Source organism: Enterocloster alcoholdehydrogenati (assembly GCF_013282095.1).
In the GTDB taxonomy this organism is placed as follows: Bacteria; Bacillota; Clostridia; order Lachnospirales; family Lachnospiraceae; genus Enterocloster; species Enterocloster alcoholdehydrogenati.
In genome coordinates, this window is the sequence record NZ_BLTJ01000013.1 from 1 (window position 1) to 57671 (window position 57671).

Consider the following 57671-nt stretch of genomic DNA (forward strand, 5'->3'; position numbering starts at 1 on the left):
AGAGGTGGAAGTGCAGCAATGTACGGAGCTGACTGATACTAATCGGTCGAGGGCTTAACCAGACGGTATAGGAGCAGGAGAGAGTTGTTGTGGCTTGGTAGTTCAATATGTGGTTTTGAAGGTATGTATATACCTTTGAAAATGGCCCGGTGGCTCAGCTGGTTAGAGCGCCGCCCTGTCACGGCGGAGGTCGACGGTTCGAACCCGTTCCGGGTCGTTTTTCTTCTTAATACATTTGCTGATAATTTTACAGTTGGGGTCTTAGCTCAGCTGGGAGAGCATCTGCCTTACAAGCAGAGGGTCACAGGTTCGAGCCCTGTAGGCCCCATTGAATGTATTATTTATCAGAAAGTGTGTATAATATCAATATGGGCGAATTCCCGAGTGGCCAAAGGGGACAGACTGTAAATCTGCTGGCACTGCCTTCGGTGGTTCGAATCCACCTTCGCCCACTAAAATGCAGGTTGACAAATTGTCGTCAGGCATTTATACTAAATATATTAGCGCGGGGTGGAGCAGTCTGGAAGCTCGTCGGGCTCATAACCCGAAGGTCGTAGGTTCAAATCCTGCCCCCGCAATTTTTTATGCTTAGGCATAAGGAAAAGGCCCAGATAGCTCAGTTGGTAGAGCAGAGGACTGAAAATCCTCGTGTCGTTGGTTCGATTCCGACTTTGGGCATTAACGTAGGAGAATTACCTTTTCATGGGTGGTTCTCTTTTTTTGTATTTACATCCCCTTCGTAGGATTTCCTATATCAAAAAAGGTAGTCCTATTTACAGAAGGGAGCGGAAACTATGCAGAAAATCAGCATGACAAAGAAGAACCATCTGACAGCAAGCGAAGCATTTGAATTATTTATTAGAAAGTGTAAAATCAAAAATCTAACAGATTTATCTATTGAATCTTATCAGAAAAAAATGGTTCATTTCTGGGAGTTTTATGGGAAAGATACTTTAGTGGAATTGATTTCATCTGATACAATAGATGAATATATTCTATGGCTCAGAGAACACACAAAAGGAAATGACATTACCATTAACTCCTACCTAAGAACTATTCGAGCGTTTCTTTATTATTGTATGGAATGCGGATATGTTTCACATTTTAAAATCCAACTTATAAAAGCAGAAAAAGAAATCAAAGAAACATATACAGATGAAGAATTGTTAAAGTTGTTAAGCAGACCCGATATGGAATCCTGTTCTTTTTCTACCTATAAGACATGGGTATTTGAAAATTATTTATTAGGAACTGGGAATAGAATCAGTACTGCTTTAGAAATCAAAATAAATGATATTAACTTTAATGATGGTATGATTACACTGAGAAAGACAAAGAATAGAAAGCAACAGATTATACCACTCTCAAACACGCTAGGAGACATTCTACAGGAATATTTGGTTATACGTGGAGGAAGTCCTGATGATTATCTTTTTTGTAACGAATATGGCTTACAAGCGTCTTGCAGAACATATCAGCAATTAGTTAGACGATACAATATAAAACATAATGTCAATAAAACATCCTGCCATGCATTCCGCCATACGTTTGCTAAGAATTTTATTATGGCTGGTGGCGATATGTTCCGCTTACAGAAAATATTAGGACATAGTGATTTAACTGTGACAAAAGAATACGTTGCTATTTGGGGACAAGATTTACAGATTGATTTTGAAAAATTTAATCCACTGGATCGCTTAAAAAAGAATAAAACAATAATAAGAATGTAAGTATGAGGGATGCCCTAAAACAGGGTGTCCCTATTTTAATATACGAAAGGAGTATTCATGGTAAAATCTGATTTAATTAATTTAACGCAAAGACAATTTACTGATGTTATGGAACGGGAAGCCATAGAAATAGAGGACTATTATACACATGAAAAATATAAAGTAATATTCAGAAAATCCAGTCGAGGAGCAAAATCGAATGATTCTGTAATCATTTTCTATCCACAAAATACCAATATACAGAAAGGAACTATGTTTCTGTTAAAAGGTGAGAAGTATCTGGTAATGACAAAAGACGCTTTAGAGAGTGATGTGTATTTTACTTCTGGAGCATTTAGATGTAATGCTAATGTAATTGTATATGAAGGTAGTACTGCTAATGGAACCAGAAATGCAGCATGGTATCATGAAGTACCATTTGTAGTAAATACATTATCTGGAGTAAATCCCTCTGGTTCTTTTATAGAAATTGTGAATGGAAATTTATCTATGCACACAAGTCAACAGGATTTCTTGGATAATGTGGAAATCAATAATGAAATATTAGATTTTGGTGGACGATATGAAATTGTTAATAACTTCTTTTTAGATGGTATTCATAACTTATATTTAAAGAAAAACCAAATCAATTCCAATGATAAGTATGTGGGTATTTTATATGTGAATGATTTATATGTAGGACAAGAGATTCCATTACATAGCATTATTGTTAATACAGAAAATTATAATTCTTACAAAAAGGATTTTGGTAATGAAGAATACACAGTATCCAATGATGCAGCACAGATAAAGGATGGAGTATTAACTGCAATGAAAGAGGGTACATTTACAATTACTTTAAAAAATCCTATTGGTGGCAGAGATTACACTTCACCTGTAATTACTGTTGGGAATAAAAAACCTGATCCGCCTGATCCAGAAGAACCAGTTATTACATGGGAAATTAGTGATGATTTTGTAAGTGGCGATACATTATATTATTCACCAGAAGCATTTGGATATAATGATTATAATGTAACAGCAACACCATCTGAAGAAACAGATTTAGTACCTTCATGGAAAATATTTTTTGATGGAGAAGAATATACAGATGAAGATATTGTAGACTATATTCGGATTGATTTAAGCAATCCTTATATTTATCATTTTACTCTTATCAATAAAAACTTAGTGGGTTATGAAATTAGAATAGAAGCATGGGTTGATGGTATCAAAATAGGGAGTACTCCTGATGCGAGAGTTCGACAATGATGATGAACACTTGATGATTTATGATGCTTAAAAAAGTCAATAAAACTAAACAAAATAATAAATCTCAGTAAGTATACTATTGAATGGCAAATGTATGCAAGATATAACGAGAAATGTAAAATCTACCACTTTTTTAAAATGCTAAAAACTCAATAGAATAATAGGGAAAATTATAATAATTTTCATCTCAATAAGCCTGCTATAATGAAGAAGATAGTGGACAATAATTATTCATGAGTTATTACAGAGTGTTGAACCAAAACTAAGAGAAACCAAAAAGAGTGAGTGTTTTTAAAATGCTAATAATTCAATAGAATAATAGAAAATTTTATAATATTTTTTATCTTAATAAGTCCGCTATTATGAAGAAGATAGTGGACACTTAACTGTTTTTAGCAATGAAAAACATCAATAAAACTAAGCAGAATAATATGTGATGGATTATCCATATATGAAGAGTATTTTTATATTCCGACATTTATAAAAACGATACCTAAAAATTTCAATGAAACTTGACAAATTTATAAATTGGAATAGAGGTACTTTAGGAAAGAAGAACAGTTAAAATTATGATGTCGTGTTTTGCGACACCATCTATTACTGATTAACGGGCGAAATTTTTCGCCTGTTGAATCTTACTTCCAAATGTATTTTAGACAGCGGAAAATGCCAATAGTGTTACAGAAAATTAAGGTTATGAATTCGTCCGTTATATGAGAGGGAAACAAAAAATGTCCCACCAGTTCATGAAAGTTATATTTGTAAAAAAATCTATGTAGACAAAAAGAAATTATAAAATATATTTTCTATTAGATATGCCCCTTTTAGGGAGAGTAAAAGAACAAAAAATGTCACGTTATAGAAAATATACTAAATCACTAAAAACTTCAATAAAACTAAGCAGAATAATATTTTAGCGTAACATAAAATACGCCCCTTTTAGGGAAAGTATTGAGCAAATAAAAAATATCTTTAAATGTGGACTCGTAGTTATAATAAAAGTATATTTTATATAGGAAATATGCATATAGTAAAAACTAAGATAATGACAATAAGGGGACGGGCAAAAATGTAAACATACTCGCCCCCATTGCTTAGATGAATAAAGTATAAAGCCAAAATTTTATGGTAAGTTTTGATGATTTTGTAGTAGGTTCAAACCCTGCCTCCTCCAAATTAAAGTATAAATCATCTGGGCGAAATAAAAATAAGGATACGAGGATTTATCCTGCCACTGGTTGCCAAAATAAATACGTTTGTAAAAGGGAACTTGTTTACACAGGTTCTTTTTTTGTTATAAAAATTTATATAAATTTTATATCTGATTTTTGATTATCCGCATAAACACTATACTTTCAAGCATTTTGAAATATAGGAAAGCACTCATTTTACCACGAATTTACCACGATTGAATGAGCCTTGATATGACGTAAGAATTTGAAAAGGACACCGTATAGTTTGGTGTCCTTTTACATGAAAATCATTAGTCGCTATTGATTGTTATTATACATTTTGTTAATTGTTCTTATTTCTTTTACGTTTTTTACCGAATAAAACAGCTAATACACCGGTTGAACCAGCAAACATAGAAGTAAACAATCCTACGTTTGTCATATCACCTGTTTTTACAGGGTTCTTTTGTCCGCTAGGCTTTGTTGGAGTAGTTGGCTTGCTCGGTTTCTGTGGCTGTTGTGGACTTACAGGTTTATTTGTTGCTTTTTCTTTTACGGTAACTGTAATTGTTTTTTCAGTAATTGCACCATTTTTATCTACTACACGGAAAGTTACATGATAAGTGCCAGCCTTAGAAGTATCTACATCATTTGCAATAATGTTATCTTTTGTTAAAATAATCGTTCCGTCCTCTTTATCTGTTGCTGTCACATTTGCCAATGGATCGAACGTATCGCCTACATTCAATGTAACATCATTTGCTGAAATGATTGGAGCAGAGTTAAGGTCGCCTGTATTTTGTTTCACAGTTACAGTAATCGTTTTTTTAGCAGAAGCTCCGTTTTTATCTGTTACTTTATAAGTCACATGGTAAGTACCAGCCTTAGAAGTATCTACATCATTTGCAACAATATTATCTTTTGTCAAAGTGATAGTTCCGTCCTCTTTATCTGTTGCTGTTACATTTGCCAATGGGTCGAAAGTATCGCCTACATTCAATGTAACATCATTTGCAGAAATAGTTGGTGCTGTATTATCTTCTCCTTGTGAGTTTAACGATAATTCTACTTTTAAAACAACGTTTCCGTCTTTATAAGTACCGCAATCATACTCATAAGTAACTGGTTTTTTTACATCATCTACCGTTATAATTCCTGTATCTTTATCTAAAGTTCCATTTGCAGTAACTTTTACTTTTGAAATATCTATTCCTTGTTCAACATCTTTTTTTAAGTCGATTTTATTCCCTTTAATATCAATATAACCGTTGCCTACAAAAGCATGATTATTTTCAAGAACTTTATTCTCTCCGACATTTAACCAGTATAAATCATCGCAAATTAATTTTTTAATTTTTGTGTTTTTACTTATATCAAGACCTCTTATCCCTTGTTCAAAAATTTCACCGCAACGTAGCATTTCAAGTTCTAAATTATTGCTTAAATCTAACAATTGCTTCATTTTTACTGTTTAAAATACGTCTTAATTCTTCAAGTATTTTGAGTTCTTCCTTCTCCATAACTACGCCCCATTCTTTTTTTGTATAGTAATATTGTATCATTAGGAATCACAAATCACAAGTGATTTGTGATTAATCACTTGTGATTTGTGATAAGTGATTTGTGATTAATATATAAAAGCCCTGTTTAAAGGGCTTTTATGCTTATTTTGAAAAAGAGATAAAATCAATATATCCCTTTTCTCCGATTTTTACAACGGCATTGTAGGACTTTTTCTCTTTGTTTTTGATTCCTTTTACCAGGGTTTCTTTTCCTTCTAGTAATTCTTTTACATTTGTTTTGGTTAGTTTTTTCTTTCTAAAGTGTTCAGCTAAAGTAAACTTACATTCAGGATAATTTGAACAACCATAAAACGATTTTTTTAACACAATATTGTTGCCACACTTAGGACATTTTCCTACAAGGGGTCCCGAGCGCTTAGTGGGAATTTGTACCCCTTATCGATACAAATTCCCCGTAGGCGCTAGGGACCTCTTTAGCTTCTTGGAAGCTGTCAGTAGTATATCTAATAATTTATCTCCATTCCCTTTAGTAACGTGTAACTTTCCAAATTTAAAAAAGCGACTCATAGAATTATTTCCTCCCGTTAAATAATAGATAACTATTAAAAATAGACAATACTTGCTCATAAGTAACGGTACTTAAATTGTTTACTTTGGCGTGTTTCATTGCTTGATGAAACTGATTTTTAGTAAACAGTTGACGATATTCTCGATTGACCCATTTTGAAACAAAGTACGTATATAGCTTCCAATATTTATCTGGAACATCTGTGGTATGGCGGGTAAGTTTTATTAAGACACTGTTTACTTTTGGTTTAGGATGAAAGCATTCCGCTGGCAGCTTAAGCAATTGCTGAATCGAGACTTGAGTGTGCAAGAGCAACCCTAGTGTTCGGTGAATATCCAAGGTACGCTTGTAGAATCCTTCTTCAACAATCAGATAGATGTCAGACGCATGGCTTTCAAAAACCACTTTTTTAATAATTTGTGTGCTTAAATGGTAAGGAATATTCCCAACAATTTTATACCTCTGTTTGTTAGGGAATTGAAACTGTAGAATATCTTGGTGAATTAAAGTGACACGAGTATTCAGTTTTAATTTTTCTGACGATAAGTTGAATAGATGACTGTCTAATTCAATAGACGTTACCTGTTTACTTATTTTAGCCAGTTTCGTCGTTAAATGCCCTTTACCTGTTCCAATTTCGTAAACGGTATCGGTTTCTTTTAAATTCAATTGTTTTATTATTTGGTTGAGTACTTTTTCACTCGTTAAAAAGTTTTGAGAATATTTTATATTTTTGTTCATGTAATCACTCCTCGTAAAATATATTTTAGAAAGATAAATTGTTTCTTTCTAAGTGTTTCATTTAATTTTTTAATAGTTGTATCATGACAAAAAAGGCGTGTCAGTTTTGTGTTTTTTGTTACATCTAATTCAGCTATATTTGTCCTATAACATGATAGTTGTTTCAAATTAGGGTTCTTACTTATATCAAGTGTTTTTACTTTTGTATCTCCTATATCTAAAGTGACTAATTGCGGATTATGTGTGACATCAAGTTCCATTAATCCTGTATTGCTACAAGATAGTTGTTCTAAGTTAGGATTGTTTGTTACATCTAAATTGGAAATAGAGGTACTATCTGCAAATAACGTATTCAATTTTTCATTCTTAGATACATCAAGACTGTTAATTGATGTATTATCGCAAACGAAAGCTTCCAAATTCGGATAACGTGTTAAATCAACGCTTCCTACTTTTGAAGAACGACAATCTAATCTTTTTAAAGATGAGTTTTTAACCGGACTTAAGTCTGAAACAGAAGTCGTAGAAACATCTAAAGACTGCAAATTTGTTAGATATTGAATACCCTCTAATGAAGATATCGTTTTCATACCATGTAAGTTTAAGAATTGGGCTTTTGATATTTCATCAACAGATAACACACTATCGCCGTCTTTATCAAATTCTGCAATGATTTGTTCTCTAAATACTTTGTCTGGAAAATGTGTTTCATCAATAGCAATGCTTCCAGCTTTTACTTCTGTATTTTTGCTTGCTTCAACGGTCTTATCTTCGGTAACCACTTCTTTTTCTGGTGTTGCAGGTGTTTCCTGTTTTGTACTTTCTTCTTTTAAAGTTTCTGCATTTTCAGCAGTTTCTTCCTGTTCCTTGTCTGTTATATTCTCTTGTACTTCTGCGTTTTCTGTTTTCTGTTCCACAGGAACTTGCTCTGTCTTGTTTTCTTCTACAACGGCTTCCTGCACAACTTCTGTGTTTTCCTGTGCCATGACAGGAGTAGGAAGCCCTGTAAGTGCAGTTGTTGTTCCAATCATCAATGCGGAACTTACTGCAAGGACTTGTTTTTTCTTCATAGTTTGTTCACTCCTTATTTTTCATAAATTCTTTGCATAGAAAAACGCACAAACTCCCCCTTATAACTGGATAATCTGTGCGTTCTGTTTATTATTGATAGAATTGAAAAAAGGGCAGAATTTACTTGTCTGTCTGTCTGTCTGTCTGTCTGTCTGTCTGTCTGTCTGTCTGTCTGTCGCAAGCGTAACAATGTGTGAACATGACTGTCAACCCTTTCTTTCAAAAAAATTCAATCCTTGCTTCTATACAAAAAACATTATACTGGAAACAAACACTTCTTTCAATCTTTTTATGCGTGCAAGATAAAAAAATTGAGACATCACACTTTTCCTTTTTTCCTCTTGAGTACCCACAACAGAAAAGAAAAAACCCTGTCAAGAGCTTGCCACCATTGGTGGTGCTTTGCACTCTTGATCGGGCTTTTTGTTTGCTGTATCTTCTCGCAAGAGGAAAAAGATTACTCGTCCTCATCATCAAAATGGTTATTCCTTAATACTTCCCGTAACAGTTCCATATCCTCTTTTGAGTTCGGATTTATCATTTTCACGACTTGATAAGGTGTCCTATATTTATGTCCCTCTATGCTTTCCCCAAACATATCCATACTGTATAAATCATCATAGCGGTCTAGTAATTTTTGAAACTTCAAATGCTGGATAAATTCTTTGATTGGGTAAAGGTCGGACGCTTCAATGCTTTTCCCGTTGATATAGTCTGTAATGTATTCCCGTAACTTTTCCAATTCATATTCCAGCCATTCTTCCTCGCTGTCAAAGAAGTTATCATAGTGTCCGTGTTTCAGTTCTGCATTTAGACGTTCTTCTGTTCTTAAAAACTGACAGACTTCTTTTTCAGACTGATTGACATACTTCCATTCTCCCGATAATAATTCATTCGGCGTTACGTCCAGCACTTCCATTATCTTTTCCAGCGTTTCATAAGCAGGATAGTTCAACCCTCTTTCAATCTTGGAAAGGCTCTGCATATTGATACCGATTTTGTCCGCAAGTTCCTGTTGTTTCATTCCCCTAAATTTTCTTATGGTCTGTATATTATTTCCTAAATGGCTTATTTTCATTGCACAACCCTCCATATCTCGTTATATCTTCACTGTTATAAGTCTATCATGCTTAATATGATTTGTAAAGACAAAAAAAGATATTGACAAATAAGCATATAAGAATTACTATGCTATTGTGAGTGAATAAGCACAATAGCATGAAATACAAAAACATTCAAAAAGAAATACCCATCTGATTAAACCCGTAGATATGAATATTGGTTGAAATGGAACTTGTTAGAAAAGGCAAAACAGGACTTGCTGACAAAGTATTTCTGACACGGTGGCGGAAGCCTCTCAGGCTTACCGCCATGACACCTTGTGTCAAGGGGAAGAAATGCTTTGTCGGCTGGCGAGCCTGCGAGCCTTGACTGTGCCCCCGTTATCTAACAGGGGGGCACTATTTCACAAAAGACAAGTCAAAAACCATACAACCCCAAACCTGTGAGTAGTAATGAGAAGTTTTAAGAAGATAGTAATTTCACATTCTTTTGAATAGTGGTTTACAGGTATTTCAAGGCTGTTGTGGGATTGGAGGAATACAATGAACAATTTAGAATTTGCACTTGAAATGAAGAACAAACGTCTTGCAAGCGGTCTTTCACAAGGAGAACTTGCAAGTCTTACCCATGTATCAAGATATAGTATCAACCGCTTTGAGAACGGAAAAGCCAACGCAAGTAAAGAAACACAGAACATTATCCTGCGTTGTCTGAATTACTATGTCTGTGATAAGCCTTTTTATCTGCTCGTTGATTATCTGTCTGTCCGTTTTCCAACGACTGACGCATTAGAAGTTATCCGAAAGGTGCTTGGCATGAAAGCGGACTATTTTATCCATTATGACTATGGGTATTATGGCTATAAGGAGCATTATGCCTACGGGGAAATCAAGGTCATGGCTTCTGATGATGAACACATGGGTGTATTTTTAGAATTAAAAGGGGCAGGCTCACGCAACATGGAATATGTCTTACAGGCACAGAACAGGGATTGGTATTCATTTTTAAACCGCTGTCTTGACTGTGGCGGTGTTATCCGACGTTTTGACTTGGCAATCAATGATATGTGCGGTCTGCTGGATATTCCCGTTTTGTCTGAAAAATACAAAAATGGCGGTGCGGATTGTCGCTGTAAAAACTATGAAAATGTACAAGGTGGAAAACTAAGCGGAAAAAACCGTAATTTAGCAAGTACCCTTTATATCGGCTCAAAGGCAAGCACAAAATATTTCTGCCTGTATGAAAAACAAAAGGAACAGGCAACCAAAAAGAAACATACGGATATTATCAACCGTTTTGAAATTCGTCTGCGTGATAAAAAGGCAGTACAGGCAGTTGAGGAATTGTTATTGACATATAACCCTCATGGGTTGGTGTTTTACCTTATTACTGATTTTGTGCAATTTCCCGATTATCCGCTGTGGGAGATATTCATTTCCCATGACAGTTTACCTTTTGAAATGAACCCCGTACCTGTCAATATGGAACGCACTCTGCAATGGCTGGAAAGACAGGTCATGCCGTCAATCGTGATGATAGAGGAAATCGACAGGCTGACAGGCTCAAACTACATGAAAATGATTGATGAATGTACCCACCTTTCCGAAAAACAGGAAATGCTTGTAGAACAGATGTGTACGGATATAGCAGATGTAATCGAAAGTGAGGGGGTGTTTTATGAGTAATGCACAGGATATTCCCGTATGGGAAAAATATACCCTTACCATTGAAGAAGCGTCAAAGTATTTCCGTATCGGAGAAAACAAGTTAAGACGCTTGGCAGAGGAAAACAAGGACGCTGGCTGGCTCATTATGAATGGCAACCGCATACAGATTAAACGCCGACAGTTTGAACAGGTTATTGACAAATTGGACGCAATCTAATGCAAATGAGCCTTGTATGTGTTATGATGAACACAAGTCATATCAAGGCTCTTTCCAACAAGGAAAGGAGCAGACACCATGAAAGAAAAAAGACGGGATAGTAAAGGACGTATCCTGCATACTGGAGAGAGCCAACGAACAGACGGAAAATACTTATATAAATATGTAGACGCATTTGGAAACACAAAATATGTGTATGCTTGGAGATTGACACCCACAGACCCGACACCAAAGAAAAAACGGGAAAAACCCTCACTTCGTGAACTGGAACAGCAGATAAGACGGGATATTGAGGACGGTATCGACAGCACAGGCAAGAAAATGACACTTTGCCAACTTTATGCCAAACAGAACGCACAGAGAGCAAATGTGAAGAAAAGTACACAGAAACAACGGGAACAACTCATGCGGTTATTGAAAGAGGACAAGTTAGGTGCTAGGAGCATTGATACGATAAAACCCTCTGACGCTAAGGAATGGGCGTTACGCATGAAAGATAAAGGCTTTTCCTATAACACCATTAACAACCATAAACGCTCGTTAAAAGCGTCATTCTATATCGCCATACAAGACGATTGTGTAAGGAAGAACCCTTTTGATTTTAAGTTAAGTGAAGTCCTAGAAAATGATACCAAAGAGAAAGTCGCATTAACAGAGGAACAGGAACAAGCCTTACTCTCATTTATCAAGACAGACAATGTGTATCACAAGCATTATGATGATGTGCTGATACTGTTAAAGACTGGACTTCGTATCTCGGAACTGTGCGGACTGACAGTAGCTGATATTGATTTCAAGAATGAAGTTGTAATTATCGACCACCAGTTACTAAAGAGCAAGGAACAGGGCTATTATATTGAAACGCCTAAGACGAAAAGCGGAATAAGACAAGTGCCATTAAGTAGAGAAACAATACAGGCATTTCAACGGGTTATGAAGAAACGCCCAAAGGCAGAACCATTTGTGATAGACGGACAGAGCAATTTCTTATTTGTCAATCATAAAGGCAAGCCCAAAGTTGCGATTGATTACAACGCCTTATTTGTCCGTATGGTAAAGAAATATAACAAGCACCACAAGGACAATCCCTTGCCACATATCACACCGCATACGCTACGCCATACATTCTGCACAAGACTGGCAAGCAAGAACATGAACCCAAAAGATTTACAGTATATCATGGGACATTCAAACATTAGTATCACAATGAACTGGTACGCTCATGCGTCCATAGATACCGCAAAATCAGAGGTTCAGCGTCTAATCGCATAGAAGTATTTACCACGATTTTAACCACGCTTGATAGCGAAAATATAAGAAGATAGACCTAGATATGTGAGGTTTACCACAAAAGCAAAATGCCCGTAGAGCCTATAAAATAAGGCTTTGCGGACATTTAAGGAGATATAAAAAGATAGTCAAAAAGACATATATAATTTAAATCAAACGACATTTAAAGTAGGGACAAACAGAACTCTGTAACGAGGGCGAAGTAACTACAGAAAGGAAAGACAATGGATTTAAAAGAATTGAATTTAACAGATGAGCAACTTGCTTCCGTTGAAAAATATCTGCAATCTGAAACAGATAAGGTCAGAACCAAATATGTACAAGAGTTGGCGAAATATAAGCCAGAAGAAAAGACAGAAGCAGAAATTAAATTGGATGAACGTATAAGGGCACTTGAGGAACGAGAAAAGGAACTCATTTCCAAAGAACGCTCTGCTGCTATCGCCAGCAAATTAAAAGAGAAAGGACTTCCAGAGGACTTTGCTTCATTTATTTCTGTTGGTGAGAACATTGAGGAAGATATTGAAAAGGTAGGTACAGCCCTTGGCAAATACTTTCTCAACAGTAACTTTAAACCCGAACAACATGCTAATAACCAAGGAATCACAAAAGACCAGTTCAGAAAAATGTCCTACATGCAGAGATGCAAATTATATGAAGAAAATCCTGAACTATATAAAATCCTTAGTAGATAAAAGCAGATAATTAAAAGGGGAATCAAATGGATGTATCACAAATTGAACATTTGATTACAGCACTTGGTTTTCCAATAGTATGTGTCATTGCTTTGTCCTTTTTCATATGGAAAATATGGCAGAAAAATTGTGAGCAAAACGAAAATAGAGAGGAAAAATTGTATGCTGTAATCAGTGAAGCGCAGGAACAGAATAAGGAACTTAGCAAAACAAATTCTGAATTCGTATCGGTGCTGAAATCTTACAAAGATGATTTAAAGGAAATAAAGGATGACGTAATTTATATTAAACAGGAATTAGAAAGGTAAGGTAAAGAAATATGGCATTGGTAAATAAAAAGACAATGATTGTTCCAGATATTTATGCTTCTATCGTAACAGAAAAAGTAGAAGGACAGGTAAAAGTGGCACAATTAGCAGATAATCTTGGTTCACTAATGGACAAGGAGGTTGGCGAAACAGTTACATTTCCAGTATGGAAACGTATTAATGACGCTGAAGATATTGAGCCAGGAACCGCAATGACAAGTGTGGACATGGAACAGAAATCCAGCACAGCAACGATTAAGATGATTGCTGCTCCTGGTATCAGAGTATACGATTATGATAATGTAGTTGCCCTTGGTAACGCAATTCAGGAAGGTGCTGCACAGCAAGGTACTTCTATTGCACGTAAATTAGATATTGATTTAATCAATGAAGCAAAAAAGACAGCATTTAAGAAACAACTTGCAGCCAAGAATATTATTACAGAAGATGAATTACTTGGTGCATTAGAAATGTATGGTGATGATCGTGATACGGCTGATTTTGCAGCAATTGTAGTACATAGCAAATTTGCAACTTCCTTCTATAAGATGGATGGATTTGTAAAAAGAGATTTAACGTATGTAGCAGACAACAATGCTTCAACTGTTGTAAACGGTGTCATTGGCTCCTATATGGGTATTCCAGTAGTGCTCTCTGATAGATTATACGATACTACCAATACAGAAGGATATGTTCTTATTGTAAAGAAACATTCTCTTGGATATATGCCAAAAGAAAATCCATTTGTAGAAACAAACAGGGATGCCTCTAAGAGATTAACCGAGGTATTCTGTTCTCAAATTTACGCTGTAAAACTAATTGATGAAGCAGGAATTGTACTTTGTCAGAGCGTAGTAGGATAAAATTAAACAACATAAATAAACACAAACTTAGATAAGAGTACGCATTCAGTGCGTATCTTGTTTTTTATTAAGGGGTGTCTGACATTATGTTGGATGCCCCTTTTTTTATTTTGAAAGGGAGCATAGATGGGATTATTTAGCGGATTATTTGGAAAGAAAAAACCAAGAATATATTCTGGAAAAAATCCTCCTAAAGGTTTTATTGATGCTGCAAAGTTCGGAAAAACAAAAGGAGGATTTGCTGGCGGCTATGGTGTGTGGACATTTGGAAATATTATAGATGCACATTCATCTCCAGAAGATATTGTAGAGGAATTTGGTTTAGATGAAGATAATTGTCCCTATGGAAATTGTTATGAACGGGCATATAGGGAATGCTGGCAAAACGCAGCATTAGAAGCAATTGGACTTGTTGCATTTGGAAATGCGATTGAACCAGATGAGTTGATTGATTTTGGCGAAGTACAGGAACTTGCTTATACATATGCTGTACAGTTAGCAGAAGCATATATTGCTGGGGATGTATGGATTCCCAGAGAAATTATAGATTGGGCGTATTATGATGTGTCTGATCACAACAGATAAGGGGTGGGAAGTATGTTAAATGGGGAGCAACTGAAACGAGTAAGGGAATTACGTGGAATTAGTCAATCCATGTTGGCAAATTATTTAGGTATTACCAACAGATATATTATTTACTGCGAGCAAGGAGTTTATGAACCAGCAGAAGATTTATATGAAAGATGGATTAATGCTCTTTACTGCAATGAAATTTATAATGCAAGCAAACGAAAAGTAAACAGTTCCGCTGACCTTAAAAAAAATAAAAAACTTCTGGAACAACAGAAGAACGATAACAAGTGTAGGTAGACCTACCACTGTAAACAAAATGAAAAATGATGAGTAAAAGGAGACTAAAACAATGAGAAAGATGAGAAGATATGAAACAAGAATATACAGAATTATTACCAAAATGGGTAAACACAAACGATTTGGATTTAGTCCTCAGTGATGATATTGATAGTCTGACCAGTTGTGCTTTATTAGAAAAAGAAAAAGGTTGGAATATTCGATACTTTTATGATTTTGGACATATGTATTTTAGCAAAGAATTACTGAAAACATATAAAAAATTAGGATTAAATAAGCAGTGTTACATTGATGTGGCAGTAAAAAAAGGATATGCCATAGATAATCATGTAAGCAATTTAAAACAAGATGATTTATGGAATCAAGACATGATTAACATCAATACCTTTGGCAACTCCAGCAATCAATGTTATACCAACAAATATAGCGGAAGTACTTTATTAGAAGTGTGGAGTATATTGAATTATCCGCTTCCAGAAACAGAAGAAGGAAAAATGATTTTACTTGCAATTGACAGTTCCTTCTTGGGTTTTTATAGTAATAAATTTCATGATACTCAACATCATTATCTGGTAAATATCCTTGGATTTGAAGAACTTTATGAAGTAATTCAGCGTCATGAAAAAACAGATTTTGACTGCATCATAAATAAATATCATTTAAAACAGAAAATAAGATTTGACAATAAAAGATTAAAAACAGAACTGGACTTGCCAACGATAGGGAAACTTCTTGGAATAGAAATTACCTTGCCGTCAGGCGAGTTCATTTGTTATAGAGATTTTGAAGTTAAAGAATGTAATGTACAGCAATATCAGGAAACGAAAGTATTTTCATTAGCATTTACATATAGAAACAAAATGAGATACAGCAAGGAGATAGAAAAAATAGCATGAGAAAAAATTGGATTGTATATAAAGCCAGCATTGCAAGGGAACTGCTCCGCAAAGGATATACCATTATTGATATTAAGCCAAATAGGGAACAGCCGCTCGCAAGCATATTTATTTTTAAAAATGAAACAGGATTAGAAGAAGAATTACAGAGGTTTATTTAGAAGGGATTGCTGAAATGCATCCCTTTTATTGATTGAAATAAAAAGAAGGAGTTAGGAAGATGAACGAATATTTATATGAGATTACAAAAGATTTACCAGATGATGAATGGTATGAGATTAGAAAGAGAAAAAAGAAAAGTCATTATAACGATTATGCAGAAGTGGAGGATGAATTATGGAACACACAAGAGTCATTAAACGTATTAGATTAGCAAATTATTTAAGTGAACATGGAATAGATTTTGAATACAGCAGGATTGATTATGATAATCCTAAATATAAGGTATTTGTCTATAAAAGAACTCAAGAATTAGATGAACTGATTGAGGAATATTATTCTGAATTAAAGAAGATAAAAGAGTAAAGCAACGCTGCCATCCCTCTTTAGAGGGTGCAAAAAATTATCTATTACTTATTTTTATCTATTACTTATTAAGTGACAGTTAGGCACAAAAAGTGTCCCATTCTGTCACCATGGTAGGTGTCAATTGGGCACAAAAAATGTCCTAACTGTCACCATGAAGAATTTACTTGTGTTAGGAGAAGAAGCGAATGAGAGATATTTATATTGTTAAAAGAATTTTAGAGGATAAGCGGTTATCAGATAGAGCATTCTGTATTTGGGCTGCATTGCAACCATTCAGTCATAACAAGATGGATTTATTGTTTAGTATTGATTATATAGGTTATCTGCTATACGGTAAAATGCCGTCAAGGAAAGAAAGTATGAAGGTACAGGATGGATTTGATGAACTGGTTTCTTCTGGTTTTATTAAAATAAATCAGAAAATAGGAAAGAATGAATTCCTGTGTGATGTGACTGGCCTGTATTTTGAACGTGGATCAGAATATTTTGTGGTAATTACTTCTGATGAATTAAATACTATTATGAATCTGGACACGAAAACAGATAAATTTCAGTTATTCAGATATTTTGTCAGTTTGGTCGGATGCTTTAATCACAGCAGTAAGTTAGAGGAAGAATATAAAGGAAAAGTCTGTGGGATAGCACTTGATAATGTAAATTCCTTAATCAATAAAAGAACGGCTATACGCTATAACGAATTGTTAGAGCAGAATCATATTATCTATGTATTCCGTTTTGAGGACATTTTGTTATCTAAGACGTTTGATAACGAAATCACAAGAATTCCTAATGCTTATAGTCGATATAAAGATAAAGATATTTGTATCAAATTTGCAATTCACTATCAGAATAATTATGGCTGGAACAATCTGAAGGAACGTAAAACCAGTGATATTGCAAATGCAAACAAGAGCAGAGGCTTAGCCCAGAAATATACTGCTTTGTGTCGAGGTAAAGCATATGATTTAAAGACCATAAAAGAAATTTACGAATGGGCTATTAATTGGAATAAAAAACAGAAAGCACTTTATGATGAAGAAATTTCAAAAGGAAACACACCAGAATTATTAGAAAAAGATTTAAGTATATTTGATGAATATATAAAAAATAAGGAGGAAGTAGCATGAAAGACAGAAGAAATAGTATGAGAGACAGGTACGAGGAGTGTTGCAAAATGAATAATGAAATTATTAAGGTTATTAGAGCAGAAATGTACGCCCCCGATTCCGATACGGATTATCTAATGGCATTGTGTGATGTCTGGGACAAAGCCAAAGAAGCATTGAAAATGTATGAACCACTAACAGTATATGATGATACATATGTTGAGAATGAAGGAGATACCGATGAATAGTTTGCTCGACAAATTGTGTTCTGCTACAGATAAAGAACATGCGTTATTTCTAATCTGGCACAACAACAAACAGGAAGATAAGAAATTTAAGGACTTAGAACTTCCGCTGTCAAAGGATATATATGAGGAATGGCTTATCACACTTTAAGAACTAATCGGCCAAACAAACGACGTATTTTCCGCATGAATATATGGAAATATTCGTAGGATTCAAAGTCCTATAAACGAAAAGACACAAAAAATACGATAAATTCAAGGAAAATATACCGGAAGTGAAAGGAAAACGGGACAAGAAAAGTTATTGTAATATTGCACAAAGGGTGGGAATGAAATAGAAGTAACTATTCTGTGCATGATGTATAGAAAACGAATGGCTTTTTGTGCAATATTTTTGGAGAAGAAAATGGTGAGAAAAGTTTGTGTCGTTACAAACAAATGTTTGGTTACGATGGCGCTATGATGATGCGTCGCGGTAATACGTCACCCTAATAAAGAATGCTATTTTTTCCTTATCTGTAAAAATCCCCGCAGGGAAAATTTTAACTTATCTCCTCTTCATGGCTTTAATCAAATTCATCAACGCAGTTATTTCATCATCACTTAAACCAGATAAATCAATCTCCTGCTTTCGTTCCAATCCTAATAAATAGTCCGTACTTACATTAAAGATTTTGGATATATGAATTAATACATCATATGAAGGAAGTCGTAACCCTGTTTCGTAAGCAGAAATAACAGATTTTGTAAGTCCTAGTTTTTGTGCTAACTGTGCTTGCGTCATATTCTTTTTAACTCTAAGTGTCTTTAAGGTGTTACCAAAGTCAACCATTCAAATACCTCCTAGTGAATAATATCCTATATTATGTATTTGATAGGTGGATTATATATTGTTTTAGTTGACTTTGCCTTATGTATGATTTATAATATATTTAAACTTGAATTCTTCATAGGCAAATAAAAAATATTATAAATGATTATAAAATGGCTCGGATTGTATTTTTGAAAAATAATGGGAGGTATAAAATATGAGTTATACAAGAAGAAGCAAGAGAGGAAGATATTACAAAACAGGATGCTATGTTGCAACATGTGTATATGGATCGTATGATTGTCCTGAAGTTTGGACATTGAGGAGATTTAGAGATTATACTCTTGATTCGACATGGTATGGACGAGCGTTTATTAAATTATATTATGCAATTAGTCCTACAATTGTAAAATTTTTAGGGAATAAGAAATGGTTTAAGAATTTCTGGAGAGTGCGGTTAGATAAAATGGTTGCAAAATTAAATGAAAATGGAGTAGAGGGTACATATTACAAAGACAAATATTGATTAAACAAGGACTCTGCATTCTACAGAGTCCTTGTTTGATTTTCTGGACTATATCTGAATCCAATGTTATACTCACTTTATCTTTTAGTGGTTTCATACAATCCTACCATCCTTTTTGGTTAGTATAGTATTGAATTGCATAAAATGTTATATTATACTACTAAGTAGGATAAAGTAGGATTTCTTGTATGGTGGGTATGAAAATATGGATAATATATATTTTTATGGAAAAAAATCGAGAAAATGTTCATTAAATAATTGTAATGGTAGATTAAGACCTGTCCAGTTAATGACTAAAAAGAACTCTAAAAATGCTACTAAAAATATTTGTCTTTGTTTAAGGCGTTGTAATAAATGTGGATGTTATTATATGTCAAATTCTCTTTATCATATATTTAAACAGTACGAATGTGCAAATGACTTTTATATTATTGATTCCGATGGACAGAAAGAAGGGAACATAACAACAATAAAAAAACGTGCAGGAAAACAAGGGTACTGTATTAAGTGTGGTGCTCCAGAATACAGAGAAGGAATAGGTTATTGCTGGGAATGCTATAAAGACCAAAGAACGGGATATTAAGGAGGGTGTGTCATGTCAAGAGGGCGTAGGGCAGAGGGATTTCCTTCACATATTGAATACTTAAAACCACTAAGAAAAAAGAAGAAAGCAATATCTATAGCAAAAAAAATCTGTAAAAAAAATATGGTACAGAAAAATTATGCCAATACACCTCTTGAGAGATATAAAATGGCAAATGAATGTGCCTATTTCAACAAGGATACCAATAAATGTAAATTGATTAAAAAGGGGAATATTTTAGAGACAAATAATTGTAGAATACTTGAAACGTATGAGTGTGTTTTAAAGGATAGATCTTAATCTAAAAGATAGGAGAAACAGTATGACAAGAATATCAAAAGGCGCACCAGCAAAAGGATGTCCACCAAAAGGCAGTTGGGGAGATCGTTATGTAATTGAGAACACAAATGAAAGTAAACGAGTGTCATGTAGGCATTGTGTGAATTATTGCGAAGATGATAAATCTTGTAATGTTATGCCCTTTTATGTCCCAGAGAACGGATATGGCTATTGGAAATATTGCAAAAAATTTATGCTTTCTCCTGAATTTAACGATAGTCATTTTATAGACATAGTAGAACGAGTAAAAGGTGCAGAATATATTCAGCATTCAAATAACAATTTACAAGAGAAGAAAAAATCTACAACGACTAATAAAAAGAAAAAAGAAAATAATGAGAATGATTCCAAAAAACGTGCTCAAGAAATTCAGAAATTATGGGATGCTAGACACAATTTTTTAAGGAATATCATTTATGTATGTGTCTCTAAGAAAATAAACTTTATTGATATTTGGGACAAGTTACACTATCAACTAGATTCCAAGGGTAGAAAAAAAGATGATTTTCCATTAATTGATGAAGAAGTGTATAGAGTTTTTTCGGAGTATTTAGAAATCCCATTTACGAAACTATATAGTGATAAAGCGATTACTAATAAAATGGAAAAACTACTAATAAAATTACTAGAAGACAAATCTTTATTTTGGTTAAGTGAGGAGTTGTGGGAGTATTGTCCTTTGATGGATGAAGATGAGTATCCAGATGACTTTTGGTATGGCGCATTGGATTATTGGACAACTGAACATGAACATATAAGGGTTGCGTTTTCAAATGAACAAGATGGAATTTTTCTTAGTTTTGTTCCTCATTCATTACAAAATTTATTGATGGATTTGTACTGTGAAGACATATTCTATTTCAAAAGCGAAAAGTTGAAAAGAGTGTTTATAGATAAACTTAATGATCGCTTATGGAGTTCTTATGGTAAGTATGATGTTAGTAGTACAATAAAAATTAGGCATAATGGAACACTTATATCATCCCCAATTTATAGATGTATAAACAATAATCATAATGCAGATAAACAATGGGCGGCAATAGATATTGTATTACCTGATGGAAAAATTATCACAAGATATCTCTATAGTACTCATTGCGCAAAATGTGGGAAAACTTACGCGTTAGAGAAAGACATTGATGAATTAAATGAAATGGGCGTTCTATTATGTGAAATTGACAAAGAAGATTTGAATGAGCATTTAGACACAAAATCACCAGATTATGAGTATTTGTTAATACAACAAAAATTAGAGAGATATGGATATATTGTTGGGAATAATAATAAAAAATTGACAGATATGCAAAGGACAATTATCTTGGATAATATAGTAAAAAATAAAGTGGAAAGCCCTAATAATCTTGTTAATTTTTTGAATTGGTTAATTACAAAGAGTATTTCTGAATCTAATTACTCATATGTTCCGAATAGTATATTAGATGAATGGAGATATGATAGAGAATACTTGAAAAGTCATGAACTGTATAAAATACCGCAAAAATGGACAACCAAGAAAAAATAGTGTAGAAAGGATTACGGCAAAGCACCGTAGTCCTTTTCTTTATTCAGAAAGGAGCAGACAATGCAAGTATTAGACAGATTAAAATTAGAATTAAGCAATCAGCAGTATTTTGCAGATGAGCAATACAAACAATTTTTATCCGAGAATGACTTAACATCAGAGACAGAATACAATAAAGCAACCATGCAAAAGAATTTACTTAATACAGTAGTAGATGTTTTGGAAGCAGTTGCAAATGATATAGATACCATGCGTACCATTAGTACCGAATTTGCAAATATTGGAGAAGCATATCAATATATAGAATTGCGTATTCAGCAGAATAAAGATAAGATAGCAGCCATTCCAGATCCAGAAGAAGAAATAAGTGCATTCAGTTTAATGTTTACTCGTGGTGGAACGAAAACTTATGGTGGATATGTTGGAAGTATTGATAATGATACAATTAGTAATTTAAAATAAGGAGCAAATTATGGAAATAAAGAAACAGCCTTATGTAAAAATAAATCGTACTAATTATTTAGACGAAGATGGATTAGATGCATTATGGTTAAAAATAAAAGAATATGTTGCTTTACATGATGGAGGTGGAGATGGGATTGATTTAACCAAATACACCACCAAAGAAGAATTAGCAACAGAATTGAGTAAATACTACGATAGAACAGAAATAGATAATTTACTCAGCACTATTAATCCAGATGTAGATTTAAGTAATTATTACACCAAAGAAGAAGTAGATGGAAAAATACCAACAGTTCCAACAAAATTATCTGAACTGGCTAACGATACTAATTATTTAAAATACCAAGTAGTATCATCACTTCCAGAACAGCAAGAGGAAGGAGTGCTTTACCTTGTTACTAACTGATTATAAAAGTATTTATATTGGAAATAAACTGGTTAATGAATCATGGTTAAATGGATATAAACTTTATCCTGCTGATATTCCAAGCAATAATCCGTTTGATAAATATAGTTGGGCTGAAATACAGATAATGGTGCAAAACGAAACTGCAAATACTGTATTCTCATTAGGTGATAAAGTAACTTTAAACTGTGGAGTATATGGCAAGCATATATTCAGAATAGCAGATTTCACTTATGCTGGTTTGCCGACAATGGTTTTAATGTGCACAGATTCATTAATGACAGACCAAGTATATTCAACGGGTTCATCTACATCAAAATTGTATTCATATTCATCTTCGTATTGCAATGTAAGACAAAAAGTAGATGATTTTTGTAATAATCAATTACCAGAAGAACTTAAAAATGTATTAGCATTGAGGACTGTGCGTTATATGGATAGTTCAACTTCAGTATCCTCTGGATTATATAAAGGCACAATACCATCTATTGATGAAATTTCAGACACTACAGCATACTATAAGACGTTAGGAAATGGGATGCTTGCATGGTTTAACGAGAACCTTACTACTTGGAAATACCCCAATGTATTTTGGACAAGAAGCAGACATTCTAATTATTCCACTGCCCTTATTTGTACTCATCAAGAAAATATTATATTAAATTATGGACAGAAAACTCAACAGGCAATTGTTCCTATGATTTTCGTCGGGTAGGAAAATAAAAAAATCCCTTGACAAGATTCCTTGCTTGTGATAAACTAATTGAGCATTAGGAAGTCCCACAAATAACAAGGTGAGAAATCCTATGAAAAGGTTTAATATGCCTAGGTAGAATCAAGGTTTACGAGGTGTCACTGCTCAGTTGGTAGAGCAGAGGACTGAAAATCCTCGTGTCGTTGGTTCGATTCCGACTTTGGGCATTTTTTAATTTAATAAGGGCGTGTAGCTCAGTCGGTAGAGCACTTGACTTTTAATCAAGTTGTCCCGGGTTCGAATCCCGGCACGCTCATAATTTTGAAATAGCGGAAATCCTTATGCAGAGGTTTCCGCTATTTTTGGTATATATAAGTAATCAGGGATAGAAAGGTGTACAGATGAGCAGAAGAAGAAAATCAGATTCAAATGGTAAAACGGTGTTCTTGATGGTGCTGGCAGGGATTTTTCTGGCGGCAGCAGTATATGTAGTGGTTCGTGTAGCCGGGGCTATCCATAAGGATTACAGCCAGATTGAGTGGTCCTCAGAGCATAAGACAGAAACAGCCCAGTCCATTGAGATTGAGGAAGAGGAGAAACTGGGATGGAACGAGATGGAAAAGGGCTGGAAGTATAAACTGTCCGATGACTCTTACGCAGCAAATCAGTGGCTGGAAGTGGATGGATTTTTATATTATTTTAATGAAGACGGAATTATGGCTCAGGGGCAGTGGGAAGCTGATGGGCAGATATATACCTGCCATGATGTGAAGGGATATTTGAAGAACATCCAGACTGATTTGGATTATGTACCAGATGATATGGGAGAGAATCTGGACAGTCTTGTAAGAACCAATGCGTTCTGGTGCTATTTGGACGATGAAGATACAGGGATTTTTAAGACAATCCTGTATCGGAAGGCAGTGGAGAATAAAACAAAACCTTTGGGAGATGAAAATGCTCCTGAAAAAACCACACGGTATTCTATGAGGGCAGATGGCGATTATGTTTATTACCTGCCATTGGTAAAGGAAAGTGATAGAAGTAAGCTTACAGAGGCGGAGAAAAGCCTTTGCGGACGTTTGGTGAGGATGATACCAGGACAGAACGTAAAAGAGATAATTGCCGAAGATGTGGACGGTTATTTGATTTTGGATGGAACAGTTTATTATGCTCAGGGCGGAAAGATACACTCTTCTCAGTCGGGAACAGAAATGGCGGTGGGAGATGTGGCTGGCAGTGTGCAGATCAATGATGGGAACTGTTATCTGGTGGACAGTCTTGGAAATACGATCATTCCTAAGAATGGAGCTGCGGTGGAAATCGGCGACAGGAGCTATCGGCTGGAGGAAGATGGACAGATCCGCTATGTGAAACGCCGGACGGTGTCTGTAAATGGCAATTCATACGAGCTGAAGGGAAGCGGCAGCCAGATGGCAGTTTCCATTGAAGCAGATGGAAATACAAAGGATAAAATTACAGGCGAATATGGTGTACAAAGCTTCTGTATTGTGGATAATTCCATTTATTTCTGCGCTTATGTGGACAGAGGAACAAATGGAGAATGGTACAGCCGAATTTTTCGAACGGATCTAAACGGCGGATCAAAGACTGCAGTCAGCGGAATTTTTGCAGGAACAATTTCTAACCTGTATTATTTTGAGAACGAGGGAGAAATGTACGGAGAGTATTATCCTGAAATATGGAAAAATGCTTATGGTGTAATTGTAAATGTGGGAAAGGACGGAAGTGTCTACAGGATCAGTGATAAAAGTGCGAGGAAAGGAAAGAATACCAGTGGAAATGATATGCTGGAGCTTGTGACGGTTCAGGATGGGGAACTGATTTGTCTTTGGAATGACTGTAACTGGAGCAAAGAGACAGGAGTCACTAAGGTACTCTGGAGTAAAGCTATAGAGTTTCCTGTATCTTCTAAAACATCAGTGGAAACGGTTTCAAGTCTGCCAAAAGAAACAGTGTCTTCCACAAAAGAAGAATCCAGGGCGGCAGTGGAGACAGTGCCTGTGAATCCTGAACGGACAATGGGGGGAAAGACATCCGGTTCAGCACAGACCACGGCTTCGCCAAAACAGGATACAGTGCTGGGAACAGACGCACCGGGAAAGAGTACACAGACGCAGCCAGCAGAAACAAAAGCAGATGAGGTAAAGATTGTACCTTTGGGATAGGAAAATTAGAACATTCTGTATTTTGTGGGATATTTTTTAGTCGGTCAGTCATCCGATTGAATAATAGCAAAATAGGTGTTTTCCAGGCGTGATTTGTCTGGCGGAAAACACCTATTTTTCTGTTATTGTTTCATGCAGTAATGGGATCAATCCTCATCAAAATCAACCACTACATAAAAGCCGCGGGCATTTTCACGGATGTCCTTTACAATACCATATTCAGATTGGATGCGGTCTCTGGCGACAAAGCAGCCGGACATGGCGACGGCAGGGTCGATAATGTAGCTATAGCTGCTGGTCCCCTCCCGCTCAATAATCTTTACCTTATCGCCGGGGCTTACAAGGCCGGGACGCTCCATTTTAAATTCAACGGTTCTCATATTTTTGTATTTCCTTTCCGGTTTCTTCGCAGACCTGTTTGATGTATTCACTGAGGCTGTGATCGCCGCAGCCTGCGATAAAGTGATTGCAGCGGTTGACGGGAATCAGTATTTTGTAAGCAGCGCTTTGGCCAATGGCCGCTGCCATGGCGGGTGTAATTTCTCCCATAAGAGCATCTGCGATCACGATGCCAATGGGACCAATGATAATGTCTGCGGTTCTTGCTCCTACGATTACGGGATTTTCGCCGGTGGCGCCGTAGTCGGCTCCGGCTTTCAGCATGGCAGATGTGGCAATACTGTTGGTGCCGATGGCGTATATCTCAAGTTCGGGAAATGTCTTTTTTAACTGCTCAATGACGGATCGTCCCATTCTTCCGCCCTGGCCGTCTATGATAACCAGTTTCATTTGTGAAAATACCTTCTTTCTGATAGGGGTCAAATAGTGTCATAACAGACGATGGATATGGCTGTTGTTACCATACGATCTTATCAGAGATTGGAAGGAAAGTAAACGGGGATAGTGAAATGGAAATAAATGCAGGTCTTGACAAATAGCCTTTAGATGCTATAATCAGAATTAAGCAGAAATGCAAGATGCTTTGAAGGAACCAGTAATCTGCAGGAAACAGACAGAGAGCAGCCGGGCGGTGGAAAGGCTGTGTGGAGATTGCAGATGAATACCAGTCCTGAGCTGTGTCAGGGATACCGTTTTTATGGCCGCACATTTGGAACGGCAGAAAGATGGGAGAAATGGCGCCGTACCCCGCGTTAAGGGATCAATGAGTGAAAATCAAGGTGGAATCGTGTATATGCACCCTTGGACATGGAAATGTGTCCAGGGGTCTTTTTATTTGCGGTAAGCGGCAGGGCAGGCCCGTGCCTGTATGCAAATCTGACAGACTGCCGTAATAACGGGAAAAGCCTTGGAGATGCACATTTTCTAAAAAATCAATTGCGCCCTTTATAAGTAGGGGATTACCAGTCAGAAAGGAGTTTTACCATGAAAATCATTTTACCAGACGGAAATGTACAGGAGGCAGAGGACGAGTTAAGAGCCATCCGCCATACTGCTTCCCATGTACTGGCTCAGGCTGTAAAGAGACTGTATCCGGAGGCAAAGTTAGCCATCGGACCGGCTATTGATGACGGCTTTTACTATGACTTTGACAGAGAGGGCGGATTTACGCCGGAGGATCTGGAGAAGTTAGAGGCTGAGATGAAGAAGATCATCAAAGAGAATATTCCCTTAAAGCCATTTACTCTTCCGAGAGACGAGGCTATTAAGCTTATGCAGGAAAAGGGTGAGCCTTATAAGGTAGAGCTGATTGAGGATCTGCCGGAGGGAGAGGTGATCAGTTTCTATCAGCAGGGAGAGTTTACAGACCTGTGTGCAGGCCCTCATATCATGTATACAAAGGGCGTAAAGGCATTTAAGCTGACGAGTATCGCAGGCGCTTATTGGAGAGGCAGCGAGAAGAACAAGATGCTGACCAGAATCTACGGAACTGCATTTGCAAACAAGGAGGATCTGGAAAGTTACCTGACCATGCTGGAAGAGGCAAAGAAGCGTGACCACAGAAAGCTGGGCAAGGAACTGGGCCTGTTTATGTTTACAGAGGAAGGTCCAGGTTTCCCATTTTTCCTTCCAAAGGGAATGACGTTAAAGAATACCCTGATCGATTACTGGAGGCAGATCCATTTAAGAGAGAATTATCAGGAGGTTTCTACTCCTGTGATCTTAAGCCGCAGGCTGTGGGAGACTTCCGGTCACTGGGATCATTATAAGGATAATATGTATACTACTGTGATCGATGAGGAAGATTACGCCATTAAGCCAATGAACTGTCCAGGCGGTATGCTTGTATATAAGTCTCAGCCCCGTTCCTACCGGGATCTTCCTTTAAGAGTGGGAGAACTGGGGCTGGTTCACCGTCATGAGAAGAGCGGACAGCTTCACGGCCTGATGCGTGTACGCTGCTTTACTCAGGATGATGCTCATATCTTTATGACTCAGGAGCAGATCACTGAAGAGATCAAGAATGTTACAAGGCTGATTAACGAGGTTTATACCCTATTTGGTTTTGAGTATTTCGTAGAGCTGTCTACAAGACCGGAGGATTCCATGGGATCTGACGAGGATTGGGAGCTGGCTACCAACGGCCTTAGAAATGCTCTGGAGGAAATGGGCTTAAACTACATTGTAAATGAGGGTGACGGCGCATTCTACGGTCCCAAGATCGACTTCCATCTGAGAGATTCCATCGGCCGTACATGGCAGTGCGGAACCATCCAGCTGGATTTCCAGCTGCCGCAGCGTTTTGAGGCTGAGTATGTGGCAGAGGACGGCACAAAGAAACGCCCGATCATGATTCATCGTGTATGCTTCGGTTCCATCGAGCGTTTCATCGGTATCCTGATCGAGCATTTCGCAGGCAAGTTCCCTGTATGGCTGGCTCCTGTTCAGGTAAAGGTAATCCCTGTATCTGAGAAGTCCATGGAATATGCATCTGGTGTATATGAGAAGTTAAGAGCTGCTGGTATCCGCACCGAGCTGGATCACAAGGATGAAAAGGTAGGATATAAGATCCGTCAGGCACAGCTTGAAAAGGTACCGTTTATGCTGGTACTGGGCGAGAAGGAGGCTGCTGAGGGCGCAATTACGGTAAGAAGCCGCGATAAGGGCGATCTGGGAAGCGCACAGCTGGATGAATTTATCGCAAATGTGAAGAAGATGGTGGAGAGCAGGGAGAGATAAAACTGTCTTTGGTCTGGGGGAAAAACCACTGATGTGAGAGCGGGCAGAAAGTCTATGGCCGGTACTCCGGTTTTTCCACTAAAAAGAAAATAAATGCTGTATAAAAAATACCCTGAGCGGTGAAAGGAAACTGCTTGGGGTATTTTTAAATTTCACAAGACAAACCCCCCAATATGGAGTATTATAATACCATAGAATAAACAAGCAGAAAGCAGGTGGAAATTGTGAAAATCGCGGTAATCGGATACAGCGGTGCGGGGAAATCGACGCTGGCGAAGAAACTGGGAAAGTTGTTTCGGTGTCCGGTGCTGCACCTGGATCGGATTCAGTTTGAACCGGGCTGGAAGGAGCGGGACCGTGGGGAAGCCAAAAGGATGGCAGAGGAGTTTCTGGATGAGAATGAGAAACGCGGCTGGATCATTGATGGAAATTATACCGGTTTCAGTCAGGAACGCCGGTTAAAAGAGGCGGATCTGATTGTTTTTATGAATTATCCCAGGTGGATCTGCCTGTGGCAGGCGCTGATGCGTTCCCATATTTATAGAGGAAGAACAAGAGAGGATATGGGAGATGGCTGTATTGAAAAAATGGATTGGGAATTTGCCTGGTGGATTCTCCACAAGGGGAGAAACAGGAGAAAACGGCGTCAGTACCGAGAGATTATAGAGCGTTATCAGGAGAAGGCGCTGGTGGTGAGAAACCGGCGTCAGCTGCGCAGGGTCATGATACAGATGGTGGAGCGGCGAAAGGACAGGCTGAGCGCAGGCGGGGGAGGAAGAAACGCATGAGGGAAGAGGAACTTCTCATTCATCGTCTGAAAAGGTATGAAAGGTCAGATATGTACCCGTTTCATATGCCGGGGCATAAGCGGCTGAAAGGGGGAGCTGAATATGAAACGTGGTTTCAGAATGGAATGGCATTCCCAAATCCCTTTGAGGTGGATATTACGGAAATAGACGGTTTTGACAATCTGCATCATGCCGAAGGCATTTTAAAAAAATCAATGGAGTGGGCGGCCGGGCTATATGGGGCAGACCGGACCTGGTATCTGATAAATGGAAGTACGGCGGGACTTTTATCTGCAGTCTGCGGCTGCGTACCTCCAGGCGGGCGGATCCTTATGGGGCGCAACTGTCACAAGGCGGCGTATCATGGAGTCTATCTTCATCAGCTTCAGACCTCCTATGTTTATCCACAATCTACGGGAGAATGGGGGATTCAGGGCGGAATTTTGCCGGAGGATGTGGAAAAGTCCCTGAAGGAACAGCCGGATATCCGGGCAGTGCTCATCGTATCGCCTACCTATGACGGGATTGTGTCGGATGTGAAGGAAATTGCCAGGGTGGTTCACCAGGCGGGGCTGCCGCTGATTGTAGATGAGGCCCATGGGGCCCATTTTCGGTATAGTGAGGTATTTCCGCAGTCTGCCCTGGAACTGGGGGCGGATGTGGTAATTCAAAGCGTCCACAAGACTCTGCCCAGTCTGACACAGACGGCGGTGCTCCATATGAAATGCAATCGTTCTGATAAGGGATTCTATATGGACATGGAGGCAGTGGAGCGGTATCTGCAGATCTTTCAGAGCAGCAGTCCTTCCTATGTTCTGATGGCATCCATTGAAAACAGTATATTCCAAATGGAGAGGCTGAGGGTAAGCGGCGGCCTGAATTATTTTACAGAGGCTCTTTTACAGGTGCGGGAGCGTCTGGCAGCTATGAAATGGCTGCGTCTGGCGGGAGATGAACTGAAAGGGAGCTGCGGTATTTTCGACGTGGATCTGTCAAAGATTGTGGTATCCACAGGATATGCGCCCTTTGATGGAGAGCATTTGTCAGAGATTCTCAGGAAACAGTACCATCTGGAAATGGAAATGTGCGGGGCGGATTATGTGACGGCCATCACAGCGGCAGGTGACAGTAAAATGGGGCTGGAGCGACTGGAAGCTGCGCTGCTTGCCATTGATCAGGAAATAGAAAAGAGCAGTTTTGGCGTATGTGAAAAAACCAAAATGCTTGAATCGGAGCAGAAAAAGAAACATTCGGTATCTGGAATGGATGAAACAAAGGAAACAGGACCCATGGGTGTATATACAATACCGGCTCGAACGGTATGCACGGTGCGGGAGGCTCTGGACGCAAATAAGGGGAGAATCCCCCTTGAAGAAAGCGCCGGGCGGACGGCTGGGGAATTTGTATATATTTATCCGCCGGGAATCCCTCTGATTGCTCCGGGGGAGTGTATAACGGATCAGGTGCTCACGGTGGTTTTAGATTATATAAAAAAGGGCCTTCCGGTACAGGGACTGTCGGATACGCAGAGGAATACTATCTTGTGTGTTGAGCAATAGGAACAGGAGCGTTAAAAATGGGATATATATTTTACGTTATGGGCAAAAGTGCCTCTGGCAAGGATACAATTTATAAGGAGCTGGTGCGCCGGCTGCCGGAATACGGCACGGTGCGGATGTATACCACCCGGCCGATCCGGGACGGGGAACAGGATGGCGTGGAGTATTATTTTACAGATCAGGCGCATCTGGATCGGCTGGAAGGCCAGGGAAAGGTGATTGAGTGCCGGACGTATGATACGGTGTTCGGGCCATGGAGTTATTTTACGGCCGATGACGGTCAGATCGATCTTGACCATGGGAATTACCTGATGATCGGAACGCTGGATTCCTATGAAAAAATGGTAAAATATTATGGAAAAGAAATACTTGTCCCCATATATATCTATGTGGATGATGGAGTCCGGCTGCAGCGGGCCCTTGACCGGGAAAAATCACAGAAGTCGCCGAAATACACGGAAATGTGCAGGCGGTATCTTGCAGATGAGAATGATTTTTCCCCGGAACGGCTGACGCAGTGCGGTATCGCAGGAGGATATGAAAATGGGGATCTTAATACTTGTATCTGCTCTGTTTTAAAGGATATAGAGGACAAAATGAAGCCGAAACTCTAAGGGAGTCAGGGCTCATTTTATAAATATGTGACAGCCATATCAGGCTGCAGGCAAAAGGGAAGGAGATAAGAAGCATGAAGAAAATTGGTTTTATCGGCGTTGGCATTATGGGAAAATCCATGGTGCGGAATTTGAGAAAAGCTGGATACGAGGTGGCGATTTACACCCGTACGAAGTCGAAGGCAGAGGATGTGATCGCAGAGGGAGCCGTGTGGTGTGATACCGCAGCAGAGTGTGCAAGAGGCCGTGACGCGGTAATCACCATTGTGGGATACCCAAAGGATGTGGAAGAGGTTTATTTTGGAGAAAACGGCATCCTTGCAAATGCAGAACCGGGAACTTATGTAATTGATATGACCACCACCAGTCCCAAGCTGGCTGTGCGGATCTGGGAAGCGGCAGAGAAGGCCGGACTTCATGCGATCGATGCTCCCGTTACCGGAGGCGACACGGGCGCAAAGGCAGGTACGCTGACCATTCTGGCAGGAGGAAAAGAAGAGGACTTTAATGCCTGTGTGCCTGTATTTGAGGCGATGGGAAAGAATATTAACTATGAAGGCAAGGCGGGAAACGGACAGCATACGAAGATGTGCAACCAGATTGCCATTGCCGGAGCGCTGGCGGGCGCCTGCGAGGCCATGGTTTACGCAAAGAATGTGGGTCTGGATGTGGATACCATGCTGAAGTCCATTTCCACCGGGGCAGCGGGAAGCGCCCAGATGAATAATGTTGCATCCAAGGCGGCAAAGGACGATTATGCTCCCGGTTTTTTCCTGAAACATTTCATTAAGGATATGGGAATTGCCGACGAGGAGGCCCTGGCAGCAGATACGAAGTTAGGCGTGCTGGAGGACGTGCTGGCAATGTCAAGACAGCTGGAGGCAGAAGGGATGGGAGACCTGGGAACGCAGGCGCTGATTAAGTATTACAGGTGGTAGAAAATCCTATAAAGGATCAAATAAAAAGCCCGGAGAAGAAGCTCTGGGCTTTTTCAATCATCTGGCAGACGTTTTAAAGTCTGCATAAAAGAGCGTGTACCGCTGCAGGCGGCAGCCCTCTCATATTCTTACATCCTCAGCGCTGTGGGTTTCTTTTTCATGTATCTTAAGGGGCATCATCAGATGGTGTATCATGATCTGATATGCTTTGGGGCCATCGCCTGCTTTCAGTGCGTCCAGATATTGTCTGTGTTCATCCACAGTACCCTGGATACGGCCTTTCACGGCCAGGGCGTCCTGGGAGGTCAGGCGGATCAGGTAGAGAAGGCGCTGGAAGATCTGGTTAAACTCATCATTTTCCATATAATTAACCAGCAGGAGATGAAACTGGTGGTCATAGTGGATAAAGCTTTCTAATTTATCCTCTTTATTCAGGGAGGATTCCATGGACAGAAGGGACTGTTCCAGGCTGTGATACAGCTGCTGCTTTTTTTTTGTATGTGCCTGAGAAGCGATCTGGTTGGTGCAGAAGCCTTCGATGGCACACCGGATCTCAATGCTGTCTTTCATGTCCTTTTCGTTTAACTGCCGGATCATAAAGCCTTTGCTGGGAATGATCGTAATATATCCATCCTGGCTTAAGCACTGCAGCGCCTCTCTCATAGGCGTACGGGAAATGCCGATCTGGGCCGACAGCTTTGTTTCCGAATAGAGTCGGCCCGGCTCCAGTCCGCCGGATAGAATACTGTTTTTAATGGAATCATATGCCTGCGTCTGCAGGAAACTTTTCTCTTTCATAAAATACCTGTACCTTGTCTGAAGTTCTGGATTATTTCTGAGTAACGGTTCAGGAAGATGCCCCATCCTGAATCGTTGCATTTCTGAAAATATTTCAGCCGAACCATCATTTTTATAGTTTCATCTTAAGTCAAAGCTGTTTGTCTGTCAAGAATATCCCCGGATTATGGAAGAAACAGGAGGTCATAGGATGATTTATGAAGAGAAGCGTCGAGTTAAAAATTGCACAAAATAATTGTTATAATTTTGTCTATAATGCTGTTTGATCGAATCTTGACAGTATACCGATGTGCCGGTATACTGGCTTATAGACAGATATATAAAGGGAAGTAAAAGCCTGCCTGGTATGGGCAGGGAGAGCTTCTCAGAAATTATTACAATTTCAAGGAGGAAAATAAAATGTGTGTTTATGAAATGGGAAATTTAAGAGTTGTTGATCTTTCTAAGATCCTGGATCCGGCTACAGAGACAAGAAGATGTCATCTGTTCCGTTTCAACACAGGCGGCCCAATCCCGGATTACCATACCAATATGGATCTGATGAGCCATCTGGGTACTCACTGCGAGTGTCCTTATCATCATGATGATAACTGGCCGTCTGCAGCAGACCTGCCCTTAACCACCTTCCTGGGCCGCGCTGTATATGTTGATTTCAAGGAAACGGTTGCAAAGAGAGGACACATTACAGCAGCTGATTTAGACCGTGAGGCCAAGAAGGTTAAGGAAGGCGATATTGTGATCATCGATTCCTCCTACAAGCTGTATCCATTTACACCGGATACAAATACAGAGAAGGATCAGCGTCTGTTAGTAGGTGCTGAAAGCGCGCAGTGGTTCAAGGATCACAAGGTAAAGGCAGTGGGATTCGGTGATGGTGTTTCTATTGAAAACTGCAATGAAGATGTGAAGCCGTTCCATGATATCCTGATGGCAGAGAACATTGTGTTCCTGGAGGTATTAAGAAATCTTGAGCAGTTAAAGAAGGATGTATTCTTTATGAGCTATTCTCCGCTTCCAATCAAGGGACTTGATTCCAGCCCTGTACGTGCATATGCAATCGAGGGCCTGGCTGAGTTTTCTGAATAATACAGGAACGTTAGATTAAGGAGAGATTATGAGAATTGCCGTGATCGGTGCGGGAGCAATGGGGTCTATCTATGGAGGCCGTCTGTCCCAGCACAATGAAGTTATATTAGTAGATACCAATGAAAAGGTGGTAGATCAGATCTGTAAGAATGGCCTTAAGATTGATGAAAATGGAACGACCGACTGTTATCATCCTGCGGCGCTCTGCGATACGTCCAATGAGAAGCCGGCAGATCTGGTGATCCTCTTTGTTAAGGCATTATTTTCCAGAAGTGCTCTGGAAAATAACCGCTCTCTCATTGGGCCGGATACCCGTCTGATGACACTTCAAAACGGTGCGGGACACGAAGATCTTTTAAAGGAATTTGTGAATGAGGACCGTGTGATCATTGGAACAACAGAGGATAACGGAGCAGTCCTTGATTTTGGCCATGTAAGAAGAGGCGGAACCGGCGTTACCAATGTAGGTATGCTGACAGAGGATAAGGACGGATTTTTAGGCCGCCTGAAAGAGACGTTTGACAGCTGCGGCTTTGAGGTGCGGATACATGAAAATATTCAGTATCTCATCTGGGACAAGCTGTTTACCAATGTATCTCTGAGCGCTCTGACGGGTATTCTGCAGGTAGATATGGGGTATATCGCCGCAGACGAATATACCTGGAAGCTGTGCCGTCAGCTGATCCATGAAACGATCCTGACAGCGGCTGCCGCAGGTCTTGAATTTGATGAAGAAGCTGTAGCCGAAAAGGTGAAAAAGACATCTCTGAACAATCCTTCCGGCTGTACCTCCATCCGGGCGGATCTGAGAGATGGCAGACGTACAGAAGTAGACACGATCAGCGGCGCGGTAGTGCGCGCTGCAAAGAAATACAATGTAGAAGTGCCGGGGCACGAATTTGTGGTGAATCTGGTACACGCTATGGAGGGAAGAGGATAAAGGAAGTTCTCTGAAATGATAAAAAGCAGGCTGCTGCATAAGAACAACGGCCTGCTTTTTTCATAGGGATCAGAAAAATCCGAAACGCTTTTTGGGAGACGGCGGCAGATGGACGGCCTCCAGCAAATAGAGGTACATCTGTTTCATGGTTTCAGGATCCACCCATTCAGGCGTGTCCCGGCAGCCTCCGTGCATGGTGGAGGATACCTCCATCTGCTCCATGATCATATGAAATTCAGGAGGTCTTCCCAGGATTCCTTCTCCATATGTGGCAAGGGTCTTAAGGTATTGAATATCCCATCTGGGAACCATCGAAAGGCTCAGCACTGGTATGTGAAGCCCCCGGAAGGATACATCATCACTGGGCGGAAGATACTTTAATAGCTGCCCGTGGTATTTCTCCAGAAGTTCTTTCCGGCAAAAGGGCTGCATGACCGTCTTTTTTTCGTGGCCCTTTCCGCAGATGGCCAGAGTGTCGCCATAGCCGCAGACGTCCAGATTGATAATTCCTGTGAGACAGGATCGGTCCATAGAGGCAGCATAGAGCCTGCTCCCGGCGTTTCCGGTTTCTTCGCCGTCAAAGAAAGCAAAACGGGCAGGGAAGTCCTCCTCCTTCAGTTTTTTTGCCAGGTCGATGAGAATACACAGGGCAGCGGCGTTGTCATTGGCTCCGCTGCTGCCGGGCACAGCATCGTAGTGGGCGCAGAAAAGGAAGGAAGGCCCGCTGTTCCAGGGTGACACAAGATAGTTTCGTATCCCTCTGGGATTGCCCATGGAGGCGTCCTCCTCCTGCAGCGTGAAGTTCAGTCCCTCCTCAAGGAGGATCTCTGACAGCGCTGTCTGGCGGCTGTCAGGATCCTTTTGAGAAAGGCGTTCCAGGTGTCTGTTGATCATCATAATGTAATCCTCGTGTTTAACGAAAAGGGCTGTTACAGAGGCGTGTGTCTTATAAGCAGGCGTCCATGGGAACCTTTACCACTATTTTTCGTATGGGGGCCGCTGTACTGCCGGACTGTATGGCCGGAATGTGCACATCCCATGGGAAATATATGGCATAAGTACCTACATTCATTGCAATTCTGCCTTCAGCGGTGTCTGGATCGTTGTGATAAAACAGGATATCTCTTGGAGTATCCAGAAGATCCTCATCTGTCTGATACGATCCGTTGTCACTGTAAAAACCGGCCTCCTCCGGGCCTCCTGCAGCCAGAAACTGCACATCGATATTTTTACGGTGGATTTCCGGGCGCAGAGTTTCTCTGGGAGACGTGGTAAGGTCGAGAACCTGGAGAATGGCGGGAACGCCGTCCAGGCTGATGTCAAATTTACCTGGCTCATGATTGGCCAGATCGGTTTCCTTTAGAAAGCGCAGGGCGCTCTGAAGCGGTTTTGGAAGAATTGCTGTTTGCTGCTCAAAAAATTCGTTGTTGATGTTTCCGTAGATCATGGTAGGTTCCTCCTTGATAATTGTATAATAAATGCCTGAAGACAGCAGAAACGTCTGCTACTGCATGGATGTCAGGCCACCGTCGACACATAGTATCTGTCCGGTTACAAAGGATGCGGCGTCGCTGCACAGGTAAAGGGCGGCGGCCGCGATATCCTGTTCCTTTCCTATGCGTCCCAGAGGGATGCGGTCGGTCAGTTTTCTGTAAAATACGGGATCATCCAGCTGAAAGGAATTGATGGGGGTATACACAAAGGTAGGGGCGACGGCATTACAGGTAATGCCGTATTTTCCCCATTCACAGGCAAGCTGTCTGGTGTACATATTTACCGCGCCCTTGCTGGCACAGTATGCAATATAATGTTCGGTTGTTCCGATAAAGCTTTTTACGGAGGAAAGATTCAGGATACGTCCATATTTGTTCGGGATCATAAAACGTGTCCCCACCTTCCTCGTTATGCGGTGAAGGGCGTGCACATTCAGTTCCATTACTTCCTGAAACGTTTCATCATCGTAGCTTTCTGCGGGGAGCAGACGGTTGATTCCGGCACAGTTGACCAGGATATCTATGGAGCCAAAGGCCTTATCCACCTCATCCAGCATATGATCAGCGCTGTCGGAACAGGTGATGTCACAGGCGAGAGAAAGGAAGGGCCTGTTGAGCTTTTTGGCATAGTCTGCAGCAGGGGCCGCTTTTTCCGGATGGTTGCTGCATACAGCTACCTGAGCACCTTTTTGAAGAAATGACAGGGCTACAGCGCTTCCCAGCCCTCCGGTGCCGCCGGTGATCAGTGCTGTTTTGCCATTGAGAGAAAACAGTTCGTCATAATTGGTCATAAATGTATACCGCCTTTCCTGAATATGGATCAGTCCTGTAGGTCTGTGACGCCGCTGCCGACGCCCTCCTGGCTGGCTGCAGTGAAATACTGTGGGTTGTGTGACTTTAAAGGCGCTGCCAGCAGAAGCATTCTGGACATATGGTGGGAGTAGATCTCACTGGCATTGTCATAGTCGCGGGCTGCAAGGGCATCCGTCAGATCGGTCAGTTCACACAGGAAACCTTCCACAACCGCTGTGCTTCCTGCAGCCAGATAGAGAAGCCGCTGCAGATCCACATCTGCTTTCTGGAGGGAGATCCAGATCAGATCCATATTGCCTGCCAGCACATAAAGCTGTCTGTAATACTCAGATAATATCCGGGCGGACTGCGTCAGATCTCTGCGGGATATATGATGGCGAAGCTGTCCAAGCTGGTGATACAGGATTTCCAGCTGTGTTTTGGAAACCTTTTTAATATATATGGACTGGATCATAGAAGTCCCAAGTTTGGTATGGAGCCATACCGCCTCCTCAATACGCTGCTGATCGATCTTAGAGACAAATGCTCCCCGGTTTGGAATAATATCTACCAGATTCTCACGGGAGAGCTTAAAAAAGGAATCATGCACAGGGGTTCTGCTCATATCCAGAGAGGCTGCGATATCCGCTTCGTTCATTTTCTGGCCCGGAAGAAGCAGAAGTTCTAAAATACATTTTCTGATGATGCGGTAAGCGTACTGCCGGGCGTCCTCAGAAGGATTGCGGGCAGGAAAACTCTGCTCACGAAACAGAAGCAGGGAAATATAAATCACCTCTCTTTCTTTAGGGGTTAATTATAGAATATCATAGCGTGTCAAAATGTAAAACCCGTCATAACTTGTATGCAATCTTAAATCAGGGAATCTTCTTTTATATATTTTACCATTATTTGTGAAAAAAGCAACCAATAAATAAAAAAATAACAAAGATTATAACGAAAATGTTAAAAAAAGGTTGCACTAATAAAGAAAATATGATATTTTGTATATATTGATAAAATGCAGTTGAGCTTAAAAAGAGGCGATACAGCAAACTGAAATGCAATTTTAAAGTTTGCTTGTATGCAATCTGGATGGCTGTATGGAAGGGTTTATTGCCTGCGGTTGCATTTCAAATACTGTGCTGGATAAAGGAGTTGTGCCGGATGATGGACAGAGGAGAGATTCTGGAGGGAGCCAGACCGCAGAATGAAGCCTATGAGGGTTTAAAACATCAGATACTCAGCCTGGATATAGAACCGGGAGAGATGCTGAGTGAAAGCATTTTATCATCTCAGATGAATGTGGGCCGACCGCTGATGCGGGATGCGCTGGCGCAGCTGGCTGAAGAAGGATATGTTATGGTTTATCCTCAAAAGGGCACGGCGGTCACTATGATCGATCCGGAGCGGGTCAGACAGGCGGTACATACCCACATTGTACTGGAGCAGGCGGTGCTTGCCGAGGCTTGTCAGCAGGGACTTACCGGTGCACAGCTGGAATATCTCGAATGCATACTGGAAGAGCAGAAGCGAAGGGGAGATGATGCGGTTAAACGCATGATCCTGGAACGGCAGATGAGCAACGCTCTGGCAGCGTTCTGTGGAAAGAAATATATGTTAGATGTGTTTCGTACCATGGACTGCGATATGCTCAGAGTGAAATGCCTGCATTACAATACATTTGGTTTCCCTGCGCAGATGTTTCCGCCCTCAAGCTGGGAATATACCCAGGTAGAGGGAAGGATGCTGGTAGACAATCTGAGAAGAAGGGATACAGATGCCGCATGGCTGCTCTGTTCCAACCATTTCAAAATGGTTCTTCTCCACATGGATTCGCTCAGGGGAATCTATCCACAGTTCTTTTCCGGATGAAGGGGAGCGGGCAGTAAAACTGCCGGAGGCTTTGCAGTCCGGATAGAAAATACACCTATTTAAAATGGAAGGGGATGAGGTCTGAAGATATCGTTGGAGAGAGGGGATTTGACAAAAACAAAAAACAATGTGTAGTAGTAGGGAAAAAAGATACAAGGAGGAAATACCATGGAATATATCATTGGTATCATTTTATTGCTTACGTTTTTTGGCTTGGCATACTACTGTATCAAGGGCCACAACCTGATGATTGGTTTCCTGATCATCACAATCGTCTGGACAATTCTCCCGCTGGGAGGAACGCTTTTCGCAAGCCAGGCATTCCTGGAGTCCAATCCGGTTCTTCAGTTTGAGGGCGTAAAGGGTCTGGTTAAGATTCTTAACAGCATTTATCAGAGTGCTCCTGAGGGCTGGGGTACAACTCTTGTAAATGTGTGCTGGGGCGCATGGTTCGGTCGTGTACTGATGGAAACAGGAATTGCGTCTACTCTGATCCGTAAGACCGTGGAGCTGGGCGGAGACAAGCCTCTTGTTACCATTACCCTGTTAAATGTTGTTACAGCGATTATCTTTACTGCAATGACCGGCGCAGGCCCTGTAATTGCAATCGGCGTTATCGTTCTTCCTATTCTGATGTCCTTAGGTATTCCGAAGGCGATTGCGATGTTCAGCTTTATGGGTTCTGTTGCAGCTGGTATTTATCTTAATCCGGTTAACTTTGCACAGTACCGCGCATTCTTTATCCAGCCGGATCAGATGCCTGATTTCACACTGGGCTGGTATGTATCACACTGGGGCTTTGCCGCATTCCTGATCATGTTAGTGGCTACCACGATCCTTTCTGCAATCTATCTGAAACGGTCAAAGACCAGCCACGCATGGGCAGCTCAGGGCAGGAGCGCATCTGCTGAGCAGAAGAATGCTCCGTTCTATACGCTGATTCTTCCGATCGTTCCGGTTATCTTAAAGATCTGGCTGGATTTCTCCGTAATCGGCGGCTTTGTGATCGCAGGCTTTGCAGCGCTTTTCCTGTGCGGAAGAATGAAGGGAACTTTCAAGGAGAACTGCCAGCTGGTAAATAAGTTATATTATGACGGTGTAGTTGATACAGCCCCTCTGGTAGGCTTCCTTCTTACACTTCCAATGTTCAATGCAGTTGCTTCCTTTGCATCTCCTTACTTTAGAGTAATTCTTGGCGGAGTAATGCCTAAGAGCGAGCTGGTGGTATGTATTGCGTTTGCGGCTCTTCTGGTTATGGGTCTGTTCCGCGGACCGATGACACTGGTAGGATGCGGCGCGGCTACGCTGGGTGTTCTTTCAAATGTGGCCAATTTCTCAGTGCCGTTCTTATACGCTGTATTTGCCATTCCGACCATCACTGTAACCATCGGATGTTGTATCACACAGTCCTGGGTTGCATGGGGACTGGCATATACAAAAGTGGATTCCAAGGACTTCCTGAAGCTGTCCATTCCTAATGCGTATGTAACAGGCGTGCTTCAGTATGTAGCGGCGTTTGTAATGCTTGCCGGACTTGGTGCTGAATGGTTTATCAAATAATATCAAACTCTCTTAAAACAATGTATATCTGAAAATGCGGGGGCGCCCTGAGTGCTCCCCGCATATCCCCTGATCCGTTTTTATCAGAAAGATCCAGAATAAGAAAAAGCAGAAAGGAATAAAAGAGTATGGCAGAACGTAAACACAGAGCTGTCCGTATGGGTATCGACGTAGGAGGAACTTATACAAAGTGCGTCGCAATGGATAATGAGACTCATGAAATTATTGGAAAAAATGAAGTAAAGACTACCCACGATGATGAAAATGGCGTTGCTGCCGGCGTAGTTCAAAGCTTTAAAAACTGTATGCGCGAGAACGGCATTGCGCCGGAGGATGTAGTATTTGTCGCGCACTCTACAACCCAGGCGACCAATGCATTTATCGAGGGCGATGTGGCAAATGTCGGTATAGTAGGCGTGGCTGGAGGAGGCCTTGAAGGATTTCTGGCAAAGCGTCAGCTTGCTCTGAAGGATATTGTTTTAGATGAAAAGGTCGGCAGAATGATAAAGGTATTCAATACGTTTATCAAGAAGAAAATGCTGACAGAAGATCTTATCAATCAGAATATCGATGACCTGTTAAACCAGGGAGCGCAGGTAATCGTTGCCTCCATGGCGTTTGGTGTGGACAGCATGGATGAGGAAATTATGATCCATGACTGTGCGGAAAAGAAAAATGTGCCTGTTAGTATGGCTTCTGATATTACAAAGCTGTATGGCCTTACAAGACGTACCCGTACAGCGGCAATCAATGCTTCGATCCTGCCAAAGATGATGGCGACTGCAAACGCAACGGAATCTTCGGTAAGAGAGGCAGGTGTTACAGTTCCTCTTATGATCATGAGAGGCGACGGCGGCGTTATGGAAATCGGCGAGATGCGCAAGCGCCCGATTCTAACCGCGTTATCAGGCCCGGCCGCTTCGGTTATGGGTTCTCTTATGTATCTGCGTGCTTCCAATGCTATTTACTTTGAGGTAGGCGGAACTACTACCAATATCGGCGTCATTAAAAATGGTCGTCCCGGTGTGGATTATGCTCAGATTGGCGGACATGATACATATATCAGCTCTCTGGATGTGCGTATTCTTGGATGTGCCGGCGGTTCTATGGTGCGTATCAATGACAGGGAGGTTGTAGATGTTGGCCCGCGTTCCGCTCATATTGCCGGTTGCGAATATGCGTGCTTTACCCCTGAGGAAGAGATTGTTGATCCGCAGATTGAGATGGTAAGTCCGAAACCCAGCGATCCCGCAGATTATGTAACCATTCGGTTAAAAAACGGAAAGCGCATCTGCTTTACGAATACCTGTGCGGCCAACGTTCTGGGACTGATCGATGAAAAGTATTTTGCCCACGGAAATGCCAGCGCGGCGCGCAAGGCAATGCAGCCGGTTGCAGATAAAATGGGCATCACTGTGGAGCAGCTGGCGACACAGATTCTGGACAAGGATTTTGAGAAGGTTAATGCCTGCATCAATGCTCTGGCTGAAAAATATCAGCTGGATCATGACAGTATGAAACTGGTGGGCTGCGGCGGCGGCGCGGCTTCTCTGGTACCGTATTGCGCGGAAAAGATGGGACTCCAGTATGATATCCCGGAGAACGCAGAGGTAATTTCCTCCATTGGTGTTGCTCTTTCCATGGTACGCGACGTGGTGGAGCGTGTGATTCCCAGCCCGACCCAGGAGGACATTCGCGAGATTAAAAAAGAGGCTGCGGATGCTGCGGTAAGCTCCGGCGCTTCGCCGGATACAGTGGAGGTGCATATTGAGATCGACAGCCAGACCGGAAAGGTAACGGCTATCGCAACAGGCTCCACGGAGGTTAAGACCACAGACCTGCTGAAGGAATGTGACGAGAACGAGGCGAAAGAACTGGCAACTCAGGACTTTGGCCCCAAGGTAAGCCAGATTCGGCTTGCAGAGAAAACAGATAAATTCTATGTATATCAGGGCGAGCGGGATGGAAAGCAGCCCATTCGTATCGTTGATAAAAAGGGATTTATCAAGGTACAGTGCTCAAACGGCAAGGTTGTAAAATGCGCTGTACAGGATTATAAAGAGGTTGTAGAGTCCATCTGGAAAGATGTAGCCGTATTTAAGACAGACTCTATTCTGCGCCCTGACTTCTTTGTATGTGTAGGCCCGCGTGTAGGCGATTACAGCGCGGTTGATCTGGAGCAGATCTTCCTTCTGATGGATCTTGATCTGGGCGACAGAGAACCGGAGGAAGAGATCATTATTGTAGGCTCTGTTACGGAGATCTGATAGACTATGAAAAAAGAGGAATTTCGGAGAGCTTTAAAGCCCATAGCGGATGGCCTCTTTGGAAAACAGGGTGCCGTAAGGTATGAACGTCCGCATTTTGCCGTCCGTCCCCTGGAGCGTATGCTCCGGGATCTGACGGCGATCCCGCTGGAAGATCAGTACGCGTATGCTTTTTCCAGAGAGCCTTTAAATGGAAAATTTAATGATGAGCAGCGGAAGAAATGGACGGCGCAGGCCATTGGCTGCGGACGGGAATATGCAAAAAAAATCTGCAGTTCCTATGGCGTCACAGCGCCTGAGGCACTGGCGCAGGCCATGGGGCTGGAGGTGTTATACCCTTCTTTTCCTGAGAATGCAGACAGGGTGTTGTTTGCGGAATTTCGCGAACCGGGGAACATCAATATTTATATGGATGCAGTAAAAAAGGCAGAAAAATTTCTGAAGCGTCCTGAGATAAAAGCGGTGCTGACCGACCGGCTGGATGTGGCCGGTCTGCTGCTGGCCCATGAGCTGTTTCATTTTGTGGAAGAGAAGTATAAAAAAGAAATCTTCACAAAACAGGAAAAGATCCGGCTCTGGTCTTTAGGGCCTCTTCATAATGATTCCTCCATCATTGCCCTCAGCGAGATTGCCGCTATGGCATTTGCGCAGACGGTCACGGGGATTTCCTGGTCTCCTTATGTAATGGACGTATTTCTTGTATATGGCTATTCGCCGGAGGAGGCCAGCGGCCTTTATGAGGAAATGATGATGTATGCAGGCAGGGAGCCATGTGCTCCTGAGCAGGAGACGCTATAAGGACAGAACAATAAAAGGAGAAAAGCTATGAGTATTCGAGTGGATTATGAGGATGTGAAAAAAACGGTAAAACAGGCCTTTTTGAATCTGGGTCTGACAGAAGAGCAGGCCGAGACCTGCGCTGTGATCCATACACAGTCCAGCGCAGATGGGGTAGAGAGTCACGGTCTGAACCGGATTCCACGCTTTGCGGAGTATGTGCAGAAGGGGTGGATCAATCTGGAAGGACAACCGCAGCTTACAGGTGCAAAAGGGGCGGTGGAGAATTACGACGGACAGCTTGGGATCGGCATTACAAACGCACTGTTTTGCGCTGACCGTGCAGTTGAACTGGCAAAGGAGCATGGAATCGGCTGCGTTGCTTTAAGAAATACAACCCACTGGATGAGAGGCGGCACATACGCCTGGAAGATGGCGGAAGCCGGCTTTATGGGACTGAGCTGGATCAATACAGAAAGCTGTATGCCCTTATGGGGAAGCGACAAGCCCAGCGTGGGGAATAATCCGTTTTGTATCGCGATTCCAAGAGAGGATGGCCCGGTTGTCCTTGATATGGCGATGAGCCAGTATGCGTACGGAAAGCTGGGAGTCTATCGTCTGGGGGGGAAGCAGCTTCCATATCCCGGCGGTTTTGATAAAGAGGGAAATCTCACCAGCGATCCCGGCGCCATTGAGGACAGCAGGCGGATCCTTCCTACCGGATACTGGAAGGGAAGCGGTATGGCTCTTGCCCTCGATATGGCTGCCGCCCTTATGGCAAATGGAAACTGCGGTACAGATATGGATGAACAGGATAAGGGAAGCTGTACAGGCTGCTGCCAGATCTTTATTGCCTATGATCCATATTTGTTTGGTTCCAGAGAGGAGATCCAGGCAATGCTTAATCGGCGGATTGCGGCTGCAAATGCGGCGCATCCGGAACGGGAGGGCGGATCTGTGACATATCCTGGCCAGCGTACCGTCTTGACACGGGAAAAGAGCATGAGGGAAGGCGTTGCCATAGACGAGGCCATTTGGAAACAGGTGTGCGCTCTGGCGGCAGGAGATATGGATACAACGGACATTGCAAGCAGATAAGAGGAGAGAGAACTATGTTTTTTTCAAATATAAAGATTGCTGAAAAGTATAATTATCTGGAAGAAAAATTTACCTGTGCATATAAATGGCTGGCAGAGACCGATCTTGCATCGCTGCCGGTTGGAAGCTATCCTGTGATGGGAAATACGGTAGTGGCCAATGTCCAGGAATATACAACCATTCCCGCCAGTGAAGGGGCTTTTGAGACCCATGAGAAATATTTTGATATTCAGTATGTGATAAGCGGAAAAGAGCAGTTTGGCGTATGTAAGAGAGATGGGCTTTCCGTTAAAGAGCGTATTGAGGAAAATGATCTTATTTTCTATGAGGAGCCGGACTTAAGCGGAACGGTTCTTTTGGAAGAAGGGGATCTGATTATCGTAGCACCGGAGGACGCCCATAAGCCAAGATGCCAGGCAGACGGGCCATGTCAGGTAAAGAAGGTAGTTGTAAAGGTGGCGCTGTAGGACCGCAGATCCCTTAGGAAAATGAAAAGTGGCTGAACGGCACGTCCGCTCGCCTGATCCAAAAATCCGAAGCATTCCCTGGTTTCAGGGCAAGGCTTCGGATTTTTTCCGTTCTTTGACACATACTGCTGACGGCATACAACAGATAATTATCCTTTTTTCAGACGCAGAGTAAAAACAGCTCCGCCCGACGGAGCATTTGCAGCATTCAGTGTGCCTCCCATTTTCTGTGCTGCTGAACGTGCGATTGCCAGCCCAATCCCGAAGTTGCCTCCCCTCCCTTTATAGCAGCGCTCAAAAATATGGGGCAGGTCTTTTTCGGATATTCCCTCTCCGTTGTCAGACACGGAAATACAAAGAAGTTCTTTCTCCACCGTGACGGAAACGGTCACAACAGTTTTGGCATAACGGATCGCATTCGTCAACAGGTTTTCCAGCACCCTGCAGATCAATTCCTCATCGCCGAAGGCACAGATTGTTTCATCAAAAGGCAGCAGAGAGACAGCAATCTCTTTTTTTAACGCAAGTCCATTGATCCGATCCAGACACTCTTCTATGGAATCAATGACAGTCACCGAATTAAGTACAGGGGAATTGGGATCTCCTTCCATTCGAGAGAGCGTCAGCAGACTGTTTACCAACTCGGTAAGCCGCTTGCTTTCTGTAAGAATCGTACGGGCGGCATCTTTGGGAGAGGCAAACCTTTCCTGCTCGATTCCCTGTGCATAGCCGCTGATGGACATGAGGGGATTTCGCAATTCATGGGAAACATTTTGGAAGAAATCCCGCTGGACCTCCTCAGAGTGTAGGAGCTGACGGGACATTTGATTCATGGAAAGACGCAAATCCTCTAACTCCTTTAGCTGAAAGGAAGGTTCGATCTCTGAAAAGCTGCCGTTTCCAATCTGTTCGGCTTCACGGCAAAGTTTATGCAGCGGATGCGTAATGCTGCGAATGGCAAGCCACAGAACCACAAATACGAGAAGGACAAAAACAGAGGAGATGATGAGCACTAAAATACTGGCATCCCGCACCCAGGAACCGATTTTGGACACAGGGCTGTAGGCTACAACGTATTTTGCCTGTGCGGATTCCATGGGCATTGTGTAAATATTGACCAGATAAGCCTGGCCATCGCTGCTTTTTAGTTCTGTGGAACCGTTTGCAAGTGAGGCTTTATTTTCCAGAATGTATTGTTTAAAATCGGCTGCAAGCGGTGTGATCATCTCCCGTTCCAGTTCATCGCGGGGATAAATAACCCGCATTCGTGATTCAAAAATGATCAGCTTGGCGTTGCCTGCGGTTTTACGCATATATGAGCTGATCTGGAAAAGAAAATTTCCTGCCGAACCAGCCGTGTCAGGAGATGGGGCAAACTCTCCGGGATCTATGTTCTGCATCAGAGGCAGGATATTCTGCTGCAGCCGATCCAGGTCATGAATTGCTTCCTCATACGCATATTTTTCGGCAGCGTGCTGAAAAATCAGACAGGATAGAGGGGGGAGCAGCAACAGTGCAGCCATTGTTGGCAGCAGGATACGGCAGAAAATAGTTTGCTTTTTCATGAAAGCTCATCCTCCAGTGCAAGCCGGAATCCAAATCCCCATACTGTTTCAATACGGATATTGCTTTGCTGTGTACGAAGTTTGCGTCTGAGACGTTTTACCAGGTCGTCCGTGGCCCGGGTGTCAGACTGCCAGTCCATCTTCCACAGCGTCTGTAAGAGCTCATCACGGCTGACGGCTCTTTCCTGATGGGCGATCATATATGAGAGAAAATCAAATTCCGTAGGTGTCAGGGTCAGGGGCTGGTTGTTCAGTATGGCTGTGTGCAGACCTGGAGAAAGCGTTAATGTTCCAAATGTCAGCTCACATGGAACGTCTGAAGGCGGATATGTATTTTGGCTCCGCCGCAAAAGAGCCCGTACCCGGGCAACCAGCTCCTGGGGAAGGAATGGCTTGATCAGGTAGTCATCGCTTCCAAGGGTCAGTCCTGTCACACGGTCGAAAGGACTGTCCTTGGCGGAAACAATGATAATCGGCAGATTGGAGTTTTCCTGACGCAGCTGGGAACAGATACTCAGGCCATCTGTGCCGGGCATCATAATATCCAGGATAACTAAATCAGGCGGAGATTGTCTGCAGGCGGCTAACAGCGAGTCGCCGTCCGAAAAGGCCTGAACAGAAAACCCCTCTTGTGAAAGAAAGAGGGCAATGAGATCACGGATGTTTTTTTCGTCGTCTGCAAGGTATACGGATTGAGGCATAGTAAACCTCCTTTATTTTTATTGAGTTTATTTATATGGCTATCATAGCATTTTGTGTATGCAAGGTAAAGAGCTGCCGCAGGATTGCCGCAGTTTCACCCTCGATGTGCCTCAGGGATATGTGTTAAGATATCATCAGAAATAAAAGGAACGTATTTCTGAAATTATGGAGGGAAGCGCATTTATGAAACAGGTAAAATCGGGAAAAAATAAGATGTGGACAGTCTCGTCAGGCAGTGCTAGTATGTGTTTGGTGCTGGCGATTTTCCTGACAGTTATGACGGGATGTGTTTCTACAGCTTACGCTGAGGAAAAAACTTCAGAAGCGGCAGAAGGAAACGGTGTGGCGGCGAAAACGTTCGATACAGATTCTCAAATTCTGTTACAGCCCCGAGGCATGGTTACAGATCAATTGGAAAATTTCCAATATTTACTGTACGAACCTGAAAATCCAACAGAGAATATGCCTTTGATTGTTTATTTACACGGAGCCAGCGGAAAGGGAGAGGATTTAAACTTACTCACATCCTCAGAAGACTTTCCGAAATATTTACAGGCTGGCGATCTGGGAAATGTGAAAGCCTATGTTGTAATGCCGCAGCTGCCTTCCTCAAAAAATGGATGGAGCAGCATTGCTTCTTCGGTTTATGCTCTGATTCAGGAAACTGTTTCTGAATTTTCTATTGATGAAGATAATATTTCCCTGGTAGGATTCAGCATGGGAGGTACGGCAGTGTGGGATTTTGCCGCAGCATATCCGGAACGATTTGCCCGGATTGCGCCTCTCTCAGGCAGTGCCAGAGGCGTACTGCAGCAGGTTTCTGTGCTTAAGGAAATTCCTGTCAGGGCATTTGTCGGCTCTGCAGATACTGTGATCAAGCCAAGTTCCTCTAAAGAAATGGTATATGCATTAAAAAAAGCGGGAGGAACAGCAGAACTTCAGGTATTTCAAGATGCAGACCATGTTTCTGTGCCTTCGCTTACATGGCGTGATGAAACAATAAATCTTGTAAACTGGCTGATCGGAGCGGCCTCATAATCAATTAGAAGGAGATACACCATGAAAGCAATAAAGAAAATTTTCAGCCTTCTTTTGGCGGCATTGCTGCTCACAGCAGCGTTTTCTGCAGCTGCTTTGGCTGCGGGCAATACAAATAATGACCGTATGAATATGTACACAAACAGTGATTTTATTGAAAAAGAACAGCCAGAACTCAGTGGAAAGACAAAAGAACTGATTTCCCGTTATCAGAAAGATCCAACCATGGAAAATTACCTGAATCTCAGGGATGAGGTAATTAAAAATTATAATGCCGTGTTGGATCGTAAAGAAACAAAGCTGGAGGAACTGAAAGAGGAAACGGCAGGAAAGCCTGGGGGTGATGAAATTGTTTCAGAAATGGAAGACATTGTTCAGGAGATGTATATTACCTACTGGAACCGTATTAACAGCAGTATGCTCCGGTTTACAGATCCCCGGCTTTTAAAGTGGAAAATTTCTGATGCATCCAGATATGAGTATATTCCGGTCATGGGTGCCGGTGAGAGTATTTATGTGAAACGCACTCCTGTAACAAATGCGGAGTATGCGGAGTTTCTGGCAGACACCGGGTATCCGGTTCCGGCTAATTGGAAGAATGGAACTTATCCTGTCCAGGAAGAGGATCTTCCTGTAAATTTCGTTTCTTATGAAGATGCACAGGCTTACTGCACATGGCTGACAGAGCAGGATGGTGTGAATGCGTATCGCCTCCCCAATGAAAGCGAATGGGAGCTTGCGGCAGGCCATATGCCCAAGGACGCAGATTTTAACTGTGGAATCAATGACGGAAGAACGCCGGTTGAACAATATGCAGAAGTTACAAGGGGAGCCCATGGAGCTGTTGATTTTTGGGGAAACGTCTGGGAATGGACTTCAACAGAGCGTACGGGTGCTGACGATACAACAATTTTAGGCGTAAAGGGCGGCTCTTGGAAATCTGCCAGAACCGACTGCCGCAGTGAATACAGGGAAGAAGGGAGAGACGCCTCCTCCGGTTATGAGGATGTAGGCTTTCGCGTTATTCAGGTTTTAAATGGGGAGGAGCCTGAGCAGAAAGCAGAGCTTGCAGCGCTTGCATTTCCCACGGTCTCGGCAGTTTCTGCCGGTGACACGGTTACTCTTTCCTGGGAACCGGTTGAGAAAGCCATAGAGTACCAGATATTTGAATATTACGAGGAAACGGGTCTGCTGTATATGCTCGACAGAACCAGTGAAACAAGCGTCACCATATCGAATCTAAAAGAGGGTGCAGCCTGCCGATATATTGTTCAGCCCATCTCGTATATTGAAATTGCGGATAATGTATCCCCGGAAAACAGCGTTGCTGTGACCGCAGCGTTTCTGTTGGAAAATCAGAGTTAAAAATTGAAAGAATATTAAAAAATCCCATCTGACGCTTTGTAGAGGGCCAGATGGGGTTTTGCGTGAAATTTCTCAAAAAATTACATATGAAATGAGGACAATATGGAAATACTGGTTTGGATTATGATTACATTTAGTATGTCGCTTTTTCTGCGTGAAACAGCAGGCAAAAAGGAAAGAATGATATATACAATATTAGGCTGTGCCTCTGGAGCAGCAGTTTCTTTTTTTCTGAGGTTCGCAGTTCATGTTAATCATATTTCTCTGTGGCTGGCGTTGTCATATGTATTCATTGCAGTGCAGGCTAATTATACTCTCCGATTATCAATTCTGGAAAAAGGGAAACGAAAAGAGGCTGCTGTCCTTGCATTGAAAACCATGGCAGGGGGACTGATTCTTGTTGTTTTCTTTTATAATTTAGCGATTGGAAATATAGGCGCCGGGGCAGGAACTGATAATCTTCCGCCAGTTACCGCCATGCGTGCAACCTGCATGATTTTGGCTGGAACGCTGCTCTGGCTGTATGGCGGCAGGGCGGCTATTCGGTTTCCCAATACGGCCCGTGTGGTTTTGGCTGCCATTTTAGCGGTATCTCCTGCGATTCTTTTTTTGACTGCAGAACTGTGCTGGAACTCTGCCTTGATGGAGATGAATTTTTCCAAGATTATGATTAATGTCATTATCTATGCGCTGCTGGAAGTGTTTGCGGTAAATCTCTGGCAGAAGCGTATGCGCGGACTTACGCTGCTCTATGTTTTGATTTGGATTGCGGGAACGGCAAACCACTTCGTCCTTCAATTCCGAGGTCAGCCGATTATTGCCGCTGATATATTTGCTGCAGAAACGGCGTTTTCTGTAGCGGCAGGTTATACCTATAAGATGGATAATGGTATGTCAATGTCCTTTTTGATTGTGTATTTCATGGCTGCATTGACTGGGGCTGCTGCTGTCAGAGCCGATGCCCTGGAGTGCCCCGGCTGTTTTCAATGGAAAGTGGCGGGAAGGACATTTTCCCTAAAGCGCTCCGTGATCCGCAGGTGTGTTTGCTGCCTGGCGGCGGCAGGAATTTTAACGGGCTGGATCAACAGCTGTGATTTTGCAGAGAAATATCATATTGTAATCAATTTCTGGGAACAGAAGCAGACATACCAGTCAGCCGGAATTGCTCCGGGGTTTATTACATATCTTCAGAAAATGAAGGTAAAAGCACCAGAGGGCTATTCCTCTGAAAAGGCAAATGCAATTTTAGATCCATACATGGATAAAAAAACAGCAGAAAGCAGCACTGCTTCTCAGGTAAAGCCAACGATCATTGCGATCATGAATGAATCGTTTAGTGATCTGAGTGTGCTTGGGCCGCTGGAATGTGTGGATGAACAGCTGTCCTTTCTGCGTTCCTTAAAAAACGATCCTAATATTGTGGAATATGGATGGAACTATGTTTCTACACTGGGAGGCGGAACATCGACTACAGAGTTTGAGTTTCTGACAGGAAATTCAATTTCAAATACCAACGGTATCAATCCATATGCAGATTTTCGGTTTGACAATGTCCCTAACATGGCCTGGCAGCTGAAGGAGCAGGGGTATAAAACGATTGCACTGCACCCGGAAGCGCCTGCAAATTGGCGCAGAAATAGTGTGTATCCAGCCATGGGATTTGACGAATTTCTCTCTATGGATTATTTTAAGGATGCAGAGCGAACGGTGTGGAACCGGGTTTCTGATTTAGGAAATTATAAAAAACTGATAGAGGTTTATGAAAAACAGACTGGTCCGGCGTTCCTGTTTAATGTTACGATGCAGAACCATGGAGGCTATGAAATAGACGCCATTGAAGAAAATAAGAAGGTCTCGGTTGATGATGAATATAGCCAGTATACAGACTTCCAGGCATATCAGTCCCTGATTAATGAATCAGATAAGGGACTACAGTATTTAATTCATTATTTTGAAACCGCAGATAAACCGGTAATTATCTGTTTCTTTGGAGATCATCAGCCCTGGCTGAATAATGAGTTTGAGGACAGGCTGCGTGCTGCCGGAAGAACAGAGCTGGATACAGATCTGTCAGTGGAAGAAAAATCCTACACAGTCCCTTACTTTATATGGAGTAATTTTAAAACAGAAGAGGATTTGGCTATTCAGAATACAGATGGCATTGATATTGTCAGCACAAATTACCTTGGAACGCTGGTACAAAAGTATGCTGGACTGGAGCTTTCCAGTTACGACGCATATCGAATGGAGCAGCGTGCTGATATGCCGGTGTTTAATTTCTGCGGATATTACACGGCTGAACATGAATGGCATTATATTGGCGAGAACACAAAGTATCAGCCGTGGCTTAACCGGTATGCGCTCATTCAGTATAATGCGCTCTTTGATCGGAGGAAGGATATGAGATACTATCTGCCATGACGCTAGAACGGTCTGTGTGTGAAGGATGTTTTTTTGAATTTCAGATGAAAAGCTGCCGCATATTTGCCTCAGTTTCACCCTCGTATCGCCCATATGGTTTATATTATAATACATTCATAGAACAGATGAATGTTCTAAATATAAAATCAAAGGAGACTTTACTATGAAAGTAATCAAAAAAATGAGCTCTTTAGCAATCGCAGCAGCTATGTGTGCAGCAATGTCTGTTCCTGTTTTTGCTGCAACAGCGGACGAAGCATCCGGACAGACTGCTGTTGTGATGGAAGAAGAAATGAAAGATGGAATGAAAAACGGGCTTGTAAATGGAGCCTCTAACGGTCTGGCAAACGGCCTGGAGAATGGACTTGTAAATGGAGCCACAAACGGCATGAAAGACGGCCTCAAGGATGGTCTGTCAAAAGGATTTGTGAATGGGGCTTCTAATGGTCTGGCAAACGGCCTGGAGAATGGACTTGTAAATGGAGCCACAAACGGTACGGCAAACGGCCTTAAAGACGGTCTCAAGGATGGACTTAAGGCTGGTTTAATAAACAACCTTGTAAATGGCGATATGAACAGTACAGCAAGCAATGAATAAGCGTATGTTATGAAAATGGAAACGGCGCCGCTCGATCACCTTCTAAGGATGATTCTGCGGCGCTTTCTTCTGTTCTGTGCACTTTAGCGCCAGTTTTACAGTACAAAATAGTCGGGATACCGTCGGGTGAGCTCTGTCTTTTCCACCTGGAACCGGGTTAGGTGGCGGGTAATGAGCATTTCCGCAAGCTCCGCATCCTTTTGGCGGATGGCATACAGAATATTCCGGTGATCCTTGACGGTTCGGGCATCCTGCCAGGATTTTAAGGAAAGAATACGAAGGCGGTCAAAATGAACCATCTGGGAATAGATGACATCAAAGGTTCGGGATTTTCCTACAGATTCAAATAACAGCTGATGAAAATGGTTATCCAGGTCTAACTGTACGGAAAAGTCTTCCGAATTGGCATAGTACTGTTCCTGTTCCAGATTTGCTTCCAGCTGTTCCATATAGTGGGAGGAGATTCCTGATTCGCAGGCCAGTTTGGCAATTGCAATTTCCAATACCAGGCGCATGAAGCGGGATTCTTCGATCAGTCCATAGTCGATTTTTGATATATAACTGCCGCGCTGGGGAAGGATCTCCACGAGATCCATGCGGGAAAGCTCGATCAGAGCCTCCCGCACCGGTGTCCGGGACAGATTCATGACGGCAGACAGCTCGTTTTCGCTGACCGCACTGCCGGGGGAAAGTTCCAGGGCAGTGATATTGTAAAGCAGTACCCGTATGGCGTATGCACGGGCTTTTTCATCAGGCAGTCTGTCTAAAAGCTTCATGGGTACATCCCTTCTTTAAAATAGAAATTTTAAAAGTCAAACGTAAGAGCGATCTTGCGGATGGAAGGATCATGGCTGTCGTTAAAGTCAAAGGCTTCCTGTGCTTTGATTAACGGGAAGGTGTGGGAGACTGTGCCGCTCAGATCCAGCTTGCCCTCGTTGATCAGTTCAATGGCCTTTCCAAACATCTTATTCTGCAGCCTGGAGCCGCGGACATCCAGCTCTTTGGAAGTAATCAGGAACTGGTTTACCTCTGTAGGGGAAACAGAGAATCCCATGGTAATTACGCGTCCGGCATTTCCGGTAGCCTTTAACAGTGTGATCAGGGAATCCTTTGTGCAGGCAGAATCAATGGAAACAGTGCTTCCGTGGCCGCCTGTGTATTCCTTTACTTTTTCGATCAGATCTTCTTTTAATGGATTGATGGTATATTTTGCGCCGTTTTTCTTTGCAGTTTCCAGTTTGTCATCCATGATATCCGCAACAATAATATGATCACAGAGCAGACGGGCAACCTTCAATATGGTGCTTCCCAGCGCGCCGGAACCGTAGATCAGCAGCATATCATCCTTTTTCAGTTCGGCTCTGGTGCAGGCCTGGATTCCGATGGTGGTCGGCTCGATCATAACGGCATCTGTGTCAGAAAGAGATTCAGGAAGGATATAGCAGTCCTTTTCCGGTACAGCGATAAATTCGCGGTATCCGCCGTCGATATGTACGCCGCGGATCGCCAGGTTGTCGCACACGTTGCCTCTTCCGATACGGCAGGGATAGCAGTGGCCGCAGCTGGTTACCTGATTGATGATAACGCGGTCTCCTACCTTCAGATCCTTAACGTTGGGGCCGACCTGGTCAATGCGGCCGACCATTTCATGTCCAATGACCCTTGGATAGGTTGCAGCCGCATTGGTGCCATGGTAGATCCCCATATCAGAACCGCAGATGCCGGCGGCAGTCATTTTTACAAGGACGTTGTTTTTTTCGTCGATTACAGGTTTCTCAATGTCAATTACCTTCAGCTCTTCTGGTTTTACAATCTGTACAGCTTTCATTGAAATACACGCTCCTTTTAATAATTATATCATTTGTTATTGATAACTTACATACTAGATATACTAAAACCCACTGGCGAAAAAGTCAATATCTGGGCTGTTAAAAAAATAATATATACAAAATAAATAAAAAACACATATAAATTTTATTTACTATTACATATTGAAGGATTCTTGAAATTATACTACCATACAAGTAAGCTTCCATAGCTGGCTTTGCTGAAAAGCGGCTGTGGTCGGAACCGTTGTTAAATATATAAATTATGGAGGTAATGAAAGCTATGAATATGACGCTGCGTTGGTATGGACCGGGATATGACAGTGTGACATTGGAACAGATCCGGCAGATTCCGGGTGTAAAAGGAGTTATTACCACTCTTATGGGAAAGATGCCTGGTGAGGTCTGGACAGAGGAAGAAATTGCAGAACTGAAAAAGACAGTAGAGGATGCAGGACTTTCCATCATGGGAATTGAGTCTGTAAATGTTTCAGACGATATTAAGATCGGAACGGACAAGCGGGATGAGCATATTAAGAATTATATTACCACACTGGAAAACCTGGGAAAAGCGGGTATCCATATGGTATGCTACAATTTTATGCCGGTGTTTGACTGGACACGTTCGGATCTTGCCAGAAAGAGACCGGATGGCTCTACGGTACTTGCATACAATCAGGATGTGATCGACCAGATTGATCCTGAACATATGAAAGAATCCATTGAGAAGATGTCAAATGGATTTGTGATGCCTGGCTGGGAGCCAGAGCGCCTTGAAAAATTAAAAGCTCTGTTTGACGCATATAAAGATGTAGATGCAGAGAAACTGTTTAATAATCTGGTATATTTCCTTGAGGCTATCGGACCGGTATGCGAGAAGTACGATATCCATATGGGAATCCATCAGGATGATCCGGCATGGCCGATCTTCGGCCTTCCAAGGATCGTGAGAAATAAGGAGACCATCGAGCGCCTGTTAAAGGCAGTGGATAAGCCGTACAATGGCCTGACGCTGTGCACCGGTTCTCTGGGATCTGATCCTAAGAACGATATCTGCGAGATCATCCGTATGGCAAAGGGCAGAATTCCGTTTGCTCATGTAAGAAATGTAAAATACAACAGCGACAGGGATTTTGAAGAGGCTGCTCATCTGTCATCTGACGGCTCTAAGGATATGTATGAGATTATGAAGACTCTGTATGATACCGGCTTTGACGGCTGCATCCGTCCTGACCATGGAAGAATGATCTGGGGCGAGGTTGCCATGCCGGGTTACGGACTGTATGACAGAGCGCTGGGTGCCTGCTACCTGCAGGGACTCTGGGAAGCAATCGACAAAAACGCAAAGAGGGCATGAAAATATGAAATTAACATTAGATGGGTTAAAAGAAAAGACGGCATGGGAAAAGGCCGGCGTTTGCCTTCCGTCTTATGATATTGAAAAAACAGCAGAGGAAACGAAAAAGGCTCCCGTATGGGTGCATTTTGGAGCTGGAAACATTTTTCGTATTTTTATCGGCGGTCTGGCGGACACGCTGATTGAAAAAGGGGAGTCTAAAAAGGGAATTACCTGTGTGGAGACCTTTGATTTCGACGTTATTGACAAAATCTATGCGCCATACGATAATTTAGTGCTTGCTGTTACTCTTAAAGCAGACGGTTCCACCGATAAAAGGGTGCTGGGATCTCTGACAGAGGCTATCAAGGCACAGTCCTCAGATGTGTCCCAGTGGAATCGTCTGAAAGAGATCTTTAAAGATCCGGGACTTCAGATGATCTCCTTTACCATTACAGAAAAGGGGTATGCTCTTAAGGGAGCAGATGGAACGTACTTCCCATTCATTCAGGCAGATATTGAAAACGGACCGGAAAAAGCGGTTTCTGCAATGGCAGTTGTCTGCGCTCTGCTGTATGAGAGATATAAGACAGTAAAAGCTCCGCTGGCAGTCGTATCCATGGATAACTGTTCCCATAATGGGGAGAAGCTGCAGAGTTCCATTGTAACGATGGCGAAGGAGTGGTATAAAAAGGGCTTTGTGGAAGAAGGCTTTGTGGAGTATATTACAGACGAAAGCAGAGTGTCATTCCCCTGGTCTATGATTGATAAGATTACGCCCCGGCCCGCTGATTCTGTGTGCAGAGAGCTTGAAAATGCGGGAATTGAGGATATGGCTCCGGTCATTACCTCAAAAAAGACATATATTGCGCCCTTTGTCAATGCAGAAGGCCCGCAGTATCTTGTAATTGAAGATAAGTTCCCCAATGGCCGTCCGGCGCTGGAGAAGGCCGGCGTATACATGACGGACCGGGATACTGTAAATAAGGTTGAGCGCATGAAGGTAACCACCTGCCTTAATCCTCTGCATACGGCCCTGGCTGTTTATGGCTGCGTACTGGGATATGATCTGATCGCAGATGAGATGAAAGATGAGCAGTTAAATAAGCTGGTGCATCAGATCGGCCCTGTGGAGGGTATGCCGGTAGTGACCGATCCGGGCATCCTTTCTCCTGCTGACTTTGTAAAGGAAGTAATTGAGGTAAGGATACCTAATCCGTTTATGCCGGATACGCCTCAGAGAATTGCAACGGATACTTCTCAGAAGGTGGGAATACGGTATGGAGAGACAATCA

60 protein-coding genes and 6 tRNA genes (1 of these 66 running past the window's edge) are annotated in these 57671 nt (G+C 41.8%); 49 read left to right on the forward strand and 17 right to left on the reverse strand.

Annotated elements, in window-relative coordinates; translation table 11 throughout:
- Positions 1–143: 143 nt before the first annotated feature.
- The 7 genes from HW447_RS14075 (at position 144) to HW447_RS14105 (ending at position 2981) form a co-directional block, all read left to right on the forward strand.
- Positions 144–217 (forward strand) — tRNA-Asp (locus HW447_RS14075).
- A 38-nt stretch (positions 218–255) separates the two neighbouring features.
- Positions 256–328, forward strand: a tRNA-Val gene (locus tag HW447_RS14080).
- A 42-nt stretch (positions 329–370) separates the two neighbouring features.
- A tRNA-Tyr gene (locus HW447_RS14085) sits at positions 371–452 on the forward strand.
- 52 nt (positions 453–504) lie between these two features.
- Positions 505–578, forward strand: a tRNA-Met gene (locus tag HW447_RS14090).
- A 27-nt stretch (positions 579–605) separates the two neighbouring features.
- Positions 606–678, forward strand: a tRNA-Phe gene (locus HW447_RS14095).
- 116 nt (positions 679–794) lie between these two features.
- The gene (locus HW447_RS14100) at positions 795–1730 is read left to right on the forward strand and encodes a tyrosine-type recombinase/integrase (protein ID WP_176255772.1); all 936 of its coding nucleotides are present in this window, start codon (positions 795–797) and stop codon (positions 1728–1730) included.
- Between the two features lie 57 nt (positions 1731–1787).
- Entirely contained in the window at positions 1788–2981 is a 1194-nt protein-coding gene (locus tag HW447_RS14105; RefSeq protein WP_176255773.1) for a hypothetical protein, read from the forward strand.
- 1515 nt (positions 2982–4496) lie between these two features.
- On the opposite strand, the gene HW447_RS14110 is transcribed toward HW447_RS14105, so the two are convergent.
- The 5 genes from HW447_RS14110 to HW447_RS14135 all read right to left on the reverse strand — a co-directional run bounded on the left by HW447_RS14110 (position 4497) and on the right by HW447_RS14135 (position 9134).
- A complete protein-coding gene (locus HW447_RS14110; protein ID WP_308464087.1) occupies positions 4497–5615 on the reverse strand; it encodes an immunoglobulin-like domain-containing protein in 1119 nt (372 codons plus the stop codon).
- 202 nt (positions 5616–5817) lie between these two features.
- Complete coding sequence (locus HW447_RS14120) at positions 5818–6102, reverse strand: topoisomerase C-terminal repeat-containing protein (protein ID WP_074074849.1); 285 nt, start codon at positions 6100–6102, stop codon at positions 5818–5820.
- Positions 6103–6247: 145 nt separating this feature from the next.
- Positions 6248–6985 carry a 23S rRNA (adenine(2058)-N(6))-methyltransferase Erm(B) gene (erm(B), locus tag HW447_RS14125; protein WP_002321849.1) on the reverse strand — a complete coding sequence of 246 codons (738 nt, stop codon included), beginning with the start codon at positions 6983–6985 and terminating at the stop codon, positions 6248–6250.
- A complete protein-coding gene (locus HW447_RS14130) occupies positions 6982–8055 on the reverse strand; it encodes a leucine-rich repeat domain-containing protein (RefSeq protein ID WP_243176310.1) in 1074 nt (357 codons plus the stop codon). The genes erm(B) and HW447_RS14130 overlap by 4 nt, the downstream gene beginning before the upstream one ends.
- 458 nt (positions 8056–8513) lie before the next feature.
- Positions 8514–9134, reverse strand: coding sequence for a helix-turn-helix domain-containing protein (locus HW447_RS14135; RefSeq protein WP_009242236.1), 621 nt, complete (start codon positions 9132–9134; stop codon positions 8514–8516).
- 526 nt (positions 9135–9660) lie between these two features.
- Between HW447_RS14135 and HW447_RS14140 the strand changes: the two genes are divergently transcribed.
- From HW447_RS14140 to HW447_RS14205, 14 genes are all read left to right on the forward strand, one after another.
- A complete protein-coding gene (locus tag HW447_RS14140) occupies positions 9661–10803 on the forward strand; it encodes an XRE family transcriptional regulator (RefSeq protein WP_004610987.1) in 1143 nt (380 codons plus the stop codon).
- On the forward strand, positions 10796–11002 hold the full coding sequence (locus tag HW447_RS14145; RefSeq protein ID WP_002341493.1) for an excisionase: 207 nt from the start codon (positions 10796–10798) through the stop codon (positions 11000–11002). The genes HW447_RS14140 and HW447_RS14145 overlap by 8 nt, the downstream gene beginning before the upstream one ends.
- A gap of 78 nt (positions 11003–11080) precedes the next feature.
- Positions 11081–12274 carry a site-specific integrase gene (locus HW447_RS14150; protein ID WP_176255774.1) on the forward strand — a complete coding sequence of 398 codons (1194 nt, stop codon included), beginning with the start codon at positions 11081–11083 and terminating at the stop codon, positions 12272–12274.
- Between the two features lie 242 nt (positions 12275–12516).
- The gene (locus HW447_RS14155) at positions 12517–12987 is read left to right on the forward strand and encodes a capsid assembly scaffolding protein Gp46 family protein (RefSeq protein WP_176255775.1); all 471 of its coding nucleotides are present in this window, start codon (positions 12517–12519) and stop codon (positions 12985–12987) included.
- Positions 12988–13013: 26 nt separating this feature from the next.
- Positions 13014–13295 (forward strand): hypothetical protein, encoded by a 282-nt coding sequence (locus tag HW447_RS14160; protein ID WP_176255776.1) that lies wholly within the window; start codon positions 13014–13016, stop codon positions 13293–13295.
- A gap of 11 nt (positions 13296–13306) precedes the next feature.
- Entirely contained in the window at positions 13307–14158 is an 852-nt protein-coding gene (locus tag HW447_RS14165; protein ID WP_176255777.1) for a hypothetical protein, read from the forward strand.
- Positions 14159–14284: 126 nt separating this feature from the next.
- The gene (locus HW447_RS14170; RefSeq protein WP_176255778.1) at positions 14285–14743 is read left to right on the forward strand and encodes a hypothetical protein; all 459 of its coding nucleotides are present in this window, start codon (positions 14285–14287) and stop codon (positions 14741–14743) included.
- A gap of 12 nt (positions 14744–14755) precedes the next feature.
- Complete coding sequence (locus HW447_RS14175; protein ID WP_176255779.1) at positions 14756–15028, forward strand: helix-turn-helix domain-containing protein; 273 nt, start codon at positions 14756–14758, stop codon at positions 15026–15028.
- Positions 15029–15099: 71 nt separating this feature from the next.
- Entirely contained in the window at positions 15100–15924 is an 825-nt protein-coding gene (locus tag HW447_RS14180) for a hypothetical protein (RefSeq protein WP_176255780.1), read from the forward strand.
- A complete protein-coding gene (locus tag HW447_RS14185; RefSeq protein WP_176255781.1) occupies positions 15921–16085 on the forward strand; it encodes a hypothetical protein in 165 nt (54 codons plus the stop codon). The genes HW447_RS14180 and HW447_RS14185 overlap by 4 nt, the downstream gene beginning before the upstream one ends.
- A gap of 59 nt (positions 16086–16144) precedes the next feature.
- Positions 16145–16297, forward strand: a complete 153-nt coding sequence (locus tag HW447_RS14190) for a hypothetical protein (protein ID WP_176255782.1) — start codon at positions 16145–16147, stop codon at positions 16295–16297.
- Complete coding sequence (locus HW447_RS14195; RefSeq protein ID WP_176255783.1) at positions 16261–16449, forward strand: DUF5659 domain-containing protein; 189 nt, start codon at positions 16261–16263, stop codon at positions 16447–16449. Before HW447_RS14190 ends, HW447_RS14195 begins: the two co-directional genes overlap by 37 nt.
- Before the next feature lie 188 nt (positions 16450–16637).
- Positions 16638–17579, forward strand: coding sequence for a hypothetical protein (locus HW447_RS14200; protein WP_176255784.1), 942 nt, complete (start codon positions 16638–16640; stop codon positions 17577–17579).
- Positions 17576–17806: a hypothetical protein gene (locus HW447_RS14205; protein WP_176255785.1), complete on the forward strand. Its 231-nt coding sequence runs from the start codon at positions 17576–17578 to the stop codon at positions 17804–17806. The genes HW447_RS14200 and HW447_RS14205 overlap by 4 nt, the downstream gene beginning before the upstream one ends.
- Before the next feature lie 544 nt (positions 17807–18350).
- On the opposite strand, the gene HW447_RS14210 is transcribed toward HW447_RS14205, so the two are convergent.
- Positions 18351–18635, reverse strand: a complete 285-nt coding sequence (locus HW447_RS14210) for a helix-turn-helix domain-containing protein (protein ID WP_176255786.1) — start codon at positions 18633–18635, stop codon at positions 18351–18353.
- Positions 18636–18831: 196 nt separating this feature from the next.
- Here HW447_RS14210 and HW447_RS14215 point away from each other — a divergent pair, with 196 nt between their 5' ends.
- From HW447_RS14215 to HW447_RS14255, 9 genes are all read left to right on the forward strand, one after another.
- Positions 18832–19140: a CFI-box-CTERM domain-containing protein gene (locus tag HW447_RS14215; RefSeq protein ID WP_176255787.1), complete on the forward strand. Its 309-nt coding sequence runs from the start codon at positions 18832–18834 to the stop codon at positions 19138–19140.
- A gap of 205 nt (positions 19141–19345) precedes the next feature.
- Positions 19346–19723 (forward strand): hypothetical protein, encoded by a 378-nt coding sequence (locus HW447_RS14220; RefSeq protein ID WP_176255788.1) that lies wholly within the window; start codon positions 19346–19348, stop codon positions 19721–19723.
- A gap of 12 nt (positions 19724–19735) precedes the next feature.
- Positions 19736–20023, forward strand: coding sequence for a hypothetical protein (locus HW447_RS14225; RefSeq protein WP_176255789.1), 288 nt, complete (start codon positions 19736–19738; stop codon positions 20021–20023).
- 22 nt (positions 20024–20045) lie between these two features.
- Positions 20046–21584 carry a hypothetical protein gene (locus tag HW447_RS14230; protein ID WP_176255790.1) on the forward strand — a complete coding sequence of 513 codons (1539 nt, stop codon included), beginning with the start codon at positions 20046–20048 and terminating at the stop codon, positions 21582–21584.
- Positions 21585–21644: 60 nt separating this feature from the next.
- Positions 21645–22046 (forward strand): hypothetical protein, encoded by a 402-nt coding sequence (locus HW447_RS14235; protein WP_176255791.1) that lies wholly within the window; start codon positions 21645–21647, stop codon positions 22044–22046.
- Positions 22047–22056: 10 nt separating this feature from the next.
- The gene (locus HW447_RS14240; protein WP_176255792.1) at positions 22057–22455 is read left to right on the forward strand and encodes a hypothetical protein; all 399 of its coding nucleotides are present in this window, start codon (positions 22057–22059) and stop codon (positions 22453–22455) included.
- Positions 22442–23170: a hypothetical protein gene (locus HW447_RS14245; protein ID WP_176255793.1), complete on the forward strand. Its 729-nt coding sequence runs from the start codon at positions 22442–22444 to the stop codon at positions 23168–23170. Before HW447_RS14240 ends, HW447_RS14245 begins: the two co-directional genes overlap by 14 nt.
- 222 nt (positions 23171–23392) lie before the next feature.
- Positions 23393–23465: transfer RNA gene (locus HW447_RS14250), tRNA-Lys, on the forward strand.
- Between the two features lie 85 nt (positions 23466–23550).
- Positions 23551–25338 (forward strand): DUF5050 domain-containing protein, encoded by a 1788-nt coding sequence (locus HW447_RS14255; RefSeq protein ID WP_176255794.1) that lies wholly within the window; start codon positions 23551–23553, stop codon positions 25336–25338.
- A 146-nt stretch (positions 25339–25484) separates the two neighbouring features.
- Here the strand turns inward: HW447_RS14255 and HW447_RS14260 are convergent, their stop codons facing one another.
- Positions 25485–25718: a hypothetical protein gene (locus HW447_RS14260; protein WP_176255795.1), complete on the reverse strand. Its 234-nt coding sequence runs from the start codon at positions 25716–25718 to the stop codon at positions 25485–25487.
- Positions 25705–26127, reverse strand: coding sequence for a DUF3842 family protein (locus tag HW447_RS14265; RefSeq protein ID WP_176255796.1), 423 nt, complete (start codon positions 26125–26127; stop codon positions 25705–25707). Before HW447_RS14265 ends, HW447_RS14260 begins: the two co-directional genes overlap by 14 nt.
- Positions 26128–26721: 594 nt before the next feature.
- On the opposite strand from HW447_RS14265, the gene thrS reads away from it, so the two are divergent.
- The 5 genes from thrS (at position 26722) to HW447_RS14290 (ending at position 32375) form a co-directional block, all read left to right on the forward strand.
- Complete coding sequence (gene thrS, locus HW447_RS14270; protein ID WP_176255797.1) at positions 26722–28476, forward strand: threonine--tRNA ligase; 1755 nt, start codon at positions 26722–26724, stop codon at positions 28474–28476.
- 215 nt (positions 28477–28691) lie between these two features.
- Positions 28692–29264, forward strand: a complete 573-nt coding sequence (locus tag HW447_RS14275) for a P-loop NTPase family protein (protein ID WP_330589223.1) — start codon at positions 28692–28694, stop codon at positions 29262–29264.
- Positions 29261–30823 (forward strand): aminotransferase class I/II-fold pyridoxal phosphate-dependent enzyme, encoded by a 1563-nt coding sequence (locus HW447_RS14280; RefSeq protein ID WP_176255798.1) that lies wholly within the window; start codon positions 29261–29263, stop codon positions 30821–30823. The genes HW447_RS14275 and HW447_RS14280 overlap by 4 nt, the downstream gene beginning before the upstream one ends.
- Positions 30824–30840: 17 nt before the next feature.
- Positions 30841–31437 (forward strand): nucleoside/nucleotide kinase family protein, encoded by a 597-nt coding sequence (locus tag HW447_RS14285; RefSeq protein WP_176255799.1) that lies wholly within the window; start codon positions 30841–30843, stop codon positions 31435–31437.
- Positions 31438–31511: 74 nt separating this feature from the next.
- Positions 31512–32375 carry an NAD(P)-dependent oxidoreductase gene (locus tag HW447_RS14290; protein WP_176255800.1) on the forward strand — a complete coding sequence of 288 codons (864 nt, stop codon included), beginning with the start codon at positions 31512–31514 and terminating at the stop codon, positions 32373–32375.
- Between the two features lie 120 nt (positions 32376–32495).
- Here the strand turns inward: HW447_RS14290 and HW447_RS14295 are convergent, their stop codons facing one another.
- Positions 32496–33173, reverse strand: a complete 678-nt coding sequence (locus HW447_RS14295) for a GntR family transcriptional regulator (RefSeq protein ID WP_176255801.1) — start codon at positions 33171–33173, stop codon at positions 32496–32498.
- A 399-nt stretch (positions 33174–33572) separates the two neighbouring features.
- On the opposite strand from HW447_RS14295, the gene HW447_RS14300 reads away from it, so the two are divergent.
- Positions 33573–34259 (forward strand): cyclase family protein, encoded by a 687-nt coding sequence (locus tag HW447_RS14300; RefSeq protein ID WP_176255802.1) that lies wholly within the window; start codon positions 33573–33575, stop codon positions 34257–34259.
- 28 nt (positions 34260–34287) lie between these two features.
- Entirely contained in the window at positions 34288–35199 is a 912-nt protein-coding gene (locus tag HW447_RS14305; protein WP_176255803.1) for a ketopantoate reductase family protein, read from the forward strand.
- A gap of 69 nt (positions 35200–35268) precedes the next feature.
- Here the strand turns inward: HW447_RS14305 and HW447_RS14310 are convergent, their stop codons facing one another.
- Genes HW447_RS14310 through HW447_RS14325 form a run of 4 tightly spaced genes read right to left on the reverse strand, consistent with a single transcriptional unit; the run spans position 35269 to position 38277 of the window.
- Positions 35269–36096 carry a M28 family peptidase gene (locus HW447_RS14310; protein WP_176255804.1) on the reverse strand — a complete coding sequence of 276 codons (828 nt, stop codon included), beginning with the start codon at positions 36094–36096 and terminating at the stop codon, positions 35269–35271.
- Positions 36097–36145: 49 nt separating this feature from the next.
- A complete protein-coding gene (locus HW447_RS14315; RefSeq protein WP_176255805.1) occupies positions 36146–36646 on the reverse strand; it encodes a YhcH/YjgK/YiaL family protein in 501 nt (166 codons plus the stop codon).
- A gap of 57 nt (positions 36647–36703) precedes the next feature.
- Entirely contained in the window at positions 36704–37483 is a 780-nt protein-coding gene (locus tag HW447_RS14320; protein WP_176255806.1) for an SDR family NAD(P)-dependent oxidoreductase, read from the reverse strand.
- Between the two features lie 29 nt (positions 37484–37512).
- Positions 37513–38277 (reverse strand): GntR family transcriptional regulator, encoded by a 765-nt coding sequence (locus tag HW447_RS14325; protein ID WP_243176311.1) that lies wholly within the window; start codon positions 38275–38277, stop codon positions 37513–37515.
- A 371-nt stretch (positions 38278–38648) separates the two neighbouring features.
- On the opposite strand from HW447_RS14325, the gene HW447_RS14330 reads away from it, so the two are divergent.
- The 6 genes from HW447_RS14330 to HW447_RS14355 all read left to right on the forward strand — a co-directional run bounded on the left by HW447_RS14330 (position 38649) and on the right by HW447_RS14355 (position 45525).
- Positions 38649–39356 carry a GntR family transcriptional regulator gene (locus HW447_RS14330; RefSeq protein WP_176255807.1) on the forward strand — a complete coding sequence of 236 codons (708 nt, stop codon included), beginning with the start codon at positions 38649–38651 and terminating at the stop codon, positions 39354–39356.
- Positions 39357–39524: 168 nt separating this feature from the next.
- Positions 39525–40916: a citrate transporter gene (locus HW447_RS14335; RefSeq protein WP_176255808.1), complete on the forward strand. Its 1392-nt coding sequence runs from the start codon at positions 39525–39527 to the stop codon at positions 40914–40916.
- A gap of 128 nt (positions 40917–41044) precedes the next feature.
- Positions 41045–43183 carry a hydantoinase/oxoprolinase family protein gene (locus HW447_RS14340; protein ID WP_176255809.1) on the forward strand — a complete coding sequence of 713 codons (2139 nt, stop codon included), beginning with the start codon at positions 41045–41047 and terminating at the stop codon, positions 43181–43183.
- Between the two features lie 6 nt (positions 43184–43189).
- A complete protein-coding gene (locus HW447_RS14345) occupies positions 43190–43981 on the forward strand; it encodes a hypothetical protein (RefSeq protein ID WP_176255810.1) in 792 nt (263 codons plus the stop codon).
- Positions 43982–44008: 27 nt separating this feature from the next.
- Positions 44009–45058: a 3-dehydro-L-gulonate 2-dehydrogenase gene (gene yiaK / locus HW447_RS14350; protein WP_176255811.1), complete on the forward strand. Its 1050-nt coding sequence runs from the start codon at positions 44009–44011 to the stop codon at positions 45056–45058.
- A 14-nt stretch (positions 45059–45072) separates the two neighbouring features.
- Entirely contained in the window at positions 45073–45525 is a 453-nt protein-coding gene (locus HW447_RS14355) for a YhcH/YjgK/YiaL family protein (RefSeq protein ID WP_176255812.1), read from the forward strand.
- Between the two features lie 149 nt (positions 45526–45674).
- Here the strand turns inward: HW447_RS14355 and HW447_RS14360 are convergent, their stop codons facing one another.
- Positions 45675–47090, reverse strand: a complete 1416-nt coding sequence (locus HW447_RS14360) for a sensor histidine kinase (RefSeq protein ID WP_176255813.1) — start codon at positions 47088–47090, stop codon at positions 45675–45677.
- Positions 47087–47791 carry a response regulator transcription factor gene (locus tag HW447_RS14365; protein ID WP_176255814.1) on the reverse strand — a complete coding sequence of 235 codons (705 nt, stop codon included), beginning with the start codon at positions 47789–47791 and terminating at the stop codon, positions 47087–47089. The genes HW447_RS14360 and HW447_RS14365 overlap by 4 nt, the downstream gene beginning before the upstream one ends.
- Before the next feature lie 184 nt (positions 47792–47975).
- Here HW447_RS14365 and HW447_RS14370 point away from each other — a divergent pair, with 184 nt between their 5' ends.
- The 4 genes from HW447_RS14370 (at position 47976) to HW447_RS14385 (ending at position 53214) form a co-directional block, all read left to right on the forward strand.
- Positions 47976–48830, forward strand: coding sequence for a carboxylesterase family protein (locus HW447_RS14370; RefSeq protein WP_176255815.1), 855 nt, complete (start codon positions 47976–47978; stop codon positions 48828–48830).
- A 21-nt stretch (positions 48831–48851) separates the two neighbouring features.
- Positions 48852–50195 (forward strand): SUMF1/EgtB/PvdO family nonheme iron enzyme, encoded by a 1344-nt coding sequence (locus HW447_RS14375; RefSeq protein WP_176255816.1) that lies wholly within the window; start codon positions 48852–48854, stop codon positions 50193–50195.
- A 180-nt stretch (positions 50196–50375) separates the two neighbouring features.
- Positions 50376–52616, forward strand: coding sequence for an LTA synthase family protein (locus HW447_RS14380; RefSeq protein WP_176255817.1), 2241 nt, complete (start codon positions 50376–50378; stop codon positions 52614–52616).
- A 163-nt stretch (positions 52617–52779) separates the two neighbouring features.
- Positions 52780–53214 carry a hypothetical protein gene (locus HW447_RS14385; RefSeq protein WP_176255818.1) on the forward strand — a complete coding sequence of 145 codons (435 nt, stop codon included), beginning with the start codon at positions 52780–52782 and terminating at the stop codon, positions 53212–53214.
- Positions 53215–53309: 95 nt separating this feature from the next.
- Here HW447_RS14385 and HW447_RS14390 read toward each other — a convergent pair whose 3' ends face one another.
- Both HW447_RS14390 and HW447_RS14395 read right to left on the reverse strand, forming a co-directional pair.
- Positions 53310–53990: a GntR family transcriptional regulator gene (locus HW447_RS14390; protein WP_176255819.1), complete on the reverse strand. Its 681-nt coding sequence runs from the start codon at positions 53988–53990 to the stop codon at positions 53310–53312.
- A gap of 29 nt (positions 53991–54019) precedes the next feature.
- Positions 54020–55042 carry a zinc-binding alcohol dehydrogenase family protein gene (locus HW447_RS14395; RefSeq protein WP_176255820.1) on the reverse strand — a complete coding sequence of 341 codons (1023 nt, stop codon included), beginning with the start codon at positions 55040–55042 and terminating at the stop codon, positions 54020–54022.
- 281 nt (positions 55043–55323) lie between these two features.
- On the opposite strand from HW447_RS14395, the gene uxuA reads away from it, so the two are divergent.
- Entirely contained in the window at positions 55324–56397 is a 1074-nt protein-coding gene (gene uxuA / locus HW447_RS14400; protein WP_176255821.1) for a mannonate dehydratase, read from the forward strand.
- Between the two features lie 4 nt (positions 56398–56401).
- On the forward strand, positions 56402–57671 hold the 5' portion of the coding sequence (locus HW447_RS14405; protein ID WP_176255822.1) for a mannitol dehydrogenase family protein. Its footprint extends 341 nt past the window's final position; 1270 of the gene's 1611 nt are visible here — the first part of the coding sequence; the start codon lies at positions 56402–56404; the stop codon falls past the right edge of the window.

Bases quoted from the DNA above. Each gene is read 5' to 3' on its own strand.
- HW447_RS14215 (WP_176255787.1), top strand. From the start codon at position 18,832: ATGAGTTATACAAGAAGAAGCAAGAGAGGAAGATATTACAAAACAGGA.
- HW447_RS14100 (WP_176255772.1), top strand. From the start codon at position 795: ATGCAGAAAATCAGCATGACAAAGAAGAACCATCTGACAGCAAGCGAA.
- HW447_RS14260 (WP_176255795.1), bottom strand. From the start codon at position 25,718: ATGAGAACCGTTGAATTTAAAATGGAGCGTCCCGGCCTTGTAAGCCCC.
- HW447_RS14330 (WP_176255807.1), top strand. From the start codon at position 38,649: ATGATGGACAGAGGAGAGATTCTGGAGGGAGCCAGACCGCAGAATGAA.
- HW447_RS14370 (WP_176255815.1), top strand. From the start codon at position 47,976: ATGAAACAGGTAAAATCGGGAAAAAATAAGATGTGGACAGTCTCGTCA.
- HW447_RS14225 (WP_176255789.1), top strand. From the start codon at position 19,736: ATGTCAAGAGGGCGTAGGGCAGAGGGATTTCCTTCACATATTGAATAC.
- HW447_RS14160 (WP_176255776.1), top strand. From the start codon at position 13,014: ATGGATGTATCACAAATTGAACATTTGATTACAGCACTTGGTTTTCCA.
- HW447_RS14255 (WP_176255794.1), top strand. From the start codon at position 23,551: ATGAGCAGAAGAAGAAAATCAGATTCAAATGGTAAAACGGTGTTCTTG.
- HW447_RS14375 (WP_176255816.1), top strand. From the start codon at position 48,852: ATGAAAGCAATAAAGAAAATTTTCAGCCTTCTTTTGGCGGCATTGCTG.
- HW447_RS14315 (WP_176255805.1), bottom strand. From the start codon at position 36,646: ATGATCTACGGAAACATCAACAACGAATTTTTTGAGCAGCAAACAGCA.
- HW447_RS14145 (WP_002341493.1), top strand. From the start codon at position 10,796: ATGAGTAATGCACAGGATATTCCCGTATGGGAAAAATATACCCTTACC.
- HW447_RS14265 (WP_176255796.1), bottom strand. From the start codon at position 26,127: ATGAAACTGGTTATCATAGACGGCCAGGGCGGAAGAATGGGACGATCC.
- HW447_RS14180 (WP_176255780.1), top strand. From the start codon at position 15,100: ATGAAACAAGAATATACAGAATTATTACCAAAATGGGTAAACACAAAC.
- HW447_RS14300 (WP_176255802.1), top strand. From the start codon at position 33,573: ATGTGTGTTTATGAAATGGGAAATTTAAGAGTTGTTGATCTTTCTAAG.
- HW447_RS14285 (WP_176255799.1), top strand. From the start codon at position 30,841: ATGGGATATATATTTTACGTTATGGGCAAAAGTGCCTCTGGCAAGGAT.
- HW447_RS14295 (WP_176255801.1), bottom strand. From the start codon at position 33,173: ATGAAAGAGAAAAGTTTCCTGCAGACGCAGGCATATGATTCCATTAAA.
- HW447_RS14155 (WP_176255775.1), top strand. From the start codon at position 12,517: ATGGATTTAAAAGAATTGAATTTAACAGATGAGCAACTTGCTTCCGTT.
- HW447_RS14150 (WP_176255774.1), top strand. From the start codon at position 11,081: ATGAAAGAAAAAAGACGGGATAGTAAAGGACGTATCCTGCATACTGGA.
- yiaK (WP_176255811.1), top strand. From the start codon at position 44,009: ATGAGTATTCGAGTGGATTATGAGGATGTGAAAAAAACGGTAAAACAG.
- HW447_RS14395 (WP_176255820.1), bottom strand. From the start codon at position 55,042: ATGAAAGCTGTACAGATTGTAAAACCAGAAGAGCTGAAGGTAATTGAC.
- HW447_RS14195 (WP_176255783.1), top strand. From the start codon at position 16,261: ATGGAACACACAAGAGTCATTAAACGTATTAGATTAGCAAATTATTTA.
- HW447_RS14380 (WP_176255817.1), top strand. From the start codon at position 50,376: ATGATATATACAATATTAGGCTGTGCCTCTGGAGCAGCAGTTTCTTTT.
- thrS (WP_176255797.1), top strand. From the start codon at position 26,722: ATGAAAATCATTTTACCAGACGGAAATGTACAGGAGGCAGAGGACGAG.
- HW447_RS14205 (WP_176255785.1), top strand. From the start codon at position 17,576: ATGAAAGACAGAAGAAATAGTATGAGAGACAGGTACGAGGAGTGTTGC.
- HW447_RS14190 (WP_176255782.1), top strand. From the start codon at position 16,145: ATGAACGAATATTTATATGAGATTACAAAAGATTTACCAGATGATGAA.
- HW447_RS14105 (WP_176255773.1), top strand. From the start codon at position 1,788: ATGGTAAAATCTGATTTAATTAATTTAACGCAAAGACAATTTACTGAT.
- HW447_RS14210 (WP_176255786.1), bottom strand. From the start codon at position 18,635: ATGGTTGACTTTGGTAACACCTTAAAGACACTTAGAGTTAAAAAGAAT.
- HW447_RS14220 (WP_176255788.1), top strand. From the start codon at position 19,346: ATGGATAATATATATTTTTATGGAAAAAAATCGAGAAAATGTTCATTA.
- HW447_RS14310 (WP_176255804.1), bottom strand. From the start codon at position 36,096: ATGATGATCAACAGACACCTGGAACGCCTTTCTCAAAAGGATCCTGAC.
- HW447_RS14185 (WP_176255781.1), top strand. From the start codon at position 15,921: ATGAGAAAAAATTGGATTGTATATAAAGCCAGCATTGCAAGGGAACTG.
- HW447_RS14280 (WP_176255798.1), top strand. From the start codon at position 29,261: ATGAGGGAAGAGGAACTTCTCATTCATCGTCTGAAAAGGTATGAAAGG.
- HW447_RS14305 (WP_176255803.1), top strand. From the start codon at position 34,288: ATGAGAATTGCCGTGATCGGTGCGGGAGCAATGGGGTCTATCTATGGA.
- HW447_RS14240 (WP_176255792.1), top strand. From the start codon at position 22,057: ATGGAAATAAAGAAACAGCCTTATGTAAAAATAAATCGTACTAATTAT.
- HW447_RS14335 (WP_176255808.1), top strand. From the start codon at position 39,525: ATGGAATATATCATTGGTATCATTTTATTGCTTACGTTTTTTGGCTTG.
- HW447_RS14340 (WP_176255809.1), top strand. From the start codon at position 41,045: ATGGCAGAACGTAAACACAGAGCTGTCCGTATGGGTATCGACGTAGGA.
- HW447_RS14365 (WP_176255814.1), bottom strand. From the start codon at position 47,791: ATGCCTCAATCCGTATACCTTGCAGACGACGAAAAAAACATCCGTGAT.
- HW447_RS14170 (WP_176255778.1), top strand. From the start codon at position 14,285: ATGGGATTATTTAGCGGATTATTTGGAAAGAAAAAACCAAGAATATAT.
- HW447_RS14385 (WP_176255818.1), top strand. From the start codon at position 52,780: ATGAAAGTAATCAAAAAAATGAGCTCTTTAGCAATCGCAGCAGCTATG.
- HW447_RS14140 (WP_004610987.1), top strand. From the start codon at position 9,661: ATGAACAATTTAGAATTTGCACTTGAAATGAAGAACAAACGTCTTGCA.
- HW447_RS14200 (WP_176255784.1), top strand. From the start codon at position 16,638: ATGAGAGATATTTATATTGTTAAAAGAATTTTAGAGGATAAGCGGTTA.
- HW447_RS14165 (WP_176255777.1), top strand. From the start codon at position 13,307: ATGGCATTGGTAAATAAAAAGACAATGATTGTTCCAGATATTTATGCT.
- HW447_RS14345 (WP_176255810.1), top strand. From the start codon at position 43,190: ATGAAAAAAGAGGAATTTCGGAGAGCTTTAAAGCCCATAGCGGATGGC.
- uxuA (WP_176255821.1), top strand. From the start codon at position 55,324: ATGAATATGACGCTGCGTTGGTATGGACCGGGATATGACAGTGTGACA.
- HW447_RS14390 (WP_176255819.1), bottom strand. From the start codon at position 53,990: ATGAAGCTTTTAGACAGACTGCCTGATGAAAAAGCCCGTGCATACGCC.
- HW447_RS14175 (WP_176255779.1), top strand. From the start codon at position 14,756: ATGTTAAATGGGGAGCAACTGAAACGAGTAAGGGAATTACGTGGAATT.
- HW447_RS14110 (WP_308464087.1), bottom strand. From the start codon at position 5,615: ATGAAGCAATTGTTAGATTTAAGCAATAATTTAGAACTTGAAATGCTA.
- HW447_RS14230 (WP_176255790.1), top strand. From the start codon at position 20,046: ATGACAAGAATATCAAAAGGCGCACCAGCAAAAGGATGTCCACCAAAA.
- HW447_RS14355 (WP_176255812.1), top strand. From the start codon at position 45,073: ATGTTTTTTTCAAATATAAAGATTGCTGAAAAGTATAATTATCTGGAA.
- HW447_RS14320 (WP_176255806.1), bottom strand. From the start codon at position 37,483: ATGACCAATTATGACGAACTGTTTTCTCTCAATGGCAAAACAGCACTG.
- HW447_RS14130 (WP_243176310.1), bottom strand. From the start codon at position 8,055: ATGAAGAAAAAACAAGTCCTTGCAGTAAGTTCCGCATTGATGATTGGA.
- HW447_RS14135 (WP_009242236.1), bottom strand. From the start codon at position 9,134: ATGAAAATAAGCCATTTAGGAAATAATATACAGACCATAAGAAAATTT.
- HW447_RS14290 (WP_176255800.1), top strand. From the start codon at position 31,512: ATGAAGAAAATTGGTTTTATCGGCGTTGGCATTATGGGAAAATCCATG.
- HW447_RS14235 (WP_176255791.1), top strand. From the start codon at position 21,645: ATGCAAGTATTAGACAGATTAAAATTAGAATTAAGCAATCAGCAGTAT.
- HW447_RS14360 (WP_176255813.1), bottom strand. From the start codon at position 47,090: ATGAAAAAGCAAACTATTTTCTGCCGTATCCTGCTGCCAACAATGGCT.